General features: G+C 72.6%; 56 protein-coding genes (1 of these 56 only partly in view). 37 read left to right on the forward strand and 19 right to left on the reverse strand.

Annotated features, from left to right (window positions below):
- Positions 1 to 147 precede the first annotated feature (147 nt).
- The 3 genes from ACIF8S_RS07335 to ACIF8S_RS07345 all read left to right on the forward strand — a co-directional run bounded on the left by ACIF8S_RS07335 (position 148) and on the right by ACIF8S_RS07345 (position 2,623).
- Positions 148 to 1,272: a serine hydrolase domain-containing protein gene (locus tag ACIF8S_RS07335; RefSeq protein WP_399997880.1), complete on the forward strand. Its 1,125-nt coding sequence runs from the start codon at positions 148 to 150 to the stop codon at positions 1,270 to 1,272.
- Between the two features lie 165 nt (positions 1,273 to 1,437).
- A complete protein-coding gene (locus tag ACIF8S_RS07340) occupies positions 1,438 to 2,274 on the forward strand; it encodes an endonuclease/exonuclease/phosphatase family protein (RefSeq protein ID WP_399997881.1) in 837 nt (278 codons plus the stop codon).
- Between the two features lie 64 nt (positions 2,275 to 2,338).
- On the forward strand, positions 2,339 to 2,623 hold the full coding sequence (locus ACIF8S_RS07345) for a GlsB/YeaQ/YmgE family stress response membrane protein (RefSeq protein ID WP_150155222.1): 285 nt from the start codon (positions 2,339 to 2,341) through the stop codon (positions 2,621 to 2,623).
- Positions 2,624 to 2,714: 91 nt separating this feature from the next.
- On the opposite strand, the gene ACIF8S_RS07350 is transcribed toward ACIF8S_RS07345, so the two are convergent.
- A complete protein-coding gene (locus ACIF8S_RS07350; protein ID WP_399997882.1) occupies positions 2,715 to 3,314 on the reverse strand; it encodes a helix-turn-helix domain-containing protein in 600 nt (199 codons plus the stop codon).
- A gap of 88 nt (positions 3,315 to 3,402) precedes the next feature.
- On the opposite strand from ACIF8S_RS07350, the gene ACIF8S_RS07355 reads away from it, so the two are divergent.
- Positions 3,403 to 4,029 (forward strand): class I SAM-dependent methyltransferase, encoded by a 627-nt coding sequence (locus ACIF8S_RS07355; RefSeq protein ID WP_399997883.1) that lies wholly within the window; start codon positions 3,403 to 3,405, stop codon positions 4,027 to 4,029.
- 111 nt (positions 4,030 to 4,140) lie between these two features.
- Here the strand turns inward: ACIF8S_RS07355 and ACIF8S_RS07360 are convergent, their stop codons facing one another.
- The gene (locus ACIF8S_RS07360; RefSeq protein ID WP_399997885.1) at positions 4,141 to 5,013 is read right to left on the reverse strand and encodes an alpha/beta fold hydrolase; all 873 of its coding nucleotides are present in this window, start codon (positions 5,011 to 5,013) and stop codon (positions 4,141 to 4,143) included.
- 104 nt (positions 5,014 to 5,117) lie between these two features.
- Between ACIF8S_RS07360 and ACIF8S_RS07365 the strand changes: the two genes are divergently transcribed.
- The 3 genes from ACIF8S_RS07365 to ACIF8S_RS07375 all read left to right on the forward strand — a co-directional run bounded on the left by ACIF8S_RS07365 (position 5,118) and on the right by ACIF8S_RS07375 (position 8,053).
- On the forward strand, positions 5,118 to 5,729 hold the full coding sequence (locus ACIF8S_RS07365) for a TetR/AcrR family transcriptional regulator (RefSeq protein ID WP_399997886.1): 612 nt from the start codon (positions 5,118 to 5,120) through the stop codon (positions 5,727 to 5,729).
- Positions 5,730 to 5,848: 119 nt separating this feature from the next.
- Positions 5,849 to 7,003, forward strand: coding sequence for an AI-2E family transporter (locus ACIF8S_RS07370; protein ID WP_399997888.1), 1,155 nt, complete (start codon positions 5,849 to 5,851; stop codon positions 7,001 to 7,003).
- Positions 7,004 to 7,156: 153 nt separating this feature from the next.
- The gene (locus ACIF8S_RS07375; RefSeq protein WP_399997889.1) at positions 7,157 to 8,053 is read left to right on the forward strand and encodes an NAD-dependent protein deacetylase; all 897 of its coding nucleotides are present in this window, start codon (positions 7,157 to 7,159) and stop codon (positions 8,051 to 8,053) included.
- A gap of 72 nt (positions 8,054 to 8,125) precedes the next feature.
- Here ACIF8S_RS07375 and ACIF8S_RS07380 read toward each other — a convergent pair whose 3' ends face one another.
- Both ACIF8S_RS07380 and ACIF8S_RS07385 read right to left on the reverse strand, forming a co-directional pair.
- A complete protein-coding gene (locus ACIF8S_RS07380; protein WP_399997890.1) occupies positions 8,126 to 8,632 on the reverse strand; it encodes a VOC family protein in 507 nt (168 codons plus the stop codon).
- Positions 8,633 to 8,863: 231 nt separating this feature from the next.
- Complete coding sequence (locus tag ACIF8S_RS07385; protein WP_399998464.1) at positions 8,864 to 9,190, reverse strand: winged helix-turn-helix transcriptional regulator; 327 nt, start codon at positions 9,188 to 9,190, stop codon at positions 8,864 to 8,866.
- A 127-nt stretch (positions 9,191 to 9,317) separates the two neighbouring features.
- Between ACIF8S_RS07385 and ACIF8S_RS07390 the strand changes: the two genes are divergently transcribed.
- The 5 genes from ACIF8S_RS07390 to ACIF8S_RS07410 all read left to right on the forward strand — a co-directional run bounded on the left by ACIF8S_RS07390 (position 9,318) and on the right by ACIF8S_RS07410 (position 11,870).
- Positions 9,318 to 9,728 (forward strand): RidA family protein, encoded by a 411-nt coding sequence (locus ACIF8S_RS07390; protein WP_399997891.1) that lies wholly within the window; start codon positions 9,318 to 9,320, stop codon positions 9,726 to 9,728.
- A 129-nt stretch (positions 9,729 to 9,857) separates the two neighbouring features.
- Positions 9,858 to 10,220, forward strand: coding sequence for a sortase-dependent protein (locus ACIF8S_RS07395; RefSeq protein WP_349794912.1), 363 nt, complete (start codon positions 9,858 to 9,860; stop codon positions 10,218 to 10,220).
- On the forward strand, positions 10,217 to 10,843 hold the full coding sequence (locus ACIF8S_RS07400; protein WP_399997892.1) for a class F sortase: 627 nt from the start codon (positions 10,217 to 10,219) through the stop codon (positions 10,841 to 10,843). The genes ACIF8S_RS07395 and ACIF8S_RS07400 overlap by 4 nt, the downstream gene beginning before the upstream one ends.
- Before the next feature lie 90 nt (positions 10,844 to 10,933).
- Positions 10,934 to 11,425: an RNA polymerase sigma factor gene (locus ACIF8S_RS07405; protein WP_399997894.1), complete on the forward strand. Its 492-nt coding sequence runs from the start codon at positions 10,934 to 10,936 to the stop codon at positions 11,423 to 11,425.
- Positions 11,409 to 11,870 carry a hypothetical protein gene (locus ACIF8S_RS07410; RefSeq protein WP_399997895.1) on the forward strand — a complete coding sequence of 154 codons (462 nt, stop codon included), beginning with the start codon at positions 11,409 to 11,411 and terminating at the stop codon, positions 11,868 to 11,870. The genes ACIF8S_RS07405 and ACIF8S_RS07410 overlap by 17 nt, the downstream gene beginning before the upstream one ends.
- Positions 11,871 to 11,989: 119 nt before the next feature.
- Here ACIF8S_RS07410 and ACIF8S_RS07415 read toward each other — a convergent pair whose 3' ends face one another.
- Positions 11,990 to 12,739 (reverse strand): Atu4866 domain-containing protein, encoded by a 750-nt coding sequence (locus ACIF8S_RS07415; RefSeq protein WP_399997896.1) that lies wholly within the window; start codon positions 12,737 to 12,739, stop codon positions 11,990 to 11,992.
- Between the two features lie 215 nt (positions 12,740 to 12,954).
- Here ACIF8S_RS07415 and ACIF8S_RS07420 point away from each other — a divergent pair, with 215 nt between their 5' ends.
- Positions 12,955 to 13,254 (forward strand): Atu4866 domain-containing protein, encoded by a 300-nt coding sequence (locus tag ACIF8S_RS07420; protein ID WP_399997897.1) that lies wholly within the window; start codon positions 12,955 to 12,957, stop codon positions 13,252 to 13,254.
- A 105-nt stretch (positions 13,255 to 13,359) separates the two neighbouring features.
- Here ACIF8S_RS07420 and ACIF8S_RS07425 read toward each other — a convergent pair whose 3' ends face one another.
- Positions 13,360 to 14,253, reverse strand: coding sequence for a helix-turn-helix transcriptional regulator (locus tag ACIF8S_RS07425; protein WP_399997898.1), 894 nt, complete (start codon positions 14,251 to 14,253; stop codon positions 13,360 to 13,362).
- A 99-nt stretch (positions 14,254 to 14,352) separates the two neighbouring features.
- Entirely contained in the window at positions 14,353 to 15,744 is a 1,392-nt protein-coding gene (locus tag ACIF8S_RS07430) for an amidohydrolase family protein (RefSeq protein WP_399997899.1), read from the reverse strand.
- A 399-nt stretch (positions 15,745 to 16,143) separates the two neighbouring features.
- Here ACIF8S_RS07430 and ACIF8S_RS07435 point away from each other — a divergent pair, with 399 nt between their 5' ends.
- Positions 16,144 to 16,884: a class I SAM-dependent DNA methyltransferase gene (locus ACIF8S_RS07435; RefSeq protein WP_399997900.1), complete on the forward strand. Its 741-nt coding sequence runs from the start codon at positions 16,144 to 16,146 to the stop codon at positions 16,882 to 16,884.
- Positions 16,885 to 16,977: 93 nt separating this feature from the next.
- On the forward strand, positions 16,978 to 17,646 hold the full coding sequence (locus ACIF8S_RS07440; protein WP_399997901.1) for a maleylpyruvate isomerase family mycothiol-dependent enzyme: 669 nt from the start codon (positions 16,978 to 16,980) through the stop codon (positions 17,644 to 17,646).
- Between the two features lie 70 nt (positions 17,647 to 17,716).
- Here the strand turns inward: ACIF8S_RS07440 and ACIF8S_RS07445 are convergent, their stop codons facing one another.
- From ACIF8S_RS07445 to ACIF8S_RS07460, 4 genes are all read right to left on the reverse strand, one after another.
- The gene (locus ACIF8S_RS07445; protein ID WP_399997902.1) at positions 17,717 to 19,156 is read right to left on the reverse strand and encodes a GH1 family beta-glucosidase; all 1,440 of its coding nucleotides are present in this window, start codon (positions 19,154 to 19,156) and stop codon (positions 17,717 to 17,719) included.
- Between the two features lie 88 nt (positions 19,157 to 19,244).
- On the reverse strand, positions 19,245 to 20,168 hold the full coding sequence (locus tag ACIF8S_RS07450) for a carbohydrate ABC transporter permease (protein WP_024887050.1): 924 nt from the start codon (positions 20,166 to 20,168) through the stop codon (positions 19,245 to 19,247).
- 12 nt (positions 20,169 to 20,180) lie between these two features.
- Positions 20,181 to 21,176 (reverse strand): carbohydrate ABC transporter permease, encoded by a 996-nt coding sequence (locus ACIF8S_RS07455; protein ID WP_399997903.1) that lies wholly within the window; start codon positions 21,174 to 21,176, stop codon positions 20,181 to 20,183.
- Positions 21,177 to 21,265: 89 nt separating this feature from the next.
- On the reverse strand, positions 21,266 to 22,573 hold the full coding sequence (locus ACIF8S_RS07460; RefSeq protein WP_349794900.1) for an extracellular solute-binding protein: 1,308 nt from the start codon (positions 22,571 to 22,573) through the stop codon (positions 21,266 to 21,268).
- 300 nt (positions 22,574 to 22,873) lie between these two features.
- Between ACIF8S_RS07460 and ACIF8S_RS07465 the strand changes: the two genes are divergently transcribed.
- Together ACIF8S_RS07465 and ACIF8S_RS07470 are read left to right on the forward strand one after the other, a co-directional pair.
- Entirely contained in the window at positions 22,874 to 23,887 is a 1,014-nt protein-coding gene (locus ACIF8S_RS07465) for a LacI family DNA-binding transcriptional regulator (protein ID WP_399997905.1), read from the forward strand.
- A gap of 16 nt (positions 23,888 to 23,903) precedes the next feature.
- Positions 23,904 to 24,332, forward strand: coding sequence for a glutaredoxin domain-containing protein (locus ACIF8S_RS07470; RefSeq protein ID WP_399997907.1), 429 nt, complete (start codon positions 23,904 to 23,906; stop codon positions 24,330 to 24,332).
- A gap of 73 nt (positions 24,333 to 24,405) precedes the next feature.
- Here ACIF8S_RS07470 and ACIF8S_RS07475 read toward each other — a convergent pair whose 3' ends face one another.
- On the reverse strand, positions 24,406 to 24,813 hold the full coding sequence (locus ACIF8S_RS07475; protein WP_399997908.1) for a cytidine deaminase family protein: 408 nt from the start codon (positions 24,811 to 24,813) through the stop codon (positions 24,406 to 24,408).
- 488 nt (positions 24,814 to 25,301) lie between these two features.
- Between ACIF8S_RS07475 and ACIF8S_RS07480 the strand changes: the two genes are divergently transcribed.
- Positions 25,302 to 25,973 (forward strand): DUF4328 domain-containing protein, encoded by a 672-nt coding sequence (locus ACIF8S_RS07480; RefSeq protein WP_399997910.1) that lies wholly within the window; start codon positions 25,302 to 25,304, stop codon positions 25,971 to 25,973.
- A gap of 226 nt (positions 25,974 to 26,199) precedes the next feature.
- On the opposite strand, the gene ACIF8S_RS07485 is transcribed toward ACIF8S_RS07480, so the two are convergent.
- Complete coding sequence (locus ACIF8S_RS07485; protein WP_399997911.1) at positions 26,200 to 26,577, reverse strand: transglycosylase family protein; 378 nt, start codon at positions 26,575 to 26,577, stop codon at positions 26,200 to 26,202.
- 143 nt (positions 26,578 to 26,720) lie between these two features.
- Here ACIF8S_RS07485 and ACIF8S_RS07490 point away from each other — a divergent pair, with 143 nt between their 5' ends.
- The gene (locus ACIF8S_RS07490; RefSeq protein ID WP_158686749.1) at positions 26,721 to 26,885 is read left to right on the forward strand and encodes a hypothetical protein; all 165 of its coding nucleotides are present in this window, start codon (positions 26,721 to 26,723) and stop codon (positions 26,883 to 26,885) included.
- Between the two features lie 59 nt (positions 26,886 to 26,944).
- Here ACIF8S_RS07490 and ACIF8S_RS07495 read toward each other — a convergent pair whose 3' ends face one another.
- Positions 26,945 to 27,394 (reverse strand): SRPBCC family protein, encoded by a 450-nt coding sequence (locus ACIF8S_RS07495; RefSeq protein WP_399997913.1) that lies wholly within the window; start codon positions 27,392 to 27,394, stop codon positions 26,945 to 26,947.
- A 151-nt stretch (positions 27,395 to 27,545) separates the two neighbouring features.
- Positions 27,546 to 27,896: a DUF1330 domain-containing protein gene (locus tag ACIF8S_RS07500; protein ID WP_399998466.1), complete on the reverse strand. Its 351-nt coding sequence runs from the start codon at positions 27,894 to 27,896 to the stop codon at positions 27,546 to 27,548.
- Between the two features lie 1,199 nt (positions 27,897 to 29,095).
- On the opposite strand from ACIF8S_RS07500, the gene ACIF8S_RS07505 reads away from it, so the two are divergent.
- From ACIF8S_RS07505 to ACIF8S_RS07535, 7 genes are all read left to right on the forward strand, one after another.
- A complete protein-coding gene (locus ACIF8S_RS07505; protein WP_399997914.1) occupies positions 29,096 to 29,230 on the forward strand; it encodes a hypothetical protein in 135 nt (44 codons plus the stop codon).
- A gap of 63 nt (positions 29,231 to 29,293) precedes the next feature.
- On the forward strand, positions 29,294 to 31,363 hold the full coding sequence (locus ACIF8S_RS07510; protein WP_399997915.1) for a DUF4139 domain-containing protein: 2,070 nt from the start codon (positions 29,294 to 29,296) through the stop codon (positions 31,361 to 31,363).
- A 5-nt stretch (positions 31,364 to 31,368) separates the two neighbouring features.
- The gene (locus ACIF8S_RS07515; RefSeq protein WP_399997916.1) at positions 31,369 to 32,937 is read left to right on the forward strand and encodes a mucoidy inhibitor MuiA family protein; all 1,569 of its coding nucleotides are present in this window, start codon (positions 31,369 to 31,371) and stop codon (positions 32,935 to 32,937) included.
- A 19-nt stretch (positions 32,938 to 32,956) separates the two neighbouring features.
- Positions 32,957 to 34,312, forward strand: coding sequence for an MATE family efflux transporter (locus tag ACIF8S_RS07520; RefSeq protein ID WP_399997917.1), 1,356 nt, complete (start codon positions 32,957 to 32,959; stop codon positions 34,310 to 34,312).
- Between the two features lie 227 nt (positions 34,313 to 34,539).
- On the forward strand, positions 34,540 to 35,454 hold the full coding sequence (locus tag ACIF8S_RS07525) for a diiron oxygenase (protein WP_399997918.1): 915 nt from the start codon (positions 34,540 to 34,542) through the stop codon (positions 35,452 to 35,454).
- A 46-nt stretch (positions 35,455 to 35,500) separates the two neighbouring features.
- Complete coding sequence (locus ACIF8S_RS07530) at positions 35,501 to 37,030, forward strand: FAD-dependent oxidoreductase (RefSeq protein WP_399997919.1); 1,530 nt, start codon at positions 35,501 to 35,503, stop codon at positions 37,028 to 37,030.
- Positions 37,031 to 37,382: 352 nt separating this feature from the next.
- Positions 37,383 to 38,471: a DUF475 domain-containing protein gene (locus ACIF8S_RS07535; RefSeq protein WP_349794885.1), complete on the forward strand. Its 1,089-nt coding sequence runs from the start codon at positions 37,383 to 37,385 to the stop codon at positions 38,469 to 38,471.
- Between the two features lie 45 nt (positions 38,472 to 38,516).
- Here the strand turns inward: ACIF8S_RS07535 and ACIF8S_RS07540 are convergent, their stop codons facing one another.
- The gene (locus ACIF8S_RS07540; RefSeq protein ID WP_399997920.1) at positions 38,517 to 39,446 is read right to left on the reverse strand and encodes a ketopantoate reductase family protein; all 930 of its coding nucleotides are present in this window, start codon (positions 39,444 to 39,446) and stop codon (positions 38,517 to 38,519) included.
- Positions 39,447 to 39,493: 47 nt separating this feature from the next.
- Here ACIF8S_RS07540 and ACIF8S_RS07545 point away from each other — a divergent pair, with 47 nt between their 5' ends.
- Positions 39,494 to 40,111, forward strand: a complete 618-nt coding sequence (locus tag ACIF8S_RS07545) for a CGNR zinc finger domain-containing protein (RefSeq protein WP_399997922.1) — start codon at positions 39,494 to 39,496, stop codon at positions 40,109 to 40,111.
- Positions 40,112 to 40,231: 120 nt separating this feature from the next.
- On the forward strand, positions 40,232 to 41,878 hold the full coding sequence (gene abc-f, locus ACIF8S_RS07550; protein WP_399997923.1) for a ribosomal protection-like ABC-F family protein: 1,647 nt from the start codon (positions 40,232 to 40,234) through the stop codon (positions 41,876 to 41,878).
- A gap of 9 nt (positions 41,879 to 41,887) precedes the next feature.
- On the opposite strand, the gene ACIF8S_RS07555 is transcribed toward abc-f, so the two are convergent.
- Entirely contained in the window at positions 41,888 to 42,415 is a 528-nt protein-coding gene (locus tag ACIF8S_RS07555; RefSeq protein ID WP_399997924.1) for a DUF2809 domain-containing protein, read from the reverse strand.
- Positions 42,416 to 42,587: 172 nt separating this feature from the next.
- Between ACIF8S_RS07555 and ACIF8S_RS07560 the strand changes: the two genes are divergently transcribed.
- The 4 genes from ACIF8S_RS07560 (at position 42,588) to ACIF8S_RS07575 (ending at position 44,986) form a co-directional block, all read left to right on the forward strand.
- Positions 42,588 to 43,004 carry a DoxX family protein gene (locus ACIF8S_RS07560; RefSeq protein ID WP_399997925.1) on the forward strand — a complete coding sequence of 139 codons (417 nt, stop codon included), beginning with the start codon at positions 42,588 to 42,590 and terminating at the stop codon, positions 43,002 to 43,004.
- A 153-nt stretch (positions 43,005 to 43,157) separates the two neighbouring features.
- Positions 43,158 to 43,460 (forward strand): ArsR/SmtB family transcription factor, encoded by a 303-nt coding sequence (locus ACIF8S_RS07565; RefSeq protein WP_399997926.1) that lies wholly within the window; start codon positions 43,158 to 43,160, stop codon positions 43,458 to 43,460.
- Positions 43,457 to 43,849, forward strand: coding sequence for a VOC family protein (locus ACIF8S_RS07570; RefSeq protein WP_399997927.1), 393 nt, complete (start codon positions 43,457 to 43,459; stop codon positions 43,847 to 43,849). The genes ACIF8S_RS07565 and ACIF8S_RS07570 overlap by 4 nt, the downstream gene beginning before the upstream one ends.
- 132 nt (positions 43,850 to 43,981) lie before the next feature.
- Positions 43,982 to 44,986: a TIGR01777 family oxidoreductase gene (locus ACIF8S_RS07575; protein WP_399997929.1), complete on the forward strand. Its 1,005-nt coding sequence runs from the start codon at positions 43,982 to 43,984 to the stop codon at positions 44,984 to 44,986.
- A 105-nt stretch (positions 44,987 to 45,091) separates the two neighbouring features.
- On the opposite strand, the gene ACIF8S_RS07580 is transcribed toward ACIF8S_RS07575, so the two are convergent.
- Positions 45,092 to 47,509, reverse strand: a complete 2,418-nt coding sequence (locus ACIF8S_RS07580; RefSeq protein WP_399997930.1) for a beta-L-arabinofuranosidase domain-containing protein — start codon at positions 47,507 to 47,509, stop codon at positions 45,092 to 45,094.
- A 280-nt stretch (positions 47,510 to 47,789) separates the two neighbouring features.
- Between ACIF8S_RS07580 and ACIF8S_RS07585 the strand changes: the two genes are divergently transcribed.
- The 3 genes from ACIF8S_RS07585 to ACIF8S_RS07595 all read left to right on the forward strand — a co-directional run bounded on the left by ACIF8S_RS07585 (position 47,790) and on the right by ACIF8S_RS07595 (position 51,653).
- The gene (locus ACIF8S_RS07585) at positions 47,790 to 48,812 is read left to right on the forward strand and encodes a LacI family DNA-binding transcriptional regulator (RefSeq protein WP_349794874.1); all 1,023 of its coding nucleotides are present in this window, start codon (positions 47,790 to 47,792) and stop codon (positions 48,810 to 48,812) included.
- Positions 48,813 to 49,077: 265 nt separating this feature from the next.
- A complete protein-coding gene (locus tag ACIF8S_RS07590; RefSeq protein WP_399997931.1) occupies positions 49,078 to 50,217 on the forward strand; it encodes a cellulose binding domain-containing protein in 1,140 nt (379 codons plus the stop codon).
- 347 nt (positions 50,218 to 50,564) lie between these two features.
- On the forward strand, positions 50,565 to 51,653 hold the full coding sequence (locus ACIF8S_RS07595) for a lytic polysaccharide monooxygenase (protein WP_399997932.1): 1,089 nt from the start codon (positions 50,565 to 50,567) through the stop codon (positions 51,651 to 51,653).
- Positions 51,654 to 51,709: 56 nt separating this feature from the next.
- On the opposite strand, the gene ACIF8S_RS07600 is transcribed toward ACIF8S_RS07595, so the two are convergent.
- Positions 51,710 to 52,975, reverse strand: a complete 1,266-nt coding sequence (locus tag ACIF8S_RS07600) for an MFS transporter (protein ID WP_399997933.1) — start codon at positions 52,973 to 52,975, stop codon at positions 51,710 to 51,712.
- 156 nt (positions 52,976 to 53,131) lie between these two features.
- Here ACIF8S_RS07600 and ACIF8S_RS07605 point away from each other — a divergent pair, with 156 nt between their 5' ends.
- Positions 53,132 to 53,608: a winged helix-turn-helix transcriptional regulator gene (locus ACIF8S_RS07605; protein ID WP_399997934.1), complete on the forward strand. Its 477-nt coding sequence runs from the start codon at positions 53,132 to 53,134 to the stop codon at positions 53,606 to 53,608.
- A 237-nt stretch (positions 53,609 to 53,845) separates the two neighbouring features.
- On the forward strand, positions 53,846 to 54,215 hold the start of the coding sequence (locus ACIF8S_RS07610; protein ID WP_399997935.1) for an RICIN domain-containing protein. 1,886 nt of this gene lie beyond the right edge of the window; the window shows 370 of its 2,256 coding nt (coding positions 1-370); it begins with the start codon at positions 53,846 to 53,848; its stop codon lies beyond the right edge, outside the window.

Below are 54,215 nucleotides of genomic sequence, written 5' to 3' on the forward strand. Positions count from 1 at the left end.
CCTCCCGCCGTGATCGTCCCGGGTCGTCCGGGGTCCACCCTAACTTATACACTTGGCGTTGCACGCACCGCGTGCATAATGGGTGCATGAGCGGGCCCGGCATCGCCCCTCGCGGGCGCCCGGCCCGGAGCCGAAGGGAGGCACGTCATGGAAAACCGCCTGGACACGGACGCGCTGGACGCGGCCCTCGAGGCCGTGCACCGCGCCGGGATGCCGGGGCTGTTCGCCGAGGTGCGGGACGGCGAACAGGTCTGGCGAGGCGCCGCCGGGGTGGCCGACGTGACGACGGGGCGGCCCGTCACCGCCGGGATGCGGCACCGCGTCGGCAGCGTCACGAAGACCTTCACCGCCGCCGCCGTGCTGCGGCAGGTCGAGGCCGGGCTGATCGGGCTCGACACGCCGGTCTCGCGGTATCTGCCGGAGCTGGTCCCGGGCGCGCGCGGGGACGCCGTCACGGTACGGATGCTGCTGAACCACACCAGTGGTCTCGCCGAGTACCTTCCCTACGCCTATCCGTCGCTGAAGGCGTTCCCGGCGCTCGCGGAGACGGGGCCGGAGAGCCTGGAGGAGCTGCGGTTCACCCGGTTCGATCCCGTGGAGCTGATCGGGATGGGGGTCGCCGCGCCGGCCGTCGGGGTCCCGGGCGGCACTCCCGGGGTGTACTCGAACACCAACTACCTGCTGCTGGGGCAGCTGTTGGAGAAAGTGACCGGCCTCTCCGCCGAGGGGTGCGTCGCACGTGACGTCATCGGGCCCGCGGGGCTGCGGGACACCGAACTCGCCGTCGGGGCACACGTCGACGGACCGCACTCGTGCCTCTACGAGTCGTGGTTCGGCATGATCGATCCGCCGCGCGACCACAGCGTCCACGACATGTCGTGGGTGGGCCCCTCGGCATCGCTGGTCTCGACCGTCTCGGATCTCAATCGCTTCCACGCCCTGCTGTCGGCCGGTGAGATCGTCGGCCCGTCCTCGCTGGCGGAGATGCGGCGCACCGTTCCCGTCGTGTCGCAGGAAGGCAGGACGATCGACTACGGCCTCGGTCTGCACCCGATGGAGACCGCGGGCCCCGGGCAGGAGACGTACTGGGGGCACGGCGGCACCGTCTGGGGCGGCGGGGCGCTGGCCATGGCCCGCGCCGACGGCGGCCGGCAGTGGTGCGTCGCGGTCAACCTCCAGCGGTGGAACGAACTCGACGCCTCCGGCCGTCCGCGGCCCCACGCCGTCGACGCGGCGCTGGAGGCCTTCCACCGCCTGGCGATGTACGGCTGACGGCGGTCCGGTCACGGACCGCTCCCCCGCGCCCGTCGTCCCGAGCGGCGTCAACTCCCCTTCCGCGGGGGACGAGCGGCCCTCACGCGGTGCTGACACCCTCGTCGCCTACCCTCGTCGCAGGAGACACCGGGTGCGGTGCGGGTCCACGTCGAGGAGGCGGGGGTGTTCGGTAGGGGTGCGTGGTTGCTCGCGGGCGTCGTGGCGGTGACCGGCATGCTGGTGCTGGGTCCCAGCACACCCGTCGGCCTTCCCTTCGCCAGGACGGTGCCGGCCGACGCCGCCAAGGACGTGGTGCCGAACCGGGTCATGACGTGGAACCTCTGCAACCCCTGCGACCAGGACAACGTCGACCGGGCGGCGGAGATCGCCAGGTACGCCCCCCAGATCGTCGGTCTGCAGGAGGCGTGCGTACGGGACGTCGAGCGGATCAGGGACCACCTGGCCAACCTGCACGGGCTGGTCTACCACGTCGAGTACGGGCCGGTGCTGCGCAACTGGAGCCGCTGCGGGGGAGCTCCGTGGAAGCCGGGGGGCTACGGGCAGGCGCTGCTGTCGGCGGCCCCGATGACCGACGTCGTCCTCGAGGAGTACCCGCACGGCGGGTCGGAGGACCGCGGCTACCTCGCCGTCTCCACCGAGGTGGCCGGACAGCCGGTGCGGGTCTTCAACACGCACCTGGCGCAGCGGCGTCAGGAGTCGGTGCGCGAGGAGCAGATCCGGGTGCTCGCGCCGCAGGTCGCGCGGTACGACCGCGCCATCGTGCTCGGCGACTTCAACGCCGTACCGGAATCCCCCGAACTCGCCCCGATGTGGGCGCTCGCCGAGGACACGGACGCCGGCTGCCGGCCCTCCTCCGCCGGCGACTGCGAGGCGACGACCGACTGGCAGAGCAAGTTCGACTACGTGTTCCTGCGGGGCCTTTCGGCCCTGGGGCACGAGGTGCTGGACAGCGCGTACTCCGACCACCATCTGCTGCACACCGACGTCACGGCGAGCTGACTCCTGTTAGAAGGCGCGAATCGTGGAAACACGTTCGACGAACCGACTACAAGGGAGTCTTTTGATGGGCATCATCGCTTGGATTTTCATCGGTCTGATTGCCGGCGCCATCGCCAAGGCGCTCATGCCGGGCAAGGACCCGGGCGGCATCATCATCACCATGCTCATCGGTATCGCGGGAGGTCTGCTGGGTGGCTTCCTCGGCAAGGTGATCTTCGGGGTGGACTCCATCGACGGCTTCTTCGATCTGTCCACGTGGATCGCGGCCATCATCGGCTCCGTCATTCTCCTTGCCCTGTACCGGGTGTTCGCGGGTCGCAGCCACCGGGGCGGTCACGCGCACGCCTGACCGTGCGTTGGCCGGTGTGAGGTGACACCACCGCAGGTGGCCGCCTGCCATGCGGAAGGCCCCCGTCCTCGGACGGGGGCCTTCCGCATGCTCACGGCCGGTCGTGTCCGGCGCGGGGGTCGGTACGGAGGTGGGCGCGTACGCCCTGGAGGCCGAACAGGACGAGCAGTTCGACCGTGTTGCCGTCCGCGCTGCCCAGCCAGTGCGGCAGGGAGGTGTCGAACTCGGCGGCCTCGCCGGGTGACAGCGTCAGGTCGCGCTCACCGACGAGGAGCCGCAGCCGGCCGTTGAACACGTAGAGCCACTCGAAGCCCTCGTGGGTCTGGGGCGTCGGTTCGGCGGGGTTCGGCCGGGCGGGGATGATCAGCTTGAACGCGTGAACCCCGCCCGGGCGGCGGGACAGCGGGACGAAGGTCATCCCGAACCGGGTGACCGGCTTCAAGTGGATCCGCGGGTCGCCGGTGCGGGGTGCGCCCACGAGGTCGTCCAGCGGGACGTCGTAGGTGCGGGACAGCGGCAGCAGCAGTTCCAGGGTCGCCCGGCGCTGTCCGCTCTCCAGCCGGGACAGGGTGCTCTCGGACACGCCGGTCGTCGCCGCCACGTCCGCGAGGGTGAGTCCACGGTCCCGGCGCAGCGCGCGGAGCCGTGGCCCCACGGCGTCGAGCACGTCGTCGTCCGTCGCCCGGTTCATCGGGCCAGCTTGCCACAACGGCAAGATTCCGTGCCGGATCGGTGTTCGGCTGCCGAGACTGGGGCCCCCGACGACCTGAGGAGTCTCGATGAGCGCGAACGATGCGGTCACCTTCTGGGACGGCGTCCACGCGGCCCGGCCGGCTGCGGACAGCCCCTCCCCCAACGCCCGCCTGACGGAGACGGTGAAGGAACTGCGGCCGGGCGACGCCCTGGACCTGGGCTGCGGCTCCGGCGGCGACGCGCTGTGGCTGGCCCGGCAGGGCTGGCGGGTCACGGCGGCGGACATCTCGGCCGTGGCGGTCGAGCGGCTCACGACCCTGGCCCGCTCGCACGGCCTGCACGACCAGGTCACGGCCGTACGGCTGGACCTGCGCGCGTCGTTCCCGCCCGGCGCGTTCGACCTGGTCACCGCGCACTACCTGCACACGCCGTACGAACTGGAGCGGTCCGCCGTCCTGCGCTCGGCCGCCCGGGCGCTGCGGCCGGGCGGGCGCCTGCTGGTGGTGGACCACGGTTCGACCGCCCCGTGGTCGTGGGACCAGGACCCCGCGATCCGTCATCCGAGTGCGCGGGAGGTCGCGGCGGGGATGGACCTCGACCCGGCGATCTGGACGGTGGAGCGGGCGGACGCGTCCCGCCGTGTCGCGACCGGTCCGGACGGCCGCACCGCCGAGGTGACCGACCATGTGCTGCTCGTCCGCCGCACCGCCTGACCGCGGATGAGGAAGAAGACCACCGTGCCCGGCACCGAACGCCCTCACCGGAATCACGACACCCCGCCGCCCCGTACGGACGGCGGCGACGGCACGACCGGCCGCTGATGGTCACCGTGCCGGTTCGGGGGATCCCGTCGGGTTCTCCTCGCTGCCGGAGCCGAGGAAGTCGATGATCTCGCGGACGACACGCTCGGGGGCGTCCTCCATGAGGAAGTGCCCGGCGCCGGGGATCACGACGAGCTCGGCGCCGGGGATGTCGTCGCGCAGACGCTCGGCGTAGCGCACGGGCTGCCACTCGTCCTCCGCCCCCCACAGGATGCGGACGGGCAGGGTGAGCCGGCCGAGCCGGTCGGCGATCTCCTCGGTGTACCGGGAGTCGTAGTGGCGCACCTGGTGCTCGAAGAAGGATGCGCGGCCCAGCCGGGACGCGTGGGGCGCCAGGTAGGCCCGCAGGACGTCACCGCTCATCAGCGACTTGTCGGCGACCGTCATCGTCAGCTGCCGGGTCAGCAGGTCGTCGAACGCCTCCTGCGACATGGCCGCGTGGTCGTCCAGCTCCTCGTCGATGATCCGGCGCCAGGTGGCGGAGGGCCATGAGTCGTAGCTCACCGAGTCCATGACCATCAGGCGTCTCACCCGGCCGGGGTGCGCGAGGGCGAAGCGCAGGGCGACGGCACCGCCGATGTCGTGCGCGACGAGGCTGACCCGGTCGAGGCCGAGGGCGTCGAGGAGGTGGCCGAGGAGGTCGGTCTGGGCGGCGACCGAGGTGTCGCGGTGCGCCGGGCGCTCGGAAAGGCCGTAGCCCGGCAGGTCGTAGGTGAGGGTGCGGTGACCGGCCGCTTCCACGTGGGGGACGACATGGCGCCATTCGTAGGAGTGGGAGGGCGTGCCGTGGAGGAAGACCACCGGCTCGCCGCTGCCGCCCTCCCGGTAGGCCACACGCACTCCGTCGACGATGAGGTGGTCGGTCAGGGTCGTCATCATGCCTTCCTCGGGGGGCCGGGGGCGGAGGGACGGTGATGGCCGGTCGGCCGCGCCATGTCCCGTAGACTAGGTAGACCAGTCTACCCAGCGAGGGGGGAGTCATGACCGAACGGCAGCAGGCGGCGGAGACACCGGGAGCGGGGCGGCGGCGGCCGGCGCGGGAGCGGATCCTGGTGGCCGCGGGGCGGCGCTTCTACCGCGACGGCGTGACGGCCACCGGCATCGACACCATCACCGCCGAGGCCGGCGTGGCGAAGATGAGCCTCTACAACAACTTCTCCTCCAAGTCCGATCTCGTACGGGCGTACCTGGACGGACGGCACGAGGACTGGCTGGAGCGGTACCGCGCACGGGTGGGGGCGTCGCCGGCTCCGCGCGACGGCGTGCTGGCCGTGTTCGACACCTACATCGACGGCGCCGACACCGGGGACGGGGAGGACTTCCGCGGGTGCGGGCTGCTCAACGCCGCCGGGGAGATGCCCGCAGGACACGAAGGCCGGACCCAGGTGCGCCGGCACAAGGAGGAGGTGGAGCGGCTGATCGGTGAGCACCTCGCGGCACTGTTGCCCGACCGGCCCGACACCGCCCGGACGACGGCGCGGCATGTGGCGTTCCTGCTGGAAGGGGCGATGGTCCGGGCGGGCCTGGAAGGCGACAGCCGGTGCCTGCGGGACGCCCGCGCGATGGCGGAGGAGCTGCTGGCACGGGTGTGACCGTGCGCCGGGTGCGGTGCGCGCGTGCGGCCCTCCCGCGGTCCTCTCGCGGTGCTCATGCGGGCGAATCCCGGGCCGCCCGCGTTGGCCCGGGGACGCCCAGTGGTACGTGGCAGGAGATGTCCACGCCCCCCGATCCGGCCGCCCCGCCCGGCCCTCGCGCCCACGGCACCGTCGCGCGGGTGCCGGTCGTGCTGCGGACCGCCGCCGCGTACGCGTGGCGGCTCATCGCGGTCGGGGTCGTCGTACGGGCCGCGTTCTCGGTGCTGGGACAGTTCCACCGCATCGCGGTCGCCGTCTTCCTCGGCCTGGTGTTCACCGCGGTGCTCCGTCCCGTGGCCGGCCTGTTCGCCCGGTTCCTGCCGCGCGCGCTCGCCGTGGCGGCGGCGGTCGTCGGCGGGTTGGCGCTGGTGCTCGGCGGGCTCGCCCTGGTGGCCGAGACCATCGCCGGACAACGCACCACGCTGGAGAAGGAGTTCGTGTCCGGCGTGGACCGGGTCGAGCGGTGGCTGGAGCAGCCGCCGTTCCGCCTGTCACCGACCGTGTTCGACGACCTCCAGTCCCGTGTCGGCGATCTGCTCTCCAGCCATCGCGCCACCGTGGTGAGCACGGCGCTCAGCGGTGTGGGGCGGGTCGTGGAGGTCCTCACGGTGCTCGCCCTCGCCCTGTTCTGCGCGGTGTTCTTCATCCACTCCGGGGACCGGCACTGGCGGTGGTTCTGCGATCAGCTGCCCCCGTCGGCGCGGCGGCCCTGGTCGGCCGCGGGCGCCGCGGCCTGGCGGACGTTCACCGGCTACACCCACGGCATCCTGCTGGTGGCCGTGACCAACGCGGTCCTGGTGGGTCTGGCGCTGTTCGCCCTCGGGGTGCCGCTCGCCGTGCCGCTGGCGGTGCTGGAGTTCGCCGCCGCCTTCGTCCCGCTGATCGGCTCCCCCGTGGCGCTGGCGGTCGCCTCCGTCGTCGCGCTCGCGTCCAAGGGGCCGGTGACCGCCCTGATCGTGCTGGCGCTGATCGTGGTCATCGGCCAGCTGGAGGGGCATGTGCTGCACCCGCTCGTGCTGAGCTGGGCCGTGCGTCTGCATCCCGTCGTCGTGGCCCTGTCGGTGGTGGCGGGCGCGGTCGCGGCGGGCGTCGTGGGCGCGGTGGTGGCCGTGCCGCTGGTGGCGACGGTGTGGTCGGTCCGCCAGGCGCTGCGGAACGGGGACGAGGACGAGGACGGGAAAGAAACGGCCGCGGAGGGGGGCGGCCCGGGTACGGGACGCCGGACGGACTGAGGAGAGCGGGCAAAGCCTCTCGCTGCCGGGCGGCTTGGTCGGCGAAGGCAGCTGCTCGGGGCTCTCGTGCGTCGACCGGGTCTTGTACGCGCTCGCGGTCTACCGGATCACAAGATCGCCGGGGGCTCGCGGCCGTTCCGTACCCTGGTGGACATGCGTGTGCGCCCCACTTTGAGCTGGACCCCGGCCGACGACCTTCCGCCGGGCACCACGGACCTGGAACCCGTCGCCGACGCGCTGCGCGCCGGCGGTGTGCTCGTGCTCAGTGGGGCCGGCATCTCCACGGAGTCCGGGATCCCCGACTACCGCGGCGAGGGCGGGAGCCTGAGCCGGCACACCCCGATGACGTACCAGGAGTTCGTCGCCGAGGCCGCCGCCCGACGTCGTTACTGGGCTCGCAGTCACCTCGGCTGGCGCACCTTCGGGCGTGCCCTGCCCAACGCCGGGCACCGGGCCGTGGCCGCGTTCGCCCGCCACGGTCTGGTCTCCGGCGTGATCACCCAGAACGTCGACGGCCTGCACCAGGCCGCCGGAAGCGAGGGGGTCGTGGAGCTGCACGGCAGCCTGGAGCGGGTGATCTGCCTGTCCTGCGGGACGGTCAGCGCGCGCCGTGAGCTGGCGGAGCGGCTGGAGGAGGCCAACCCGGGCTTCTCACCGGTCGCCGCGGGCATCAACCCCGACGGCGACGCCGACCTCACCGACGAGCAGGTCGGGGACTTCCGCGTGGTGCCCTGCACGGTCTGCGGCGGAATCCTCAAGCCGGACGTGGTCTTCTTCGGGGAGACCGTGCCGCCGCAGCGGGTCGAGCTGTGCCGGGGGCTGGTCCAGCAGGCGTCCTCGCTGCTGGTCCTCGGGTCGTCGCTGACGGTGATGTCCGGTCTGCGGTTCGTCCGGCTGGCGGCAGGGGCCGGCAAGCCCGTACTGATCGTCAACCGGGACCCCACCCGGGGCGACCGGCACGCCCTGACCCGGGTCGAGCTGCCGCTCGGCCCCGCCCTCACCACCGTGGCCGGCCGGCTGGGCGTCACCGTCGAGGACACGGCGGCCTGAGCGCGGTGCGGTGCGGTGGCAGGCGTGGCGGCCTCATGTCACCGGCGGACGGGTGCCCGGGCCCACGTGATGTCACAGGGTGGGCGTCCCGGGCCGGACGGCCGCGGCCAGGCGGCGCCTGAGTTCGTCCTCGGTGACGTCCTCGACGTGGGTGAGGAACACCCACAGGTGACCCGAGGGGTCCCGGAGGATCACCGTGCGGTCCCCGTGGAACATGTCGGTCGGCGGCTGGAGGATCTCCGCGCCCTCGGCCTCCGCGCGTGCGGCCAGGCTGTCGACGTCCGGGACGAAGACGTGCAGCGTGACGGAGGTGCCGCCGCCGAGTGAGGCGGGCGCGGCGAAGGACGCGTTCTCCGCCTCCTCGACGCTCGCGTCGCCCAGCATCAGCGTCGAGCGGCCGACAGTGATCTCGGCGTGCAGCACTCCCCCGCCCGGCGCGTCGACGCGGAAGTCCTCGCGCGCGCCGAACGCCCGCCGGTAGAAATCGATCGCCGCGGCGGCGTCGTCGACCATGATGTGCGGCACCACCGCGTAGTGGTAGCGGTCGGGGATCTCGGCCGGGGCCGTGAGCTGGTCCATGACGCATCTCCTCGTGGACGCCGCGGGCCGGTGCCGCGGCTCTCGAGGACGAACGTAGAAACTCAAGTCCGGTTGAGGTCAAGATCCCGCGGGTGACCGGCCGTCACGGATGTCGGCCGGTCTCCTCGGCCAGTGCGACGACGATCTCCGCGGGGCCGCGGGGGTTGGTGACCCCCACGGGGCCGCGGAGGTTGCGGAGCCGGTGGTCGCGCCCCCCGGAGGCTCGGAGGGTCACTCCAGGTCGAAGGCGTGGCGGGCCCGTTCGATCTCGGGCATGTGGGTCGTGACCCACTCCAGCAGGACGTCGACCGGGCGCCGCATGGTCTTGCCCAGCGGGGTGATCCGGTACTCGACGGCGACCGGACGGGAGCTGACGACGTTCCGCTCCACGATGCCGTTGCGTTCGAGCCGTCGCAGCGTCGCGGTGAGCGACTTCTGGGTCACCGCGGGGACGGCGCGGCGCAGGTCGTTGAACCGGCAGGGCCGTTCGCAGAGTTCGTTGAGGACGCTCAGCGACCACTTGTCCAGCACCTGGTCGAGCAGCTCGCGGTGCGCCATCTCGATCCGCAGCTCGCGGCCCGCCCGGCCGCCGTCGGTTTCCGGCACGATACCTGGTCTCCTTGAAGTGTCCTTCGTACACCAAGTATCAAAGGTATACCTACTGCTTCGACACGAGGAGACCCCCGTGGCCGTCCGCCGTTTCACGCCCGAAGGCATGCTGCAGCCCACCCCCTACGAGCACGTCGCCGTGGGAACGGGCACACGGCACGTACACGTCAGCGGCCAGGTCGCCCGGACCGCGGACGGGCTTCCGCTCGCGCCGGGGGACCTCGCCGGGCAGGTCGCCCACTCCCTGCGGGCCACGGCGCGCGGCCTGCGGGGCGCGGGCGCCTCCTTCGACGACGTACTGCGCCTGACCTTCTACGTCACCGACTGGGCGCCCGAGAAGATCGGGCCGTTCATGGCCGGCGTCGAGGAGGTGGCGGAGGAGATCGGACTGAGGGTGCCGCTTCCGCCCTCCTCCCTCATCGGGGTCGACCACCTCTTCGAGCCGGACGTCCTGGTCGAGGTGGAGGCGACGGCCGTCCTGGACTGACCGGCGGCACCACCGCCGACCTCTTTACCTTCTCTTTGCAACGCGGGCCGCCGCTCCCTCGTCTCTCCGCACGATCCATCACCCAGCCCGCCGGGCGACCGTGCGGGCGGACCAGGAAGAGAGCGTTACATGCGCCGAAACGTGTTGAGCGCGGCGGCCCTTGCCTGCACCGCGGTGCTGGCGAGTGCCATGCCGGCGTTCGCCGACGACCCCTCGCCCGTCCCCGACACCGCGGTGTCCACCGAGCAGCCCCGGGACCAGGCGTCCGAGACCGCTCCCAGCCCGGTCCCGGCCGAGCGCGGTGCGGCGGCCCCGGCGGAGGACACCGGCGGTGTCAGCGTCGTGCCCCGTGGGGCGCCGGACACCGGTGACGCGCCGGCCTCCGCGCAGGCGGGCGGCGACGGTCTGCTGCTCGGCGGGGGCGCCGCCGCGGTGGCCGCCGCGGGCGGTGCGGTGTTCCTCGTCGTGCGCCGGCGGGCGTCCGGGGCATGACGTCGTTCTCCAGGCGTGCCTTCGTCACCGCGATGGCGGCCTGCGTGGTCGCCGGCTGCGGCGGCGGACACGACGCCCCGGAGCCGCAGCGGTCCGGGGCCACCGGGCCGCCGGGGACCCGGGCCCCGGCCGTGGGGTCCTCCGTCGACGGGCCGCGCCCCCTGGCGCGTTCGGTGCCGGTCGGCCTGGAGATCCCGGCCATCGGGGTCGACACCCCGGTCATGCGGCTGGGGCTGGCTCCCGACCGCACGGTGGAGGTCCCCCCGATCACGGCCGACGACCAGGCCGGCTGGTACCGGCACTCCCCCACGCCGGGGCAGCGCGGGCCTTCGGTCGTCCTCGGCCACGTCACGGTCGGTTCCTACGGGGACGGCGTGTTCCGTCACCTGGCGCGGCTGCGCCGGGGTGACGGGATCACGGTGCGTCTGGAGAACGGCACGGTGGCCCGGTTCGCCGTCACCTCGGTGCGCACGGTCGCCAAGGCCGACTTCCCCACGGAGGCGGTCTACGGCGACGTCGACCGGCCCGAACTGCGGCTCATCACGTGCGGCGGGCCGCTGGAGGGCGACGAGTACCGCGACAACGTGATCGTCTTCGCGGCGCTGAACGCCACCACCCCCTGACCCGCCCCGTGTGCCGGGCCGTCGTACCGGCGGCCCGGCATCCGTTCGAGCGGTACCCCGTCACCGGGGCCGCCCCGACCATGGAGAGCATTGAAACGGTCCCGCGAGCAGGCAGCGTCCGAACTCTTCGCCGCCCTCTACCCGCGCCTCGCCGGCTGGTGCCGTCGGCTGGTCGACGACGACGAGACGGCCCACGAGATCGCCTCGGAGGCGTTCACCCGGCTGTGGTCGCGCTGGACGTCCGTGACGGAACCCCGGGGCTTCCTGTACGTCACCGCGGCCAACCTGGTCCGCGACCACTGGCGCCGCCTCGAACGTGAGCGGAAGACCGTGCGCCGGGTGGGCACCGAGGCGGCGGTACGGCCGCACAGCGAACCCGCCGACCCGTCGGTGCGGTTGCTGGTGCAGTCGCTGCCGGAACGCCTGCGGGTGCCGATCCTCCTGCACTACTACGCTGACCTGCCGGTCCGGGAGGTGTCCGCGGTGACCGGACGTAAGGAAGGAACCATCAAGGCCGATCTTCACGCGGCCAGGGAGCTGCTCCGTGCCCACCTGAGGAGAAACCTTGATCACACACGCTGACGAGGAACCGGAGTTCGAGCCGGACGACCCGCTGGCCGTGCTGTTGCGGCCCACGTCGGACCATCTCGGGCCGCCGCCGGGCCGGTTCGGGACGATCCGCCGCCGGGCGGCCCGGCGGCGGCTGGTCCGCACGGCGGTCGGCGCCGGTGTGACGTGCGCCGTCGCCCTGCTCGTCGCCCTGCCGTTGCGGAACGCGGTGACCTCCGACCGGCCCGTCACCCCGACCGTGCCGCTGGCCCCGCCGCCGGTGACCACCGCTCCGTCTCCGACGACGGGACCCACGGTGTCGCCCCGGCCCGCCGCCGAGTCGCCCGTCGACGACCACCCCGGCGCGAGCGCCCCGCGGTCACGTGCCTCGGAGCCTCGGACCCGTGGTCTCGTCGTGCCCACGCCCGGGCCGGTGGTGTCGGAGGCGACCGCCCCGGAGAACCGGCGAAGGCGCTGACGCGCGGTCGAGGGGTGGTGTTCGGGGCGGGGGGACGGTGTTCGGGTTCGGGGGCGGCTCGGGTCGGCCGGGGCCGACGGTTCGGGTCGGCCGGGAGGCCGCCGGCGGGCCGCTCGGGGTCAGCCCAGCTTCATGACGTAGCCCGCGTGGTGCAGTTCGTCGCCCTTGAACTCGCCGTAGGCCCAGAAGCCGAGGTCGTCGAGGTAGTCGATGCGGTCGCCGTCGATCCAGAACCGGCCCTGGTAGGCGTGCGGCCGGCCGCCGCGGGTCTCGTCGTAGCGGCCGTCGGCTCCGAGCTCCTGGTGCAGGAAGTCCTCGACGTCGATCCAGACGCCGACGCGCGGGCTGCCGGTCAGGTCCGGTGTGGCGGGGACTCCCGTCTCGGGGGCGGTGGCCCGGCCCGGGACGTCCACGCCCGCCCACAGGACGGGACGGCCGGCCGCGACCAGGGCGCGGACCTCCTCCCGCCGGGACAGGAGGACGGCCACCGCGCCGGGCACGTCGGCGGCGAGCGCGTCGGGCACCACCAGGAAGTCGGCGGTGTTGCCCGGGGTGAGCGTCGCGACGTACTCCGAGCGGTGGCCGCGTCCGCCGGCCAGCGCGACGGTGTCGACGACGGCGGGGACGACGGTCGTGCCCGTGCAGTCGACGACCACGGCGCCGTCGTCCTCCGCCGCGGTGACGATGCCGGGGCCGACGCCCACGATCAGGTCGCCGACGATCAGGATGTCGGCGCCGGTCATCGTCCCGATCAGCGGGTCCGCCGTCACGATACGGGCGTTGGTGAACAGGACGGGACGGCCGCCGTCGTTCGCGACGATCTCGTCGAGAGCCGTACGGTTCCAGCTCACGGTGTCGGTGATGGTCATGGTGGGTGATCCTCGGGTCGGTTCGGCTCTTCGGTGCGCGGCGGCGCGACGGTCGCGGGGCGCCGCGTGACTCCCAGGTTCGTCGCGAGGCGGGACCGGAACCAGGCCGCCGTGTGCCCGGGTCCGCGGCACCCACCCACCGCGAGACCGGGTGTGCCGCACCCAGGGGAACGGCGACCTGGTGGCCCCGCGCCCGCCGGGCCGACCATGGCGTCATGACCAGCAACGACACACCGAGCGCCCCGCACCCGCACGTCGGAATGTGGGTGACGGCGGACGGACACATCCGCCAGGAGCTGCTGCCGGACGGCCGCTACGACGAGGCCCGTGGGGACCGCCGAAGCGCCTACACCGGCCGCTACACCGTCACCGGTGACCACATCGACTACGTGGACGACACCGGCTTCACCGCCACCGGCGACGTCCGCGACGGCATCCTGTATCACGAACACCTGGTGCTGTACCGCGAGGGCGACCCGCGCGCCCGGAAGGGGAGGCGCGGGTCGCGCGGCTGACCGGTCGCGTGGAAACGCCGGTTCCGGGGGCACCGTTCGGCGCCCCCGGAACCGGCGTTCGCCGTGAACTCGGGGTGTTCGCCCTTGTCCACGCCCGGAATGCGTTCAGTCGCGGGTGGAGTCCGTCGCGGTGTCCGGAACGGGGACGGAAGCGGTGCCGGGCACGGCGCTGAGGGAGCCGAGCAGGGCGAGGGCGTCGGCGGAGGGGGTGCCCGGTTCGGCCTGGTAGACGACGAGCTGCTGGGCTGGGGCGCTGTTGACGGTGAACGTCTCGTAGTGCAGGTCCAGGTCGCCGACCTGGGTGTGATGGAGCAGCTTGGCGTCGCGGGTCTTCCCGCGTACGTCGTGGCGCGCCCACAGGACGCGGAAGTCCGGGCTCTTCATGGACAGTTCGCCCACGAGCAGGCACAGCCGCTCGCTGTCGGGGTCGATGCCGGCCGCCTGCCGCAGCGTCGCCACGGTCGCCTCGGCGGCCCGCTCCCAGTCGCGGTAGAAGTGCGCCGCCGCCGGGTCCAGGAACGCCATGCGCAGCAGGTTGTCGGCGTGGGTGAAGTCAGCGAACAGGGCGTCCGCGAGCCGGTTGCGGGCCAGGACGTCCAGCGCCGGGCCCAGGACGAAGGCGGGTGTGTCGTTCCACGTGTCCAGGAGCCGTCGCAGAGGCGGCGCGACGCGTTCGGTGCGCTGCGCCCGGCGCGTACGCCGGGGGGCCGGGCCGGCGACGCGGTGGAGGTGGGCCACCGCGTCGTCGTCCAGCCGCAGGACCCGCGCGACGGCTTCGAGTATCTGCTGCGAGGGGTGGCGTTCCCGGCCCTGTTCCAGGCGCGTGTAGTAGTCGGTGCTCACTCCGGCGAGCATGGCGACCTCCTCGCGGCGCAGACCGGGCACCCTGCGGCGGCCGGTCGAGGCGACGCCCACGTCCTCGGGGCGGAGCCGGGCGCGCCGTGCGCGGAGGAAGTCTCCCATCGCGTTCTCGGCGGCGGGGCCCATGTCTGTGTCCATGTGTCGAGGCTAAAGCCTCGAAGTGCCAGGTTGGAGGGCTGAAGGGGGGTGCGCTCCACCCAGGATCCGCGCACCCCCGGGGAGAGGGGGTCCGGGCGCTCAGGCGGCCGGTGCGTTCAGCACGTGCGCGCGGGAGGCGTGGACCTCGTCGCGCAGGGCGGCGAGGTCGACGTCGAGCACCCGGCCGTCCCACTTGCGGGGCTCGCCGTCGACGAGGACGGCGCTGATGTTGCGTGCGTCGGAGCCCAGGACGACGGTGCCGATCGGATCGTTGAGCGGCATGTTGTTGATGTCCTCGGCCCCGATCACCAGCAGGTCGGCCTTCTTGCCCGGCGTGAGTGAGCCGGTGACGCCGGCGAGGCCGTTGGTGCGTGCGCCCTGGAGGGTGGCGAAGTCCAGGACGTCACGGGTGGTGATGCGGCGGGGCGCCTCGTCGGTGCCGTAGGTGGCGTTGACGGCGCGCATCCGCTGGATGGTGTGCAGGGCCCGCATCTGCGTGAACATGTCGCCGGCCAGGGCGACCTCGACGTCGACGCTCAGTCCGGGGCGGATGCCGGCGGACAGCGCCTCGTCGACGGCGGGGACCGCGGTCTCCAGGCCGATCTGGGCGTCGGAGGTGGGGGCGAGCGCCACGGTGGTGCCGGTCTCCCCCATCGCCTTCCACGCCTGCGGGGTCAGCCCGGTGGCGTGGATCAAGGTCACGTCGGGGCCGAGGAGGCCGTCCTCGGCCCAGCGCAGGACCGCCTCGGACGAGGCGGCACCGAAGACGGCGTCCACGCTGACTCCGACGCCCAGGTCGTGTGCGACGCGCGCGAGCCGGGGACCGTAGGCGAGGGACAGTCCGGCGACCTCGTCGGTGGCGAGGGCCGCCAGGCGGAGGGTCAGCAGCTGGTCGTCGCTGCTGAAGTACTGGTCCTTGAGGCGCGTGAGGTCTTCGGGCCATTGCCCGTCCCAGTCCCCGAAGTGCGGGCCCATGGAGGCGTGCACGCCTCGGATGCCCGTGTCGCGGAGCGCCTCGACGGCGGCGTCGGAGTGCGCGCGGGAACGGGAGTTGTGGGAGAAGTCGAGCATGGTGGTGATGCCGCTGTCGATCGCGGTGAGGGCGGCGAGCTTGGTGCCGGTGTACATGTCCTCGGGCCGGTAGACGGTGGCGTAACCGGCCAGCGTGGACATGACGTAGCCGCCGAGGTCGTCGACGTCCGGCATGATCCGCCGCAGCTGGGCCTCCCAGGCGTGCCGATGGGTGTCGACGAACCCGGGGCTCAGAATGCTGCCGGTGACGTCGACGACGACGGCGTCACCGGCGCTGAGGTCGGTCCCGACGGCGGTGATGGTGTCGCCCTCGACGAGGAGGTCGCCGCGGTCGAGCACGCCGAGATCGGGGTCCATGGTGACGAGGGTCGCTCCGCGGAACAGCACGCGGCGTTCCGCGGCGGGGCGACGCCGGAGCTGTTCGAGGACGGCGGCGCTGGTGATGTCGTTGACGTGCATGACGGATCCTTCTCCGGTGGGCTGCGGTGTGGTCACCGCTCGGCCCTCAGCCTCGATCGCCCCGACAATCGCAACCAGACCGCCGTCATCCCAGGTGCGGGGCACCCTGGGTGGGGGCGGGAACGGGCGGGGATGTCGCACGTGCCATGATCGGAACGTCACAGTCGGCCACCCTGAGTACGGGGCGCCTTCGCCCGGAGACCGCGGCTGTTTCCGGCAGGCCACGATCGTCTTCTCCTCCGTACGTGAGCCGCACTGGACGGGCCAGGGCGTCGTGGGTGTCCGTAGGCGGCTGAATTTCCAGGACGGCCGCTGTTCCGGCCACGGATGCCGCCCCCGCCGGGCCGCCCCGGTAAATGGGTCGACAGCGACTCCCCGTGGGAGGCAGAGTGGCCGTCCGTGACTACCAGTGAGCTGTGGAGCCGTGCGGCCGCCGAACGCTATGACGCCGAGGACGGCGAGATGTTCTCGGCCGCCGTCCTCGGGCCGACCGTGGACTTCCTCGCGGAACTGGCCGGGGACGGCCGGGCCTTGGAGTTCGCCATCGGGACCGGGCGCGTGGGGGTTCCTCTCCGCGAACGTGGTGTGCCGGTGACGGGTGTCGAACTGTCCGCGCCGATGGCGGACGTGCTGCGGCGCAAGGTCGACGAGGACACACTCCCCGTCGTCATCGGGGACATGGCGACCACCCTCGTGCCCGGTACCTTCACCCTCGTCTATCTCGTCTACAACACCATCACCAATCTGCTCACGCAGGACGAGCAGGTGGAGTGCTTCCGCAACGCCGCGCGTCACCTGGCACCCGGTGGCCGATTCGTCATCGAACTGGGCGTGCCTCCACTGCGTTCGCTGCCGCTCGGGCAGGTCGCCGTGCCGTTCGAGGTCAGCGAACAGCACCTCGGCTTCGACACGTTCGACCTCGTCGAGCAGATGCTCGTCTCGCACCACTTCACCCGCGACGGGGACGACGGCCGCTACCGCCGCGACGCCTCCCGGCACCGCTACGCCTGGCCGGCGGAGCTCGACCTCATGGCGCGGATCGCCGGGCTCGAACGGGAACGCCGTGTCGCGGACTGGGACGGGTCACCGTTCACCCAGGACTCCCCCAAGCACATCTCGGTATGGCGCAAGCCGGCCTGAGCCCATCCTGTCGCCCCGTCAGCGATGACTTCGCTGTCAGGTGAGGGTCCGACCCTGGACACAGCACGGTCAGCGACAGGAGCGCAGAGGTTCATGAGTCGTTCGGTAGCGACAGTACGACGGCCACGTGACGCCGAGGTGTGGGGTTCGGTCCATGCCGAGCGGGCGGCCCTGGCCGGCGATCTCCGTGAGCTCACGGACGATCAGTGGGCGACGCCCTCGCTCTGCGACGGGCTGACCGTGCGTGAGGTGCTGGCGCATCTGACCGCGGGGGCGAGTCTCGGCACCGTCAGGTGGCTCGCGGGCGTCGTCCGCTGCCGGTTCGACTTCGACAAGCAGGTGGCCCTGCGGCTGGCCGAGCAGCTCGGAGCCGGTCCCGGTGAGACCCTCGGCCGTTTCCGGCGGGCCGTGCCGAGTACGACCAAGCCCCCGCTGCCCGTCATCGCCATGCTGGGCGAAACCGTCGTGCACGGGGAGGACATCCGGCGTCCGCTCGGCATACGGCGCGCGTATCCGACCGGGACCGCGACCGCCCTGGCCGAGTACTACAGCGGCACGGACCTGGTCGTGGTCGCCAGGGGGCGCACATGCGGGCTGCGACTCGTCGCCGACGACGGTCCTTTCGCCACCGGTTCCGGACCCCTTGTGTCCGGGCGCACCGTGGATCTGATCATGGCGATGACGGGGCGCACCGTCTACTGCGACGAACTCCGCGGCGACGGCGTGGAGTTGCTGCGGAGCCGATGCGGAACACCCGGGTGAGGGCGTGAGCCCGACTCCCCGTCCCCCCACGGGCGGGGAGTCGGGCTCACGGTTCAGGGGGTCAGGCCCGTCAGGCCCCCGGCAGGACGCCCGTGCGGGCGACCTCCGCGTACCAGCGGGCGCTGGCCTTGGGGATGCGGGTGCCCGTGGGGTAGTCGACGTACACCGCGCCGAAGCGCTTGCTGTAGCCGTGCGCCCACTCGAAGTTGTCCAGCAGCGACCACAGGAAGTAGCCCCGGACGTCGGAGCCGTCCAGGATGGCCCGGTGGACGGCGGCCAGGTGCTCGCGGACGTAGGAGATGCGGGCCGGGTCGTTGACGTTGCCGGACGGGTCGGCGTAGTCGTCGAACGCGGCGCCGTTCTCGGTGATGACCAGCGGCAGCTTCGGGAAGTCGTCGGACAGCCGGCGCAGCAGGTCGTACAGGCCGGTGGCGTCGACGGCCCAGCCCATGGCGGTGCGCTCGCCGGGCGGCTGGTGGAAGGCGACCCGGTCGGCGGCCGGCCACGGGCTGTGCGGGCTGTTGCCGTGTCCGTCGGAGGTGTGGGCGCCGGTGCCGTCCGTCTCGGAGACTACGGTGGGCGTGTAGTAGTTGACGCCGAGGAAGTCCAGCGGCTGGTTGATCTGTTCCAGGTCGCCGTCCTTCACGAAGGACCAGTCGGTCAGGCCGGCCGTGTCCTTGAGGAGATCCTCCGGGTAGGCGCCCTGCAGCATCGGGCCGGTGAAGACCCGGTTGGCCAGGGCGTCGATGCGGCGCACGGCGTCCGCGTCGCCCTCGGTGTCGGTGAGCGGACGGACATGGTGGATGTTGAGGGTGACCGAGCACTGGGCGGCGGCCGGGAGGCGGTCGCGCAGGGCCTGGACGGCGAGCCCGTGGCCGAGGTTGAGGTGGTGGGCGGCGCGCAGGGCGGCGACCGGGTCGGTGCGGCCGGGGGCGTGCACGCCGGAGCCGTAGCCGAGGAAGGAGCTGCACCAGGGCTCGTTGAGGGTCGTCCAGGTCTTCACCCGGTCGCCGAGGGCGTCCGCGGCGATGGCGGCGTACTCGGCGAAGCGCTCGGCGGTGGCGCGCTCGGGCCAGCCGCCGGCGTCCTCCAGCTCCTGGGGCAGGTCCCAGTGGTAGAGGGTGGCGACGGGCTGGATGCCCTTCTCCAGCAGCTCGTCGGCCAGGCGCCGGTAGAAGTCCAGGCCCTTCTGCACGGCGGGGCCGCGGCCGGTGGGCTGGATACGGGGCCAGGCGAGCGAGAACCGGTAGGCGCCCAGGCCCAGTTCGGCCATGAGGGCGACGTCCTCGCGCCAGCGGTGGTAGTGGTCGGTGGCCACGTCACCGGTGTCGCCGTTGCGGACCCGGCCGGGGGTGCGGGCGTAGGTGTCCCAGATGGACGGCGTGCGTCCGTCCTCGGAGGCGGCCCCCTCGATCTGGTAGGAGGCGGTGGCGGAACCCCAGAGGAAGCCCTTGGGGAAGGTGCGGGCGGCGTCCGGGGCGGACGCGGTCTGGTGTGCTGCGGTGACCACGTAAGTCCTTTCGAGGTGATGGGCCCGGTGCGCGGGGGTTGGCGGACCGGCCCGGTGGGGGTGTCGGTTCGGGGCCGCGGAGGGGCGGTCAGCCCTTGACGGCGCCGGCCATGATGCCGCTGACGATCTGGCGTCCGAAGACGATGAACATCGCCAGCAGCGGCAGGGTGCCGAGAAGCGCGCCGGCCATGATGAGCGACTGGTCGCGGACGTAACCCGCGCTGAGCTGGGTGAGGGCGACGGGGACGGTCGGGTTGGTCATGTCGAGCACCACGAACGGCCAGAAGAAGTCGTTCCACGCGTGCACGAACGTGATCATGAACAGGACGGCCATGGCGGGCCGCGCCACGGGCAGCACGATGCTCCAGAAGATGCGCAGCGAGTGCGCCCCGTCCACCCGGCCGGCCTCGACGAGTTCGTCGGGCAGCGCCTCGGAGAGGTACTGCCGCATGAAGAACACGCCGACCGCGCTGACCAGCGTGGGGAAGATGACGGCGGGCAGCTGCTGCGACCAGCCGAGCTCCGACATCATCATGAACAGCGGGACGACGCCGAGCTGCGGCGGCACCATCATGGTGCCGATCACCAGCATGAGCAGGATGTTGCGGCCCTTGAACCGCAGTTTGGCGAAGGCGAAGCCGGCGAGCGTCGCGAAGAACACGGTGGACAGGGCGATCACCCCGGCCACGATCGTGCTGTTGATCATGGCCTTGCCCATCGCCGCCTCGTCCCAGGCGCGGGCGAGGTTGCTGAACAGGTTGGGGCCCGGCAGGAAGGGCGGCGGGGTCTGGCTGACCCGGGTGTTGTCGGTGGAGGCCGCCACCATCGTCCAGTACAGCGGGAAGATGGACAGGATCGCCATGATGGCGAGCAGGATGTAGGCGAGCGGTCCCGCGTGGTGGGTGCGCCCGGCGCGTTCGCGCAGCAGACGGCGTCCGCCGCGGCGGGCCGGCTTGTCGGGTGCGGTCCGGACCGGCGTGTCCGTCCGGACCGGGAGGCTGTCGGTGGTCATGGCGTCTCCAGGTCAGGACTTACGGGAGCGCAGGCGCTTGAACAGGTACTGCGCCACGAAGGCGAGGACGAGCAGCATGAACATCGCCCAGGCGACGGTCGCCGAGCGGCCCATCTGGTAGTTCTTCCAGCCCTCTTCGTACAGCAGCAGGCCGAGCGTCTGGTACTGGTTGTTCGCGCCGCCGGTGACGCCGTTGGGGCCCTGGCCGAAGATCAGCGGCTCACCGAACAGCTGGGTGGCGCCGATCGTGGAGAGCACGATGGTGAAGACGATGGTGGACCGGATGCCGGGCACGGTGACGTGCGTGAACTGCTGCCAGCGGGAGGCGCCGTCCAGGGAGGCGGCCTCGTACCGGTCGGCGGGGATGGCCTGCATGGCCGCGAGGTACAGCAGGGCGTTGTACCCGGTCCAGCGCCAGATGACGATGGTGGAAATGGCGGCCTGGGCGGGCCACTTGTCGGCCTCCCAGTTCACCGGGTCGATCCCGACCGTGCCGAGCGCCCAGTTGATCATGCCGAAGTCACGCTCGTAGATCATGGTGAAGACGAGCGCGGCGGCGCCGACGGACGTGGCGTACGGGACCAGCGACGCGACGCGGAAGAACAGCGAGGCGCGCATGCGGTAGTTGAGCAGGTGCGCCATGCCCAGGGCCATCAGCAGCTGTGGCACCGTGGAGATGATGCCGATCGTGATGGTGTTCTGCAGGGCGTTCCAGAACCGCGAGTCGCCCCACAGCTCGACGTAGTTGTCGAACGCCACCCACTCCATGATGTCGAGCGTGGCCAGTTCCACGTCGTGCAGGGAGATCCACGAGGTGTAGACGAGCGGGTAGAAACTGAACGCGGCGAAGACGACGAAGAACGGAGCGACGAACGCGTACGGCGCGCCCTTGACGTCGAGGCGGTGCAGCCAGGCGCCGCGCGACCGCGCGTTCTCCTTCCCGTCTCCCGTGCGGGACGGGCCCGGCGGCTCCTCGCCGGCCAGGGCCTTGGTGGTGGAGGTGGCCACCGGACTTCCTTCCTCAGAGCGGATGGGGAGCCGTCCCGGGCCCGCTGCCCCGAAGGGCGGGCGGACCCGGGACGGCCGCTGTGCGACGGTCAGCGGACCGCCTTCTGGATGCGGGTCGCGGTGGTCTTCCAGGCCTCGTCACGCGGCGTCCCCTGCTCGACCAGGGCCAGACCCTGGGAGAAGGTGTCCTTGATGGTGCCGTCCTTGCGGCCGAGGACCTGCTTGTCCGGGATCTCCTGCGCCGCGGCGCCGAAGATCTCACCGAGCGGCGCGCCGCTGAAGTAGTCGTTCTTCACGGCCTTCACGGTCGGGTCCTCGAGGGCCTTCTGCGAGGACGGGATGTTGCCGAGGTCCTTGAAGATGCGGGCCTGCTGCTCGGGCGCGGTCAGCCAGGCGACGAGCTTCTGGGCCTCCTCCTTCACCGGGCTCTGCTCGATCACTCCGAGGAAGGAACCGCCCCAGTTGGCACCCTTGGGCGCGCGGGCCACGTCCCACTTGCCCTTGTTGGCGTCACCGGCCTTCTCGCTGATGTGGCTCAGCATCCAGGCGGGGCACACGGCGGTGGCGAAGGTGCCGTTGGACAGACCGGGGTCCCAGCCGGGCTGGAACTGGCGCAGCTTGGCGGTCAGGTCCTCCTCGGCCGCGTCCGACGCCAGCTCCCAGGCCTCCTTGACGGCCGGGTTCGTCTCGTAGATCAGGTCGCCCTGCTCGTTGTAGTACTGCTCGGGGTAGCCGTAGACCATGGCGTTGAACAGGCCGCTGGCCGAGTCCGTGTAGGCGACGTCGCCGCCCTTGTAGTTCTTCTTGAAGGTGCGGCCGACCTCGACGTACTTCTTCCAGTCGCCTTCCCAGAGCTTGGCGACCTGCTCGCGGTCGGTCGGCAGACCGGCCTTCTCGAAGTAGTCCTTGCGGTAACAGACGGCCATCGGGCCGATGTCGGTGCCGAGGCCCAGCACCTTGCCGTCCTGGGTGGTGATCTGCGACTGCTTCCAGGGCAGGAAGTGGTCGGTGCCCGCCACGCCCTTGAAGTCGGCGAACATCTTCGCCCGGGTCTCGGTGATCTCCTTGGCCCGGCCGATCTCGATGCCCTGGATGTCCTTCAGTCCCTTGCCGGCGGCGAGCTTGGTCTGCAGCGCGGTGTAGTAGGTCTGCTCGTCACCGGCTATCTCGGCCTTGATCGTGACGCCGGGGTTCTGCTTCTCGTACTCCTCGAGAAGGCCGGTCTCCTTGATCCCCATGACGCCGAACAGGCCCATGGTGATGGTGACCTTGTCGCCGTCCTTGCTGCCACCGGTGACCGAGTCGCCGTCGCCGCTGCAGCCGACGACGAGCGCGAGCGCGCCGACGGCCGCGGCCGACGCCACCGCCTTCCTGCGCAACGAACCGAGAGTGCCCATGGATCTCCTCCTAGCGACGGCGCTGACACATCGGAGTGACGAGTTCTGCGATGACTACAGCGGCTCTGAATCGAGTGGGAACGTGCCCAACTCTGGGTGGGCACGTTCCCACCGCGCAACGAAGACTCGTAGCAGCGACGCAATCTGTCAATAACTTGAAAGCAACTTCTGCGTGCGACCTGGCCCGCGCGTTCGTCTTCCGGACCCTGGGGGTGCTGTGCCGACGCGGACGTCTGCAAGAATTGCCGCAGGTCACCTCCGCGGCAGAGAACGCCGCCGCGGCCGCCGAGGGGGGAGTGCATGACCGGCAACCGCCGTCCCACGATCAAAACCGTCGCCGCCCGCGCCGGCGTGGGTCGCACCACGGTCTCCCGTGTCGTCAACGGTTCTGATCTGGTCAGCGCCGACGCGCGCGCCAGGGTCCTGGCGGCGATCAAAGAACTGAACTACGTCCCCAACTCGGTCGCCCGCGGCCTGGTCACCAACCGCACCAACGCCGTCGCCCTGGTCATCCCGGAATCGGAGAGCCGGCTCGGTTCGGAGCCGTTCTTCGCCGCGCTCATCCGGGGCGTGAGCGGCGCGCTCGCCGAGAGCGGCACCCAGCTGCAGCTCATGCTGGTGCGTGACCAGGCCGAACGCGACCAGCTCACCGAGTCGGTGGCCACCCGCCGGGTGGACGGCGTGCTGCTGGTCTCCGTCCACTCCGAGGACCGGCTGCCCGGCATCCTGGAGGAAATGGGCCTGCCCACCGTGCTCGCCGGCCGCCGCGACGCGGGCGAACAGCTCAGCTACGTCAACTCCGACAACGCCGGAGGTGCCGCCGAGGCCGTACGGCATCTGCTCGCCCGCGGCAGGCGGAGGATCGCGACGATCAGCGGCCCGCAGGACATGGACGTGGGCCGCGCCCGCCTCGCGGGGTGGCGCACCGCGCACCAGGAGGCAGGCCTCCCCGCGGACGAACTGCTGCTCGAAACAGGGGACTTCTCCGAGGACAGCGGCGGCCGTGCCATGCGTTTGCTTCTTGAACGCGCGCCGGACCTGGACGCCGTCTTCGCCGCCTCCGACCTCATGGCGGTGGGCGCCCTGGCCGAATTGCGCCGCCAGAAGCGCCGTGTGCCGGACGACGTCGCCGTGGTGGGCTTCGAGGACTCGGTACTGGCCCGGCACACCAATCCCCCGTTGACCACGGTGCGTCAGCCCGTGGAGGAACTCGGCCGCACGATGGCACGTATCCTCACCGACATCACGTTGAACGGCGCCCCTCGCCGGCAGACCACGCTCCCCACGGAGCTGGTCGTGCGCGAGTCGTCGTAGGTCCGGGGAGGACGTCATGATGCGGGGCTGGGTCCTGCCGTTGCTGATCGTGGTCGCCGGCGTCGCCGCCGCGGCCGGACTGCACGCCGACCGGAACGACGGCGGGGCGGTGGTGGTCCTGCTGGCATTCGTGGCGTTCGCAGTGGTGAACTCCTCCCTGGTCTTCCCGAAACCGTCCGGCGCGCTGGAGGCGCGGCGCCGCAGCGAGCAGGACGGCCGGCCGGTCGTGTACTGGCGGCCAGGATGCCGCTACTGCAGGCGACTTCGGTTCCGTCTGGGCCGGGACGCCCGCCGGGCCCACTGGGTCGACATCTGGCGCGACCCGGCCGGCGCGGCGGTCGTACGGTCCTTCGCGGACGGGAACGAGACGGTGCCGACCGTGGTCCTGACGGACGGGCGGGGGTACGTCAACCCCGACCCGGAGTGGGTACGCGAACGTCTCTGATCCCCCTGACCGTTCACCTGCGGGACACCCGGCCCCGTGCGGGAAGCGCAAGGCGTTCGCATTCGCCGACGGGCTAGGGCTCGTCGAGTTGGTGGTCGGCCCAGATGTAGGTGTCCGGCAGGAGGTCGGTGACGGGGACGGTGCGGGGGTGGGCGCCCGGGCCGACGATGACGTCGAGGTGCGGGAAGTAGTCGAGCAGGACCTGACGGCAGCGGCCGCAGGGTGGCACGACGCCCCGGTCCCTGTCGCCCACGGCGACGATCGTCCGCAGGTCGTGGGCGCCCTGGGCGGCGGCCGTGCCGATGAGGACGAGTTCCGCGCAGGGGCCTCCGGTGAAGTGGTAGGCGTTCACCGCGGTGATGATCCGGCCGTCCGAGGCGCGGGCCGCCGCGGCCATGGTGTGGTTGTCGCCCCGGCAGCGGGTGCGCGCGACAGCGGTCGCGGCCGCCACCAGTTCCTGGTCGACGTCGTACGTCTGCATGGCCGGCGGTGCCCTCCGTGCTGGTCGTCGTGATCGGTTTCCCGACGAACGGTGGTCCGGTCGGTATGCGGTACGCAAGCGGATATCGGGGGCGGGGCCGGTCGCCGTCGGGGACGGTGAGCCGGGCCACGAGGGTGCGCCGGCGTTCGGGCTGGTCGTGGCGCGGGCGCCGAAGTGTGCGTGGCGGCCGTCGGGCGGGAGCTCCAGCCGGTGTCCGGCGGCGGCGTCGCGGTGGCGCATCGCCGCGTCGTACGAGTCCAGGCCGGCCCCCTCGGGGACGTCGAGGGACGCGGCGTCCGTCGTCGACGGCACCGGGGGCGGCACCTGCGGTAATAGTCATGTGACACGCGGCACGGGTGATGGGATAAGTTCCGGAAGCCGATCACTCGTTTGTGATCGTCGCGTGGCGTCCTGGGGAGGGTGCGCCACACTTCCATCGCCTTTTCAGGGGGTCCTCCATGGCTCATCCACCCATGCCCATAACACCGATGCCTGCGCCCGGTCCGTTCCTGCGCTCGCCCGTGGGTCTCTCGCACGCCGTGACCGCGCTGCTCGGCGTGGTGATGCTCGCCGACGTGCTGAGCCTGGCGGCGGCGTTCTTCATGCGGTCGCAGATGGACGGCATCACCTCCGGCGCAGGGGTCGACCTGGCTGCCGTCGACCGGGCCGACTCCGCGATGGCCGGCACCAGCGTGTTCTACCGGCTGGCCCTGCTGGCGACGGCCACCGTGTTCATCATCTGGTTCCACCGGGTGCGCCAGAACGCGGAGGTGTTTGCTCCCGACACGCAGCGGCGGTCGGCGGGCTGGGCGATCGCCGGGTGGTTCATCCCGTTCGCCAACCTGTGGATCCCGCGGGGCATCGCCCTCGACGTGCTGCGGGCCGGCGAGCCCAACCCCTACAGCGGCGCGGTGCGGCACCAGGGCCTGCTCAACTCCTGGTGGGGCGTGTGGATCGCGTCGAACCTGTTCGGCCGCTTGGCGATCCAGCGGTACGACGACGCCGGGAGCCCTCAGGCGGTCCACGACGCCACGGGGTGGCTGATCACCGGATCGCTCCTCGACATCGGCGCCGCGGTGCTGGCCGTGCTGTTCGTCCGCAGGCTGACGGCCGCTCAGAACGCCAAGGCGCTGACGGGACCGGGCCTGCCCGTCGGCTGAACCAGCTCACCCGCACGAACGCCACCTCGGCTGCGGAACGCCATGTCGACCGCGGAACGCCCCCTCGCCGGGCGGCCGGCACCCGCACCGGGACGCCGGGCACCCGGTGAGGGCGTTTCGCGGCCGGTCCCGGCGTTGTCGGGTGTCGGGCGGGAGCGTTTCGCGGCCGGTCCCGGCGTCGGGTGTCGGGCGAGGGGCGACGGCGCTCCACCTCCGGGAACGACGCCTAGCGTCCCGCGTACGCGCATGTCCAGGCCGACATCCCCTGCAACTGCGCGAGACGTTCGGCGACGGCGATCTGTTCCTTGCGGGTGGCCAGGTCCGCGCGCGAGGCGTACTTGAGCCCGCCGGCCGCGACCCAGCTGGACTGCGAGAACTGCAGCCCGCCGTAGTGGCCGTTGCCCGTGTTGGCCTTCCAGTTGCCGCCCGACTCGCACCGGGCGATGGCGTCCCAGTCCGGTCCGGAGCGGCCCGCCGCGGAGGCGGCCGCCTCCGTGGCCGTGCCGAGGGCGGTCGCGGCGGCCAGAACCATCACGGCGGCCCCCGCGCGGAGTCCGCGCGCACGGCGGCCGGTGACCTGAGAGGCGTTTCGTCTCGATGTCATACGCCCACTGTTATGTCACCGAAGGGTGTGACGGCATGCCGGCCGACGGCTCCTTACGCCGGTCGGAGTAGGCGGCGTCCGCGCTCCGGCAGGCCCCGCATGGTCTAGCCTGCCTCTCGTTCCCCTATGCGAGAGGTGAGTTCGTGGCTGCGACACAGGGCGACATGGCAGGGCCGGACGGAGCGGAGGCGCCGCAGGGCCGGACCCGCTGGGGTGTGGTCACCGCGATCCTCGGGCTCCCGGCCCTGGCCGTGTTCACGTTCCTGCTGATGATGGCCGTCTGGGTGCTGGTCTCGGACGGCTCCTGACCCCGGTCCGTGATCCGCCGGACACATGACTCCCCGGCGGGTCACGGCGGGCCGGGCTGTCAGGTGGAGGCCTCGACGGCTTCCTTGATACGGCGGCCGAAGGCGGGGGCGTCCTTGCGGGACGCACCGGCCGCCAGTGGGAGCAGGAGCTTTCCCACGCCGTGTCCTTCGAGCACGTTGAACAGGCGCAGCCGGGTCCCGCCGTCCGCCGTGGGCTCAAGGTCGTACCCACCCTCCTTCGCGGTGATGGAGTTGTGCGACACCTCGTGCCAGCGCAACCGGGTGGGCGCAGTCAACTCGCTGATCTCGAAGTCCCGTTGGGAACGCATTCCGGCGTCCTTGACGGTGCTGTGGAACACGGTGCCCACATGGGTGTCGCCGTCGGGGCTCTTCTCCATCGTCAGGACGCGCGGGCTGAACTCGGGGTCGTGCCGGCCGTCGGCGAGATAGTCGAAGACGTCCTCTATGGGCCGGTCGATGTCCACGACGACCTCGAACTGATTACTCATGGTCTCTCTCCCACTCCCAGGTGCTCCGGGGAAGGGCCCCGGACAAAGGGGTCATTCCCACGGTAACCGGACGTGCGGGACCTGCCCAGACGGCGGGGCTCCGCGGCTCCGGTGCACGGCTCCGCCGGTGACCGGTGAGCGCGGGCGGGCATCAGCCGGTGGCGGCGAGTTCCTTCCGCACGGCGTCCGCGGTGGCGGTGGGGTCGTAGCCGTCGGGGACGCCCTCGACGAGGACGATGTCGCCCTCGATGTGCCGGGACCGCAGTGGTGCTATCTCCCGGTAGGCGGGCGAGTCCCACCACTGCCGTGCCTGGTCGATGCCCGGGAAGCCGATCACCACCAGATGCCCGGGCCAGGTGCCCTCCTTCACCTCGTGCTGGGTGGCGTGCACCAGGAAGCGGCCGCCGAACGGCTCGAACGTCGCGGGGATGCGCTCGATGTACTCCGCGATGTCGGGGTGCGGGGCGGCCGGCCGCAGGTGGGCGATGGCGTAGGCGGGCATGGTGTCCTCCATGGTGCGTCGGTGCGGGTGACCCGCAGGGTGCGTCGGTCGGGTACGCGGTGATCGTGGCACTTGGACGAGGGCCGGGTCGATGACCTGGGAGGTAAGGAAGCGGGCGGCGCACCCTGCCGGGATCGGCCGTCGACGGCGACCGGGGGGGGCGGGGTCCGTCACCCGGAAGAGCGCACTGACCGGACAGGTGGCACAGCAGGCGGACGATGCGACAGGCGGCCTGTCGGGGCGCGTAGCACAGTGGGTCCATGAACCGTCACCGACGCCCGCCCCGGCGCGCCCCGTGGATCGCCGGCGGTGCCGCTGTGCTGCTCCTGGGCGGCGTCGGCGTGTGGGCGTGGGTGGCGCAGGACGACGGCACGCCGAGTCCCACTCCGTCCGCCTCGCACGATCTGACGCTGCCGACCCTGGGCCCGCTGCCGACACTGACGTCGGAGACCTCTCCGTCGGGCACGGCGGAACCGACGCCCCCGGGCACCGGGGCGCCCGTGCCCACGGCGTCCCGTCCGGGCCGGCCGGCCGAACCGAGCCTCGGTGCGACGCCGGGGCCGGTGCCGCCGGGTCAGGGACGGACCCCGTCCCCCGGCGCACCGGACCAGGGCACCGGGACCGGGCCGGCCGTTCCGGACGGCGGGGCGGGCAGCCGGCCACCGGCACCTCAGGAGGGACGGCCCCCGTCCGAGGCCGCGCCGTCCGGTCAGATTCCGGCGCCGCAGCCGCCCGCCGCGACCGGCGGGGCCGACGCGGGCACCCCGCAGGCCCCACGCACCGCGCCGGCGGTGCCCCCGGGGGCGACGCAGCCGGGACCGCGCATCCCCCCGCCGCCCGGGACGCGAACGCGCGTGCCGACGCCTCCCGCCCCGGCCCTTCCGTCGGCCGCCTCTCCCGGTCCGCACCTGCCGCCCCCCGACACCGCCCGGACGCCGGAACCGAAGCCGACCCCGACGACCGCGCCGCCCGCACCGACCCGCTCCACCGCGCCCACCACAGAGCCGACCAAGGCACCCACATCCACAGCCAGAGCCACAGCCACAGCCACAGCCACGTCGCCGAAGCCCCCCAAGACACCCGGCGCCACCCCCGCGCCGAAGCCGCCCGCGACGCCGAAGCCCGAGCCCTCCGGTACGCAAGCGCAGGCGACCACCACCTGGTACACCTCCCCCGCGGCGACGGCCGCCGCTCGGCGCATGGCCGCCGCAGGGACGGTCGGCGACCCGGCCTGCAGGATGTCCGCCGTGGGCCGGCCCGACCCGGCGCTGGTGCCGTGGGAGAGCCGGATCGGCATCGGCCACCACGGCTCCTACTGGTGTCTTGTCTGGTGATCCGCCGCGGACCGTCACGGCGTAGGCTGCCCTCGGCACGGACACGGCTGCTCGGGGGACAACATGACGGCTGGCACGGCACCGACATGGGCGTCGGCACTGGAATCTGTGGTGGTCTACGCGCAGGGCGCGCTCTGCCGCCGCGTCGCCCGGGGCACCGTCCCGGCGGACGGCCGGGTCCGGGTGACGGGACTGCCGCGCTCGCTGGACCCCCACTCGGTGCGGGCCCGTGTCCTCTCCGCGCCGGGTGTCCGGGTCACGGAGGCGCGGGCGGAGGCCGAGGCGGAGGTCGTCGACGCGGACGCGGTGGACGAGGCCCGGCGTGAGGTCGACCGGCTGGTGGACGCGTACAAGGCCGTGGAGGCCCGACGCGACCGGCAGCTGAAAAGGATCGAGGAGGTCGCCGGCCTGCGCCCGGTCCCGCCCGGACGCAAGCGGGACGATCCGCACCGCCGCACCCCGGTGGACGCCTGGCTGGAGCTGGCCGACTTCGTCGACGAGCGCCTGTCCCGTCTGCACGCGGAGCTCCGCGCGCTGGAGGAGGAACTGCGGCGCGCCGAGCACGAGATGGACGTCGCCCACGACCGGCTCGAGCGGGCCGGCTCCGACGCCCCGCGGTCAGGGGTCGCCTCCTCGTACCGCGCCGTACTGACGCTGGCCGGCGCGGGCGAGGCGCGGGGGGCGTCCGAGGTGGAGGTGGAGATCGAGTACGGCGTGCCCGGGGCCGTGTGGGTGCCGACGTACCGTCTGGCCCACCGTCAGGCCGAGGACGGCGGGCGGCTGGTGCTGCGCGCGTCGGTCGCCCAGCGCAGCGGCGAGGACTGGACCGGCGTGCGTATCGCCTTCGCCACGGCCGACCTGCGCCGCCGTACCGACCTGCCCCGGCTGCGGTCCGTCCGCATCGGACGCAGCCAGCCCGCCCCCGCGCCGTCCGGGTGGCGTGAACCACCGGCGGGACTCGCCGACTTGTTCTCCGGGTACGACACGGCCGGCCCCGGACCGCGTCCCGACCTGCCGGCGGGCGCCATGATGGTCGGAGGCGCTGTGGCGGGGGGCGCCGCGTTCGACGCTCCTCCCCCGCCTCCCTCCGCGCCGCCCGCACCCGGTGCCGCGTACGGCGCCGCTCCCCAGGGCTTCGCCGACCACGCCCTGTCCGCCGCCCCGAACCGGCCGCGCGGGCGGGCACGTCCCGGCGCGGGGCCCTCCGCCGCCCGCGCGGCAGCGGCCCCCAAGGCGCCCGCGCCGCCGGCCGCCGGTGCGGCCCCGGCCGCTCCCCCGCCCCCGCCCGTACCGGGACCGCCCCAGCCGGACGAGGCCGAACTGGACTACGCGGCTCTCGTGTTGAGCGGTCCGGAGGAACCGGTGGACCGCCGGGGCCGGCTTTTCCCCGGCTCGGGCTTCGACCCGGTGACCGCCGAGTACCGCCGCCGCGCCGAGAAGCCGGCCGCGCTGCCGCTGCCCGGCCACGCCGTCCGGCCCCGCGAGTCGGCGGGTTCGTTCGATCACCGCTACGACGCGGCGGCCCCCGCCGACATCCCCTCGGACGGCACCTGGCACACCGTCACCGTCGGCGAGATCCCGGTCGGCCTGCGCACCGAGTACGTGTGTGTGCCGGCGGTGGAGCAGACCGTGTACGCGACGCTGGTGCTGTCCAACGCGACGGACCAGGCGCTGCTGGCCGGCCCGGTCGAGGTGAGCGTCGACGGGGAGTACCAGCTGACCGCCGCGCTGCCGACCCTCGCGCCGGGCGGTCTGCGCCGGCTGGGACTGGGGCCGGCCGAGGCCATCGGCGTCACCCGCCGGACGCATCTCACCGAGTCGACCGCGGGCCTGCGCAACAACGTCACCGTGCTGGACCACCGCGTCCACGTGGAGCTGGCCAACCGGCTCCCGGTGCCCGTCCGCGTGGAGGTGCGCGAGCGCGTGCCGGTCACCTCGGAGGCGGACGTACGGATCGAGGAACGGGCCGACTGGACGGCGCCCGAGGACACCGCCGGCCCGGAACGGCACGCCCCGGGGACCCGGATCTGGCGGGTCGACCTGCCGCCCGGCGGCACGGCCGCCCTCGACGGCGGCCACGAGATCAGGATCCCGGCCGGCAAGGCCCTGACCGGCGGCAACCGCAGGAGCTGACACAGATGTCCACGTCATCGGAGCCGCTCGCCCCGATCCCCCTGCCCGTCACCGCCGTCACCTGCACGGAGGACCGCGCGCACGTGGAGCGCACGGCGACGCTCGAACTGCGCGCCGGTACGCAGCGGCTGCGGCTCGGCCCGGTCAGCGCCCTGGCCGTCGACCGGACCGTGCACGCCGAGCTGACGGCCGACTTCCCGGTGACGGTCCTCGACACGCGGATCGTGCGCGCGTGGACGCCGCGCGGTCCGGGGCGTGCCGCGGACGACTCCCCGCTGCGCCGGCGTGCCGCCGCCCTGAAGGAGGAGCGGCTGAAGCTGGAGCAGCGGCGCGACCGGCTGCGGGCGCGCGGGGACGCGCTCGGCCGGCTCGCCGCCGATCTGCTGCGGGAGATCGGTGAGGGCGCGGGCTTCGGCGAGACCGAACGCGACCGCTGGTCACGGGAACTGGACCGGGTCGACCGGGAGCGGGAGACGCGGGCCGAGGAACTGCGCGAGGCGGAGGCGCGGCTGACGGCCGTGTCCGACGAGTCGGCGGAGGCGGAGCAGGCGCTCGCCCTGGCCGAGACGGAGCCCGCCGAGCTGGTGGGCCATGTCGAGCTGACCGTCGAGGCGTCCGCCGCGGGCCGGGCCGGACTGCGGTTGAGTCATCTCACGCCGTGCGCGCTGTGGCGGCCCGCGTACCGTGCGGTGCTCGACGGGGACGACCTCACCCTGGCCACGGAGGCGATCGTCTGGCAGCGCACGGGCGAGGACTGGTCCGGCGTACGGCTGACCCTGTCCACGGCCCGCTCCTCCGCGGCCACGGAACCGCCACGCCTCGGTGAGGACCGGCTGACGCTGCAGGACCGCACCGCCGAGGAGCGCCGCACGGTCCGGGTGGACCTGCGGGAGGAGGAGATCGCGGAGCTCGGGCCGGTCCCCGTGCGGGGGCTGCCGGGTGTGGACGACGGCGGGGAGGTACGCGTGCTGCACGCGCCCGACCCGGTGTCGGTGCCCGCCGACGGCCGCGCGCACCGCGTGCCGGTGTCCTCCTTCACCACCACCGCGCGCAGTGAGTACGCCTGCGCGCCGGAGCTGTCGTCGCTGGTCACGCAGGTGGTGCGGTGCGACAACCGGGCCGGGCACGCGCTGCTGGCCGGCCCGGTGGACCTGATCCGGGGCAGCGGCTTCGTGGGGCGCGGCACGCTGGACTTCACCGCCCCCGGGGCGCCGGTGGAGCTGGCCTTCGGCAGCCGCGACGACCACCGTGTCGTGCGGGAGACGGAGGAGACCCGCGACACCACGGGCCTCACCCAGCGCACCGTGCTCACCCGGACCGTCCGGCTGCACCTGTCCCGCTTCTCCGCCCCGGACGAGCGGGACGACAGGGTGGTCGCCGTCCGGGAACGGATCCCGGTGTCGGAGGTCTCGGCGGTGGAGGTACGGCTGCGCGAGGACGCCTGCTCCCCGGTGCCGGCCGTGGTGGACCCGGACGGCATCGCCCGCTGGGACGTCCCGCTCCCGCCGGGCGGCCGCCGTACGGTCACCCTGGTCTACGAGATCTCGGCCAGCAGCAAGGTCGCCGGGCTGTGACGGTCGGGGCCCGCGACCGGTGAGTGAGGAAGGAAGCGGCCCGGCCGGCCGCGGGACGTGGGCGGGCGTCGCGGCGACGGCGCTGCCGCTGTATCTGAGCATGATCTCCGCGTCGGCTGCCGCTCTGGTCGACACGGCGTTGCTCGGCAACCACTCCACCGCCACCCTGGCCGCGTTCGCCGTCGCCATGGCCGTGTTCAGCCCCGCCACCGCCATGGTCGCGGGTGCGCTGCGGGGTGTGATGCCGTTCGTCACGCCGAGCAAGGAGGAGCCCGGCCGTCTCGTGTGCGTGGTGCGCAGTGGGATGTGGCTGGCGGCCGCCGCCGGCGCCCTCGGTGCCGCGGCCGTCGTGTCGGTTCCCCTGATCGGTGAGCTCGCCGGCGTCCCCCGGTCCACCCTGCGGGCGTTGGGGGTCTTCCCTCTGCTGCTGGCGGGCAGTGTGCTCGCCGTCGCGGTCGGTTCGTGGGCCACGTCCGTCCTGGTGGCGCTCGGCCGGGCGAAGCCGGTGATGCGGGCCGGGCTGCTCGGCACCGCCGTCGCCACCGCGCTGTCCGTCCTCCTGGTCGGCGGGCCGGGCCCCCTGCCGAGTCACGGTCTGACCGGAGCGGGCGTCGCCATGCTCGCCTCGAGCGTGATCAGTGCCTGCGCCAACCAGTTGGCCGTCCGCCGCTGCCCGGAGCTCGAAGGACTCTCGTTGCGTCCGGGCCAACCCGACGTGCGGCAGGTCTGGGCCCTGTGCGCCGTCGGGATTCCGCTGGCCGGCACGGTGCTCGTCAAGTTCGCCGTCATGGGTGTCCTGACCTTCGCGGCGGCCAGGGTCGGGACGGACAGCGCCGCGGTGCACGGTGTCGGGATCTCCCTGGTCAACCTGATCTTCACGGCCGCCGTCGCGGTGGGTCAGGCCACCGTCCCCCTGGTCTCGGGGTACGCGGCGGAGCACGACCGTAGGGGTGTCCGGCGCAGTGTCCGGGCGGGGACGGGGGTCGCCCTGTCCGTGGTGGGGTTCCTCGCCGTGGCCGTCGTCGTCCTCGGCGCACAGGTCGTCCCTCTGTTCACCCAGGACGTGGGTCTGCGGCCGCAGATCTCGCGGCTCCTGCCGCTGGTGGTGGCCGTGGTCGTCACCGACGCGCTGCAGGCCGTCGTCGGGTTCGGTCTCATCGGCCTCAAGCGCACGGTGCCGAGCTTCGTGTCGACCCTCGTCTGGTACGGCGTGCTGGCGGTCGTGGCCGCTCCGGTGGCGACGGCCGGCGGGCTCTCGGCCCTGTGGACGGCTCTCGCCGTGGCCAATCTCCTCCAGGCGGTCAGCAAGGCCCGCGCCTTCTTCCGGCACAGCGCCTACGCCGAGCCGCGCGAGTCCGCCGGGGTCGCCCCGTAGGCAACCCGGGCCGAGTGACCGCGCCCTCCGTCCGAACCTGTGTGCACCGCACGCCCGCTCACCGCCGGTACCGGCCGGGGGCCCGTGCCGGTGCCGGTGCCGTATGACGTCTGTCGCAGGCGCCCCCGAGGGCTGGGAACCGGGAGCGTGTTGCTATACAGTTCGTCAGCAAGCGGGCGGGTTACCCGTGGTAATGGCGTACGGACTCGACTCGAGGAGGCCCCGGCATGGCTCTCACCACCTCCCGGGCACAGCACCCGGATCAGCCCGCGGACGACGACGTGGCCCGTCGGCTGCTCGACTCGTCCGCGCAGCTCTCCTACGACCCGCTCACCGAGGTCGACTGGGACACCCCGCTGGACAAGGACTTCCACGGGGCCAGCCCGGAGTGGAGCACGCTCTACGGCACCGCGTACTGGGACGAGATGTCCGACGCGCAGCGCAAGGAGCTGACCCGGCAGGAGGCGGCGTCCGTCGCCTGCACCGGCATATGGTTCGAGATGATCCTTCAGCAGATGATCCTGCGGGACATCTACTCCAAGGACCCCACGGACGACACCTTCCAGTGGGCGCTCACCGAGATAGCCGACGAGTGCCGGCACTCGATCATGTTCGCCCGCGGTGCCAAGAAGCTCGGCGCGCCGGCCTACCGCCCGCGCCGGGTCGCCGTGGAGCTCGGCCGGCTGTTCAAGACCACCGCCTTCGGCGAGGCCGCCTACGCGGCCATCCTGGTCGCCGAGGAGGTCCTCGACGTCATGCAGCGCGACTGGATGCGCGACGAGCGGGTCGTGCCGTTCGTGCGCACCATCAACAACATCCATGTCGTCGAGGAATCGCGGCACATGATGTTCGCCCGCGAGGAGACCCGCAAGCACCTCGCCCGGGCCGGCCGCGTGCGGCGCCGGATCCACGCGGTGATGATCGCGATCTCCGCGTACGTCATCGTCACCAGCATGGTGAACCGCGAGGTGTACGCGAACGCCGGCCTGGACGAGAAGCGCGCGCTGCGCGAGGCCCAGGCCAACGAACACCACAAGTCCATGGTCCGGGCGAGCTGTTCGGGCCTGATGGAGTTCCTCTCCTCCGTCGGACTGCTCACCCGGCCCGCGCTGTTCTTCTACCGGCGCGCCCACCTCATCTGACCACGTACAGCCTGCCCCCACCGGGCCCTCGGCGGAGCGGACGACCATGGCCTTCGCGATCACCCAGACCTGCTGCAACGACGCCACCTGCGTGTCGGTCTGCCCGGTCAACTGCATCCGTCCCACGCCGGAGGAACGCGCCTTCGGCAGCACGGAGATGCTGCACATCGACCCCAGGACCTGCATCGACTGCGGTGCCTGCGCGGACGCCTGCCCGGTGGACGCCATCCACCCCGTCGAGCGGCTGACCGGCGGGCAGCGGGAGTACGCGCGGATCAACGCGGCGTACTTCGAAGGCGAGGACGCCCGCCCCGAACCCGAGGAGGAGCGGACCGACCGGGGTCCGGTCTTCCACGACTGGGGGGCGCCGTCGTTCGACCGGGTGCTGCCGCCGGACTTCGGGCCGCTGCGGGTCGCGGTCGTCGGCACCGGCCCGGCCGGGATGTACGCGGCGAGGGACCTGCTGCTGCACACGCGCGCCGAGGTCACGCTGGTCGACCGGCTGCCGGTGGCGGGCGGACTGGTGCGGTACGGGGTGGCGCCGGACCACCCGGCCACCAAGAAGGTCGGCGAGAGCTTCGCCCGCTTCCACACGCATCCCAGGGTCCGCCTGTGCCTGGGCCTGGAGGTGGGCACCGACGTCTCGGCGGACGAACTGGCCGCCCATCACGACGCGGTGATCTACGCCGTCGGCGCGGCGGAGGCCCGGCGGCTCGGCGTTCCGGGTGAGGACCTGCCGGGCAGTGTGTCCGCGACCGAGTTCGTCGCCTGGTGCAACGGGCACCCCGACCTCGCCCCGGACGCGTTCACGCTGTCGGCGGCACGGGTCGTCGTCGTCGGCAACGGCAACGTGGCGCTCGACGCCGCGCGGCTGCTGGTGTCCGACCCGCGGTCCCTCGCCGGGAACGCGCTCGCGCCCCACGCACTGGCGGAGCTGCGCCGGAGCAAGGTGCGCGAGGTGGTGGTGCTCGGGCGGCGCGGTCCCGAGCACGCGGCGTACACCCGCAGCGAGTTGCGCGCCCTGAAGCACCTACCCGGCGTGGAGCTGCTGGTCGACGACCACGATCCGCGTGCCGGCGCGGCGATCGACGCGGCGGCACCGCACGACAAGGCGGCGGTGCTGGAGGGTCTGCCGCGGGAGGCCGTCGACTGGTCCCTGCCCCCGGGCCCGGACCGCCGGCGGCGCATCGTGTTCCGTTTCCTCTCCGCGCCCGCGGAGGTGTGCGGGGACGAGGCGGTCCGCGCCGTGCGGGTCTCCGGCGACAGCGGTGACGCGGAGATACCGGCCGGCCTGGTCCTGCGGGCGGTCGGTCACCGCGGGGTGCCCCTGGCGGGGCTGCCGTTCGACGAGGCCACCGGGACCGTGCCGAACGAGCGGGGCAGGGTGACCGGCAGGCCGGGCGCGTACGTCGTCGGCTGGGTCAAGCGGGGCGCCTCCGGCGGGATCGGCGCCAACCGCGTGTGTGCCACCGAGACGGTCGGTTCCCTGCTGGACGACGCGGTGGCGGGCCGTCTGCCCACGCCCACCGGCAGCGCCCGCGCGTTCCGCCGTCTGGCACGCCGCAGGGCGCGCTGACCCGCACGGCGTCTTCCGAGGGAGGCCCGGGGTGTGTTCCCCCGGCCCCCTGATGTGCTCCCGGGCGGCTCTTGGTGTGCGCCGGATCTCCGTGCGCTCGAAGCCGAGCTGGTCGAGGGCGTGTCGGCGGTACTCGGGCTCCCCCCGGCCGGCCGGGGGGACCCGGCGTGCCGTCATGACGTCGTGCGCCGAGGCCGGCGCCGCCGGCTGAGCGTGCGGAGCCCTGGCGGGGGTGACGATGTGCCGGTGATCGGCGGAAGTCCGGGGTGTCCGCGTTACGGACGTCCGCGAAAGGGGCACTGGAGCCGAATCCGTCGTCCGTGGTGTGGCGAGGGAGAAGGGAGCGTGCCGCGTGCTGCTGAGGACATTCCGCTGGGCCTTCGCCGTGACGGCTGTCGGTCTGGCGGGCGGGGTGCTGTACGACGGCTGGGCGGCGCTCGGGATCGTCGCCATCCTCGCCGTGCTGGAGATCTCGTTGTCCTTCGACAACGCGGTGATCAACGCGGGCATCCTCCGCAAGCTCAACGCCTTCTGGCAGCGGATCTTCCTCACGATCGGCATCCTGATCGCGGTCTTCGGCATGCGGCTGCTGTTCCCCGTGCTCATCGTGTCGGTGAGCGCGCGGCTGGCGCCGCACCGCGCGGTCCATCTGGCGCTCACCGACAAGGACCGCTACCAGGAACTGGTCACCGACGCGCACCCGTCGATCGCCGCGTTCGGCGGCATGTTCCTGCTCATGATCTTCCTCGACTTCATCCTCGAGGACCGTGAGATCAAGTGGCTCGGCCCCGTGGAGCGACCCCTGGCGAAGCTCGGCAGGGTCGAGCTGCTGTCGGTCTGCGTGGCCCTGGTCGTGCTGCTGGTCACGTCCATGACCTTCGCGACCCACGCCCACCAGCACGGCGGCAGCCATGCCGACAAGGCGCAGACGGTACTGATCTCAGGTGTCGCGGGACTGATCACCTACCTGGTCGTGCACGGGCTGTCGGGCTTCTTCGAGGGCCGGCTGGCCAAGGAGGAGGGCGACGAGGACGCGGCTCAGGCGGGCGACGGAGGCGGGGGCCGTCCGGTGGTCGCCCTGGCGGGCCGGGCGGCCTTCTTCACGTTCCTCTACCTCGAAGTGCTGGACGCGTCCTTCTCCTTCGACGGCGTCATCGGCGCCTTCGCCGTCACCAACGACATCGTGCTGATGGCGCTCGGCCTGGGCATCGGCGCCATGTACGTCCGGTCGCTCACCGTGTATCTGGTGCGGCAGGGCACGCTGGACGACTACGTGTACCTGGAGCACGGCGCGCACTACGCGATCGGCGCCCTGGCCCTGGTCCTGCTGGTCAGCATCCGGTACGAGATCAACGACATCGTCACCGGGCTGATCGGCGTCACCCTCATCGGCGCGGCCTTCTGGTCGTCCGTCCGCCGCAACCGCGCGGCGGCGGGATGACCGGCGGACGGCCTGCCGACAACTGCGCCACGGCCCGCCCGGCGGTCACGCGCCGGACGGCTTGCCGAGTACGTAGGGGGACAGGACGTCGGTGACCGTGCGGTTGCGGGGTGCCGGGACGCCGAGTTCGGCGGCGAGGCCGGCCACTCCCCCGCTGAGCCACGGCAGTTCGAGGCGGTGGCCGTGTTCCAGGTCGTTGTGCATGGAGGACGTCATGTCCGCGGGGAGGCTGTCGCAGAAGGCGAGCTGACGCTCGACGAAGTCGTCGGCGAGCGCCACTCCCGACGCCCGCGCGACGGCCACGACCTCCTCCATGACCTCCCGCAGAAGCACGCGCGACCGCTCGTCGGAGCGGACGACACCGAGGGGCTGCCGCACGGCCGTGGTGGTGGCGGACAGGCCGACGAGGAAGACGAACTTCTCCCAGATCACCCGGTCGACGTCGGCGCTGAGCTCGGCGTCGACGCCCGCGTCGACGCAGGCCCGCAGCAACTGGCGTGCGACGGACTCCTGCTCGGGCCGGCGGGCGCCGAAGACCATGCGCTGCAGGGAGCCGTTGTGCCGGACGACCCCCGGTTCCTCGATGAAGGCGGAGATGAAGCAGGCGCCGCCGAGCAGGGACTCCGGCAGCAGGTGGCGGCCGAGGACGGTGTCCTTGTGTACGCCGTTCTGCAGCGACAGCACCGGAGCGCCGGCCAGCTTCGACGCGGCCAGCTGACGGGCGACGTCCTCGGTGTCCCAGAGCTTCACGGCGACGACGACCAGGTCCGCGGAGTCCAGCTCCGTCACCGCCCCCACCACGGACCCCGGCGCGGTACGGACGTCCCCCAGGGGGCTGCGGACCAGCAGCCCGGAGCCGCGCACGGCCTCCAGGTGACGCCCCCTGGCCACGAAGGTCACCTCGTGCCCCGCGGCGGCCAGTCGCGCCCCGAAGTAGCCCCCGACCCCGCCCGCTCCGACAACCGCGATACGCATGGCCACCCGTCTCCCTTGATAACCGTTTCGGAGGTTACTATCGCCTCATGGGAGCCGTGCCGCAAGCACCGCGTACGAGAGTCACCGCCCGGGTGCGGGACCTCCGCTTCGACGCCGGATCGCTGTCGCTGAATCTCGTGGCGACCGTGGGACGCAGGCCCGTCGGTCCGGTGGAGCGGATGGGGGACGTCGAGCGGCTGGCCGCGTGGTGCCACGGGGTGGGACTGGCCCCGGCTCCCGGGTGTGCGGGGGAAGCGCTGCTGCGCGAACTGCACGCCCTACGGGACGCGGCGTTCGACATCGCCTCGTCGGTGCTGGACGGGCACCGCCCCTCCCCCGCGTCGATCGCCCTGGTCAACGGGCTGGCCGCCTCCGAGCCACCGGTCGCGCGGCTGGAGTGGAGGCCGGAGGGAGTGCGTCCGGCGCCGGACAGCCTGCTGCTCACCGAGGACGCCCTGCTGTCGGTGGTCGCCCGGGACCTGGTCGGGCTGGTGTCCGACGCGTCCCGCAGGGAGCGGCTGGGCAGGTGCGCGTCGGAGACGTGCCGGATGCTCTATCTCAATCCGGGCGCGGGCCGGTCCCGCCAGTGGTGCTCGATGCGGCGCTGCGGCAACAGCGCCAAGGCGGCGGCGCACCGTCGGCGCAGGGCCGAGGGAAACAGCTAGAGACGAGACGACTCGTCTTGTTAGAGTGGGGGCATGCGCCACTTCTTCTTTCTCTGAGTCCGGGCGCGGCCGACGCCGCCCTTCCCGCCCACCGACACGTCTCACCTCAGGGAAAGTCCCATGCGCGAACGCGCCCACACCGTTGCGCCCGCCCGCGCGGCGCAGCTGCCCGTCAAGGACGTCACCAAGTCCTACGGCCCCCGCACCGTCCTCGATCAGGTCTCCCTCGCCGTCCGCCCCGGCGAGCGGGCGGCCGTCATCGGGGAGAACGGCGCCGGGAAGTCCACCCTGCTGCGGCTCCTCGCCGGGGCCGAGGAACCGGACGACGGGGAGATCACCGTCCACTTCCCCGGCGGCACCGGCCACCTCACCCAGACCCCCGCACTCGATCCGGGCCGCACCGTGCGGGAAGCGGTCGACCGCGCGCTCGCCCCACTGCGCGCCCTGGAGCGCCGTCTGCGCGCGGCGGAGGAGCGTCTCGGTGAGGCGTCGGAGGCCGAACTCGCGGCGTACGGGGACCTGTTGACCGCGTTCGAGCAGCGCGACGGGTACCGGGCGGACGCCCGGGTGGACGCCGCGATGCACGGGCTCGGGCTGGCCGGCGTCACCCGTGACCGGCTGCTCGGCTCGCTCTCCGGCGGCGAGCAGTCGCGGCTGGCTCTCGCCTGCGTGCTGGCCGCGGATCCCGAACTGCTGCTGCTGGACGAGCCGACGAACCACCTCGACGCGACCGCGGTGCGCTGGCTGGAGGAGCGTCTGCGCGCGCACCGCGGCACCGTCGTGGCCGTCACCCACGACCGGCCGTTCATCGAGCGGGTCGCGACGACGATCCTGGAGGTCGACCGGGACACCCGCACGGTGCGCCGGTACGGCGACGGCTGGGCCGGCTACCGGGCGGCGAAGGCGACCGCGCGGCGCCGAGCCGAGCAGGAGCACGCGGAGTGGCTGGAAGAGGTCGCATCCGCCGAGGAGTTGCTGGAGGCCGCGGGGCGTCGGCTGACCGGGACGGGCGGAGACCCGCGGCAGGGTTTCGGCAAGCACCGCCGCTCGCACGAGGCCAAACTGGGCGGGCAGGTGCGGGCGGTGCGTGAGCGGCTGGCCCGGCTGCGGCGCACACCGGTGCCCGCGCCGCCCGAACCCCTGCGGTTCACGGCCGCTCCGGCCACGGCGGGTGAGCGGTCCCCCTCGGACGCCGTGCTCGTCGAGCTCGAAGAGGTATGCGTCGGTGAACGCCTGCGACTGGACGGGCGGTTGACGGTCGAGCCCGGGCAGCGGCTATTGGTCACGGGTGAGAACGGAGCGGGGAAGTCGACGCTGCTGCGGGTTCTGGCGGGCGGACTGGAGCCGGACGCGGGAGTGGTGCGCCGCCCGGATCGCATCGGCTACCTGCCTCAGGAGTTGCCCGTCCGCTCCGGCCGGCTCCCGTTGCTCGCCGCCTTCGCCGCGCGGCGGCCGGGCGCGCTCGAGGAACACCGCGAAACGCTGCTGTCGCTGGGGCTGTTCCGCGAGGAGGACCTGTGCGTGCCGGTCGCGGCGCTGTCGGCGGGACAGCAACGGCGGCTGCAGATCGCCCGGCTGGTGACCCGGCCGGCCGACCTGCTGGTGCTCGACGAGCCGACCAACCATGTGGCGCTCGACCTCGTCGAGGACTTGGAGGCGGCGCTCGCGGCGTACCCGGGCGCGGTGGTCGCCGTGTCCCACGACCGCGGCTTCCGCACCCGCTTCCCGGGCGGACACCTCCGACTTCGGGACGGCAGACGGGCCTGAACCGCGTTGTCAGGCGACGGTGTCGCCCCCCTCACCGGGCTCGCCGGCGACGGGTGACCGCGCACGCCATCCGGTTCGCCGACGGCGGGCCACCTCGCGCAGGGCCAGCCAGCCGGCGGTCGCGCCGATCGCGTACCAGAGCAGGTCCGGCGCGTTGAACGTGGAGCCGAGGACCAGGCGGGCCGCGGTGCTGCGGGCGGACAGGTCCGCGGGCAGGCCGGTGAGCTGGAGCAGTTCCACGGCCCAGCTCACCGCCAGCGCGACTACCGCGGCGCGCGCCGGGGGCGTGCGCGGGGCCAGCAGGACGACGAGGGTGAGGATCAGAAGCGTGTACAGCGCGTCGCCGCCGTACTTGGCCACGTCCCCCGTCGCCACCGCCCTCAGGCCCAGCCCCGCCCCCACGGTCACCAGCGCCGCCGCGGCAGCCACAAGCCGCGTCCGCCCCGTCGTCGTGGTGACGGGTGCCGTCGTCGTCGTGGTGACGGGTGCCGTACTCCGGCCTGCGGGCCGTTCCTGACCAAGAGTGCTGTCGCTCATGGGGGTCGAGTCTGGCATCCGTCGCCCACGCGACCGTTGCCAACCCGTGTCGTACGTGGGCGGAAACGGCTGAACGGCGTGCCCGGCGCGCACGTTGATGGAGGGCGGACGGCCTCCGGGCCGGCCCCTTCCCTTCCCTCGCGCACCGACCACTGCAAGGAGTTCCGCCACCATGGGCATCACCGACCGGCTCGACCGCCACCAGTCCCTGGTCCTGGGTCTGTTCCGCATCGTCATCGGGCTGCTGTTCACCAGTGAGGGCGCGGCCACCCTCTTCGGCGTGCTGGACCGGAAGGCCACGCCCCCAGGCGACTGGCCGTTCTGGTACGCGGGGGTGATCGAGCTGGTCTGCGGCGCCCTCGTCCTGCTCGGGGTCCTCACCCGTGGTGCCGCCTTCCTCAGCTCGGGTGCCATGGCCTTCGCCTACTTCACCGAGCACCAGCCGGACGGCCTGTTCCCCCTGCAGAACGGCGGCCTGTCGCCGGCGCTGTTCTGCTGGGGTTTCCTGCTGCTGGTCTTCTTCGGGCCGGGTGCGCCGGCCCTGTCGGCACTCGTCCGCCGTGGTCCCGCGTCCCCGGACCGGGGGTAGCCGCACGCGTCGTCGCGCGGGCGACACCGCCGCCGTCACCCACCGGGCCCAGGGCTCCGCACCACGCTCACCGTGGTACGGAACCCTTTCCCGTCGGCACCGGGGGTGACGTTCACCTTGATAGGCAAGTGAACGCTTGCCTATAGTGGCGGTGTGGCCGACGACGACCTCTTCAAAGCCCTGGCGGACGGCACCCGCCGTACGATCCTCGACGAGCTCACGGAGAAGTCCGGGCAGACCCTGTTCGAGATCTGCGGGCGCCTGAGCATGAAGCACGGGCTCGGCATCTCACGCCAGGCCGTGTCCCAGCACCTCGCCGTCCTGGAGGCCGCCGGCCTCGTCGGGACCCGACGCGAGGGCCGCTACAAGTTCCACGACCTCGACGTCACGCCACTGCGGCAGATCACCGAGCGCTGGCTCGGTCCCACCACCCAGGCACCGGAGGACCCCTCATGAAGATCAACCTGACCAGCGTCTTCGTCGACGACCAGGCGAAGGCCGAGCGCTTCTACACCGACGTCCTCGGCTTCGTGAAGAAGCACGACGTTCCGCTGGGCGAGAAGGACCGGTGGCTCACCGTCGTCTCACCCCAGGACCCGGAGGGCACCGAACTCCTCCTCGAACCCGCCGGACACCCCGCGGTCAAGCCGTACCGTGACGCCCTGGTCGAGGACGGCATCCCGCTGGCCGTGTTCGCCGTGGACGACGTGCGGGCGGAGTACGAGCGCCTGCGGGAGCTCGGGGTCCGATTCACACAGGAGCCGCTCAGCATGGGCCCCGTCACCACCGCCGTCTTCGACGACACCTGCGGCAACCTGATCCAGATCGCCGCCCAGGCGGCCTGACCGCACGCCTCACGCACCGCCCTCACCGCGCACCGGCCTCGAAGGCCCCTCCGAGCCACTGGACGACCCGCAGTTGAACGCGTTCAAAAAACCGGGATAAGGTGAGGGCGAGCGAAGAGGCCGGAGGGTCCGATGAAGATCGTTCTGCCCGGGGGCACCGGACAGGTGGGCGCGGTCCTGAACCGCGCGTTGAGCGCGGCCGGGCACGAGGTGGTCGTCCTGACCAGGCACCCGGAGCGCCCGCGGGACGTGGGCTGGGACGGTGCGACGCTCGGCCCGTGGGCCGAGGAGATCGACGGCTCGGACGTCGTCGTCAACCTCGCGGGCCGCAGTGTGTCCTGCCGGTACACCCCGGAGAACCTGCGCGCCATGATGGACTCCCGCGTCACTTCGACGCGCGTGGTGGGCGAGGCGATCGCGGCGGCCCGCCGGCCGCCGCGGGTGTGGCTGCAGATGAGCACCGCGACCGTCTACGCGCACCGCTTCGACGCGGCGAACGACGAGGCCACCGGGGTGGTCGGCGGATCGGAGAGCGGCGTTCCGGACTACTGGGCGTACAGCGTCGATATCGCCAGGAACTGGGAGCGGACGCAGGCCGAGGCGCGGACACCCGCGACGCGGAAGGTCGCGCTGCGTGCGGCGATGGTGATGAGCCCGGACCGGGGCGGGGTGTTCGACATGCTGCTGCGGCTGGCCCGGCTCGGGCTGGGCGGGCCGGTCGCGGGGGGTGCGCAGTACGTGTCGTGGATCCACGACGAGGACTTCGTGCGGGCGGTGGAGTTCCTCATTGCGCGGGAGGATGTGGAGGGGCCGGTGAACCTCGCGGCTCCCGGTCCGCTCCCCCAGCGCGCGTTCATGCGGGTGCTGCGGGCCGCCTGGGGCGTTCCGGTGGGGCTGCCCGCCACACGCTGGATGGCCGAACTGGGGGCGTTCGCGCTGCGCTCGGACACCGAACTGCTGCTCAAGAGCCGTCGGGTGGTCCCCGGACGGCTACGGGAGGCCGGCTTCGCGTTCACCCTGCCCGGGTGGGAGGAAGCTGCGGCGGACCTGGTGTCCCGGGCTCGGGCGGCGCGCGGGGGCGGGCCGCGTGCGGGTGCCGGGCGGGCGCGGGGCGGCGTGGCGCCGGGCCGTTCCTGATCCTTCCCGGACACCCCGGAGCCCGGCGTCCCTCCACTGCCGCAGAACGACCCGCGCCCGCCCGTCCGGCCGAAGCGTCGACCGCCTCGGCCGGACTTCAGCGACTCACCGGAAACGCCACACGTGATCCGCCGTGCCGTTGTCGGCGAACTGGACGACCTGCGCGCTGTCGGCGGTGGACATCCCGTCGACGCCCAGCACCTTGCCGCTGTGCCGGTTGCGGATGCGGTACCAGCCGTCCCCGTCGTCCAGCAGCGTCCACAGGTGGTCGGCGGTCCCGTTGTCCTCGTACTGCACGACCCGCGCGCTGTCCGCGGTGGACATCCCGTCGACACCCAGCACCTTGCCGCTGTGACCGTTGCGGATCAGGTACCAGCCCTCGCCCCGGTCGATCAGCTGCCAGGCGTGGTCGCCGGTGCGGGTGTCGGCGAACTGCACCACGCGGGCGCTGTTCTCGGTCGACATGCCGTCCACGGCGAGGACCTTCCCGCTGTGCCGGTTCTCGATGCGGCGGAACGGCGGCTCGGGCATCCAGGGCCGCCCGTCCGGGGACGCCGTGGGGAAGGCCGTGATCCGCAGCCGTGCCGCGCCCATCGGGATCAGGGTGACCCGCTCCACCGGTGCCTCGCTGCGGGCGGGGCCGTCCTGGAGGGGGGTGACGACGTGCTCGTCGTCCGCGGTCCACTCGGCGACGCGCCGCGCGTCGGCGGTGATGCGCACGGGGGTGGTGGCGTGCGTGAAGGGGTTGTCGGGGACGGGGCCGGCGGTCCGGGTCACCTGCGGCCGGGGAGCGGGAGTCAGGCCGTAGTTCCAGGGTGAGGTGGCGTGCACCTCGTAGGCGGGGAAGGTGTCGTCGCCCGCGTAACGGTCGTACCGCTCACCGATCTCGAGGGAGTAGGTGAGTGGTCCGTGCTGGACGCTCACGGCGCCGTGCTGGTCCGGCAGCGTGCGCACCTCGGTGCGTTGCGGCAGGCGGAGCGTGACCACGTCGCCGTCGTGCCAGGTGCGGGTCACGTGCGCCCAGCCCGGCCCGCCGGGCGCGGTCACCGGCCGTCCGGCGACCCGCAGTTCGGGCGCGGAGCACCAGCCGGGCACGCGCAGGCGGAGCGGGAAGCGCACCGGGCGCGGGGTGGACACGGTGAGCCGGACGGTGTCGGTGAAGGGGTAGCCGGTGTCCTCGGTGACGGTGACGGTGGTGCCGCCCGCGACCCGCGCGCGGACCGTGCACGGCGCGTACATCGCGGCCGTCAGGCCGCCGTCGTCGCCGGTCAGCCACAGTTCCTCGGTGAAGTACGGCCAGCCCATGCCGTAGTTGTGGGGGCAGCAGCGGTACTGGTCGACGCCGGCGTGGAAGGCCTGCATGGCGAAGCCGTTCTGGAACTGCCCCTGCGTCTTCGTCCTGTCGTCCAGATCCACGCCGTTGGCGCTGGTGATGTAGTGGATCGCACGGCCCTGAGGGTCGAGGGACGCGGGGAGCATGTTGAAGGCCAGGTCCTCGCAGCGGTCCGCCCACACGGGGTCCCCGGTGATGCGGGTGAGCAGTTCGTGGGAGGCCATGAACTCGACGATTCCGCAGGTCTCGAAGCCCTGCCGGGGGTCCGTGAAGCCGGGCCGGTAGTTCTCGTCGCCCGCCATGCCGCCGCCCGGGAACCGCCCGTACTCCGCCATGACGCTGTCGTAGGCGCGGTAGGTGGCGCGGGTGAGTTCGGCCGAGCCCGTCACCTGGGCGTACTGGGCCGGTTCGCGGAAACCCTGGGCGATGTTGACGTTGTGCCGCGAGGGCGTCGTACCCGTCCAGTCCGCGCCCAGGGTGTGCATCTTCGCGGCCAGGTCCAGCAGGAACGGCTCCCCGGTGCGACGGTACAGCCAGACGGCGATGTCCAGTCCGTCGCCCCAGCGGTAGGAGATCCAGCTGGTGTCGAAGGCGCCGGACCCCTGGGCGTTCATGTACCGCAGGAAGCGCAGCAGGAAGGGCAGGACGCGTTCGTCGCCCGTGAACTCCTCGTGCGTGCGCAGGGCTTGGAGCAAGGGCAGGAAGGGCCAGAAGTCCGGGCCGCCGCCCAGCGAGGTGCGCAGGGCGCGCGGCCCGAAGAAGCCGTCGGGCTGCTGTGTGGCGAGGACCGCGTCGATCCACCGGCGTGCGCGGGCCAGCGCGGTCCGGTCACCGGTGGCCACGGCCAGCGGCACATATCCGCGCAGCCAGTAAGGGAGTTCCTCCCAGCCGGGGCGCTCGGGGTGCACCCAGCCGGTGGTGTCGAAGTCGAGGAAGTGGGAGATCTCCTCGTACCGGCCGCAGAGTCCGTCGAGCTGGAGCCGCAGTTGTCCGGCCAGCCAGCCGCGTGCGGTGACACTGCCGGCGGGCAGTCTGCGGAAGGCGTCCGGGAGCGGCGCCGCGGCGGGTGGCGGGGAGGCGGCCGACCGGAGGGAGGCGGCCGCGGCGGTGGGGACGAGGGGGCCACCGAGTGCGGCGGCGCCGAGCCCCAGGGCTCCGGCCCCGAGGAGGGTGCGTCTGGTGACGGGCATGCGTGGGCTCCTGTTCGACGTCCTGGTGCGGTGGGGGTGGGGGTGGGAGGACGGGACGGGCGGGCGGCGGCCCGCCGTTCGGTGTGCGGAGCGTGTGTATAACGTTGTAAGGCCCAGTCGGGATGACAGCACGGAGCGGGGCCGCTGTCCAGGGTCCGGACACGTCCGCCGGGACCGCCTGTGCGGAATGCGAACAGCGCGGCGTGGCGTGCGGGTTGCGGGAACGGTCGATACGGGCATGACTGGGGCCGTAGGATCAGGTGATCTCGTGGGGGTGGGCATGCTCAGGCGGCGTCCGGGGACACCGACGCTCGAGGAGGTGGCCGCGCTCGCCGGTGTGGGGCGGGGCACCGTCTCCCGCGTCATCAACAACGCGGCGGGCGTGAAGGACACGACACGCCGCGCCGTGCAGCGGGCCATCGCGGAACTGGGCTACGTCCCCAACCTGGCGGCCCGTACGCTGGCCGGCCGGCGTGCCGACGCGGTCGCGCTGGTCATGACGGAGCCGGACTGGCGGCAGTTCGGTGAACCCTTCTTCTCGGAGATCGTGCGGTCCGTCGGGGACGCGCTGACCGAGACCGAGGTGCAGCTGCTGCTCACCCTGGTGCGCACGGACGCCGAGCGGCAGCGCCTCGTGGAGTACGCGCGCGGCGGCCGGGTCGACGGCGTGATGCTGATGTCCGTGCACGCCGAGGACGCGCTGCCCGACATGCTGGCCGAAGTCGGCCTGCCCACCGTCCTGCTGGGGCGGCGCTCCAGCGACGAGGGCGTCACCTACGTCGACGCGGACAACGTCGGCGGGGCCCGCAGCGCCGTGACCCACCTCCTGGACACCGGCCGCCGCGCGGTCGCCACCATCACCGGGCCGTCCGACATGTACGTGGCCCAGTGCCGGCTGCGCGGTTACCGGGAGGCGCTGGAGCGGGCGGGCGTCGAGGGCAGGACGTCCTGGACCGCCGAGGGTGACTTCACCGGGGACAGCGGGTACCGCGCGATGGCCGAACTCATCGAGCGGGCGCCGGAGATCGACGGGGTGTTCGCGGCGTCCGACACCATGGCGGCGGGCGCGCTGGGCGCACTGCGCGCGGCGGGACGGCGGGTGCCGGACGACGTCGCGGTGATCGGCTTCGACGACTTCCCGCTCGCGCAGCACACCGATCCGCAGCTGACGACGGTGCGCCAGCCGCTGGAGGAGATCGGGCGCACGATGGTGCGGCTGCTCCTGGAGGAGATGGAGGAACCGGCGGTGGCCTGGCGCCACGTCATCCTCCGCACGGAACTGGTACTGCGCGGCTCCGCCTGACGACCCGTCGCCCGGCCCGCCGGGCACGGCCGGTTGCGCGTCGAATGTTTCGGGAGCGCTCCCGGCGCTCCCCGGCCCCCGTCGATCAACGCCCTGACCTGCGCCTTCGAAAGACATTCGACCGGTTGTTGCGCGCAGGGTTGTCAGGGACATGGGCGCCTTCTACAGTCCCCTCCCGGAACACCATTGGGAGCGCTCCCATCAATGGGGAGGCGGGAGCGCTCCCGCCGGTAACCCGCACACCTTTCCCGGAGAGGTCCCCCACATGCCACGGTTACGGCACCACCCCCGCACACTGCGCGCCGTGTCGGCCGCGCTGCTCACCGCTCTCGCCGCACTCGCGGCACTGCTGACCGCGACCGCGCCGGCCCAGGCGGACACCACGGTCTGCGAGGAGTTCGGATCGACGGTCATCCAGGGCCGCTACGTCGTCCAGAACAACCGCTGGGGCACCAGCGCCACCCAGTGCGTCACCGCCACGGACAACGGCTTCCGGCTCACCCAGGCCGACGGCTCGGTGCCGACGAACGGCGCGCCGAAGTCGTACCCGTCGGTGTTCAACGGCTGCCACTACACCAACTGTTCGCCGGGAACCGCCCTCCCCGCGCGCGTCAGCGGCATCTCCAGCGCCCCCTCCAGCATCTCGTACGGCTACGTCGACAACGCCGTCTACAACGCCTCGTACGACATCTGGCTGGACCCGACGCCCCGGACCGACGGGGTGAACCGGACCGAGATCATGATCTGGCTCAACAAGGTGGGCCCCGTACAGCCGATCGGCTCGCAGGTCGGCACGGCCACCGTGGCCGGGCGCACCTGGCAGGTCTGGTCCGGCGGCAACGGCACCAACGACGTGCTGTCGTTCGTCGCGCCGTCCGCGATCAGCAGCTGGAGCTTCGACGTGATGGACTTCGTCCGGGCGACCGTCGCCCGCGGACTGGCGGGCAACGACTGGTACCTGACCAGCATCCAGGCCGGTTTCGAGCCCTGGCAGAACGGTGCCGGCCTGGCGGTGAACTCCTTCTCCTCCAGCGTCAACACCGGCGGCTCGGGCGACCCGAACGGTCCCGGCGAGCCGGGCACCCCGGCCGCCTGCACGGTGTCGTACGCGACGAACGTCTGGCCGGGCGGGTTCACCGCGAACGTCACCGTCACCAACAACGGTTCCGCTCCCGTGGACGGCTGGCAGCTCGGCTTCACGCTGCCCTCGGGACAGAGTGTCGTGAACGCCTGGAACGCGTCCGTCTCCCCCTCCTCGGGCGCCGTCACGGCGACCGCACCGGCCGGCAACAGCCGGATCGCCGCCGGGGGCAGCCAGAGCTTCGGCTTCCAGGGCAGCTACAGCGGCACCTTCACGCAGCCGAACGCGTTCCGGCTGAACGGCACCACCTGCCGGACCGCGTGAGGCGCGCGGCGGGCCGTACCCCGCCGTGATCCCTCGCGCCGGGGCCCGCTCTTCCCTCCCTGCACCGACAGGGCGGGCCCCGGCGACCGAGCACGAGGCGGACCGGTGACAGCCGCACACCGCCGCCCCTGTCCGTCCCGCACCGCCGGAACGACCGCGCCGGCGGCCGGTGTTCACGCACCGGCCGCCCGGCCGGATCCCGTTCCGGCGCGGAACGCCCCCCCCAGCCCCCCGCCCGGCCGGTCGGCGCCCTCCCCGGCCGGGCGGGGGCTCCACCCCCACGTCCACCCTTCTTTTCCACCCCTCGCACCGCCCATGAAGAACTCAGCATCGGGACAGGAGACTCCATGGCTCTGAGAAGCAGACTGGTCTCTCTGGCAGCGGTACTGGCGACCCTCCTCGGAGGGCTCGGACTCAGTTTCCTCTGGCAGAACGACGCCCAGGCGCACGGCGTGGCGATGATGCCCGGCTCGCGCACCTACCTCTGTCAGCTGGACGCCGTCACCGGCACCGGCGCGCTCGACCCGACCAACCCCGCCTGCAAGGCCGCCCTGAACCAGAGCGGCGCGTCCGCCCTGTACAACTGGTTCGCCGTGCTGGACTCCAACGCAGGCGGGCGCGGCCAGGGTTACGTGCCGGACGGCAAGCTGTGCAGTGCCGGTGACCGGTCGCCGTACGACTTCTCCGCCTACAACGCGGCGCGATCCGACTGGCCCCGCACGCACCTGACGTCCGGGGCGACGGTCAAGGTTCAGTACAGCAACTGGGCCGCGCACCCGGGCGACTTCCGGGTCTACATCACCAAGCCCGGCTGGTCGCCCACGTCCGCGCTCGGCTGGAACGACCTGCAGCTGATCCAGACCGTGACCGACCCGCCCCAACAGGGCTCACCGGGCGCCAACGGCGGCCACTACTACTGGAACCTGCAGCTGCCCTCCGGCCGCTCCGGTGACGCGCTGATCTTCATGCAGTGGGTGCGTTCCGACAGCCAGGAGAACTTCTTCTCCTGCTCCGACGTCGTCTTCGACGGCGGCAACGGCGAGGTGACCGGCATCCGCGGCTCGGGCACGAACCCGGACCCCGGCACGGACCCGACCCCCGACCCGAGCGACGACCCGTCGCACACGGGTGAGTGCATGGCGACGTACGAGGTCGTGAACTCCTGGAACGGCGGCTTCCAGGGGTCCGTCGAGGTGATGAACCACGGCACCTCGGCGCTCAACGGCTGGGCCGTGCAGTGGAAGCCCGGTCAGGGCACCACGATCGGCAGCGCCTGGAACGGCACCCTCAGCACCGGGTCCGACGGCACGGTGACGGTGCGGAACGCGGCCCACAACCGCGTGATCAATCCGGACGGAAGTACCACGTTCGGCTTCACCGCCACGTCGACGGGCAACAACTTCCCCGTGGGCACGATCGGTTGCGTGAATCCGTAGCGCCCCTCGAGCCGCGCCGCCCGTCCCGCCCCCACCGCGGGACGGGCGGCGCGGTGTCATTCCGCGGCCCGGGCCGCGTCCGTACGGGCCGTCCCCCGGCCCGGTGCGGGCAGGTGGCGGGCGGCCTCGCGGTCGGCCCGGTGCACCGGCGTCAGCACCACGAGGCCGACGACCGCGACGAGGACGAAGAAGGCGCCGAACACGGCCGCGCCGGTCACCAGGCCGGCCATCAGTCCGTGCGCGGTCACCACGGCGCCGAGGGCCGGCGCCCCGACGCCCTGGGCGGCGTAGCCGACGAGGTAGCCGCCGGACACCATGCCCGCCCGGTGCGGAGCGGGGGCGAACCGGCTGAGCACCGTGAGCCCGCCGGCGAAGTCGAAGGCGTAGGCCGCTCCGGCGACGGCCGACGCCACGAAGAACAGCAGCAGCGAGTGGGTGGCGCCGGTGAGGACGTAGAGCCAGACCGCCGCGACGGACCCTACGGCGCCGAGCAGCACGAGCGGCCGGACGTGCAGGTTGCGCCCGAGCAGCGCGAAGAGCGTGATGCAGCCGGCGAAGACGGCCAGCAGGGCGCCGGTGACCAGCGCGTTGGTGGAGCCCGCGAGCTGCTGGGCGATCTTCGCGCCGAGCGGCAGGACGACCGCGCCGATCAGGAAGGACGAGGCGAAGGCGATCGCGCCCGCGACGAACACGGTCCGGCTGCCGCGCGGGACGGTGATGGTGCGCGTGCGCCGCCGGGATCCGGCTGCCGGGCGCGGGGTGTGCCGTGGCATGCACGCCACCAGGCAGGCGACGGCCAGTATGACGCCGGCCAGGACGAAGAAGCCGAGGTGGAGGGGGAAGGGCGCGTACTCGGTGAGGGCGCCGCCGACCGTCATGGCGAGGCCGATGCCGAGGGCCGACACGGCGGTGCTGACGGCACCGGCCCGCTTCTCCCGGCCGGGTGCGCTGTGCTCGACCATGGCGAGGCTGGCCGGACCTATGGACAGCCCGACACCGAGACCCATCAGGACCCGTCCTGCCAGCAGCCACGCCACCCCGCCCGCCACCGCGAACAGCAGGACGCCGAGGAGTTGCGCCACGAGGCCGAGCAGCATGGTCACGCGGGTACCGAGGTGGTCGGCGAGATGGCCGAGCAGGAGGAGTACCGGGATCAGGGTGAGCGGATAGGCCGCGAAGATCCAGGTGACGATGGTCGTCGAGATGCCCCATTCCGCCTGGTAGAGCGGGTAGGTCATGGTCGGGCAGGCGCTGGTCCACAGCGCGATGGCCACGACGGCGCCGGCCGCGCGGAAACTGCCGCGGGTGCCGAGGGATGGCACAGGGCCTCCAGGGGTCGAGGGGGATGAGGGAGATGAGGGGTGTCATGCGGGGAGGGGCCGGGACGGGGGAAGGAACGGACTCCCGCCCAGCTGAGTTGCTTTGAGAAACCTAGAACGCCTGGATATTGTTTTGCAACTCATCGGTACACTGGCCGTATGGCCAAGACGCTCGGCAAGGACTCGACCTGCTCCATCGCGCGGAGCCTCGAGGTGCTCGGCGACGCCTGGACGCTGCTGATCGTGCGCGAGGCGATGCTGGCGGGCTCGACCCGCTTCCAGGAGTTCCGGGACGCCCTGGGGATCGCGCCGAACATCCTCACCAAGCGCCTGGGATTCCTGGTGGACGAGGGCCTGATGGAGCGGCGCGGCTACCAGGAGCCCGGGGAGCGGGCCCGCACGGAGTACGTGCTGACGGAGGCGGGACAGGGCCTGACCACGGTCATCGCGGCCCTGGCCTCCTGGGGGCGCACCCACCGGCCGCACCCCGAGGGGACGTCTCCGCAGTTCGCGCTGGCGGACTCCGGCACGGCGGCGCGACTGGCGTTCGTGACCGCCGACGGGGAGCGGGTGCGGCCCGAGCACCTGACGGCACACCGCCGCCCCGACGCCGCCCTGGACACCGGGACGGCGTGAGCGGCGCGCACACCGGGACGGCATGAGCGGCGCGTCGACCGCAGCGCTTTCCTCATTGGACTGGACCAAACCCTTGACAGTCTTTTCCGTCACTCCTTAAATCACGGAATGAAGTAAGCGCTCGCCGTACCCCCGGCCCGCGTGCCGCTCCGCCTGCCTGTTCCCCCACCCGACGTTCCGTCGCACGACCGCGACGGCGCGCTGAGCTGTCATATGCATGACACAACAGGAGACACGATGCCCGCATCCACGCGACCACGTCCCGGTGGCCGCTCCGGCACTCCCCCGAGACTCCGTGACCGCCGCCGGTGGACCGCGGTCGTCGCGGCCGCCGCCACCGCCGCCTCCCTGCTGGTCGCCGCCCAGTCGGCCCGCGCCGACACCGCCGCCGGCGCGGCGGCGGCCGCGGTTCCGTCCGGCTGGTCGACGGTGGTGAACAGCGGCAGCGGCAAGTGTCTGGACGCCCGCGGCGCCGGAACGGCCAACGGCACGGCCGTCCAGCAGTACACCTGCAACGGCACCACGGCCCAGCGATGGAGCTTCACGCCCACCTCCGACGGTTACGTCCGCATCGCCGCCCGCAACGACGAGCGGCAGGTCGTGGACG

Source organism: Streptomyces sp. NPDC085937, from assembly GCF_044540535.1.
In the GTDB taxonomy this organism is placed as follows: Bacteria; Actinomycetota; Actinomycetes; order Streptomycetales; family Streptomycetaceae; genus Streptomyces.

Excerpts from the sequence above, each read along its gene's own strand:
- ACIF8S_RS07370 (WP_399997888.1), top strand. The coding sequence starts at position 5,849 with ATGTCCACGCCCCCCGATCCGGCCGCCCCGCCCGGCCCTCGCGCCCAC.
- ACIF8S_RS07475 (WP_399997908.1), bottom strand. The coding sequence starts at position 24,813 with ATGCAGACGTACGACGTCGACCAGGAACTGGTGGCGGCCGCGACCGCT.
- ACIF8S_RS07350 (WP_399997882.1), bottom strand. The coding sequence starts at position 3,314 with ATGAACCGGGCGACGGACGACGACGTGCTCGACGCCGTGGGGCCACGG.
- ACIF8S_RS07485 (WP_399997911.1), bottom strand. The coding sequence starts at position 26,577 with ATGACATCGAGACGAAACGCCTCTCAGGTCACCGGCCGCCGTGCGCGC.
- ACIF8S_RS07360 (WP_399997885.1), bottom strand. The coding sequence starts at position 5,013 with ATGACGACCCTGACCGACCACCTCATCGTCGACGGAGTGCGTGTGGCC.
- ACIF8S_RS07375 (WP_399997889.1), top strand. The coding sequence starts at position 7,157 with ATGCGTGTGCGCCCCACTTTGAGCTGGACCCCGGCCGACGACCTTCCG.
- ACIF8S_RS07525 (WP_399997918.1), top strand. The coding sequence starts at position 34,540 with ATGGCTCTCACCACCTCCCGGGCACAGCACCCGGATCAGCCCGCGGAC.
- ACIF8S_RS07440 (WP_399997901.1), top strand. The coding sequence starts at position 16,978 with ATGAGTCGTTCGGTAGCGACAGTACGACGGCCACGTGACGCCGAGGTG.
- ACIF8S_RS07355 (WP_399997883.1), top strand. The coding sequence starts at position 3,403 with ATGAGCGCGAACGATGCGGTCACCTTCTGGGACGGCGTCCACGCGGCC.
- ACIF8S_RS07495 (WP_399997913.1), bottom strand. The coding sequence starts at position 27,394 with ATGAGTAATCAGTTCGAGGTCGTCGTGGACATCGACCGGCCCATAGAG.
- ACIF8S_RS07420 (WP_399997897.1), top strand. The coding sequence starts at position 12,955 with ATGACCAGCAACGACACACCGAGCGCCCCGCACCCGCACGTCGGAATG.
- ACIF8S_RS07395 (WP_349794912.1), top strand. The coding sequence starts at position 9,858 with ATGCGCCGAAACGTGTTGAGCGCGGCGGCCCTTGCCTGCACCGCGGTG.
- ACIF8S_RS07380 (WP_399997890.1), bottom strand. The coding sequence starts at position 8,632 with ATGGACCAGCTCACGGCCCCGGCCGAGATCCCCGACCGCTACCACTAC.
- ACIF8S_RS07570 (WP_399997927.1), top strand. The coding sequence starts at position 43,457 with ATGAAGATCAACCTGACCAGCGTCTTCGTCGACGACCAGGCGAAGGCC.
- ACIF8S_RS07555 (WP_399997924.1), bottom strand. The coding sequence starts at position 42,415 with ATGAGCGACAGCACTCTTGGTCAGGAACGGCCCGCAGGCCGGAGTACG.
- ACIF8S_RS07510 (WP_399997915.1), top strand. The coding sequence starts at position 29,294 with ATGACGGCTGGCACGGCACCGACATGGGCGTCGGCACTGGAATCTGTG.
- ACIF8S_RS07585 (WP_349794874.1), top strand. The coding sequence starts at position 47,790 with ATGCTCAGGCGGCGTCCGGGGACACCGACGCTCGAGGAGGTGGCCGCG.
- ACIF8S_RS07560 (WP_399997925.1), top strand. The coding sequence starts at position 42,588 with ATGGGCATCACCGACCGGCTCGACCGCCACCAGTCCCTGGTCCTGGGT.
- ACIF8S_RS07400 (WP_399997892.1), top strand. The coding sequence starts at position 10,217 with ATGACGTCGTTCTCCAGGCGTGCCTTCGTCACCGCGATGGCGGCCTGC.
- ACIF8S_RS07595 (WP_399997932.1), top strand. The coding sequence starts at position 50,565 with ATGGCTCTGAGAAGCAGACTGGTCTCTCTGGCAGCGGTACTGGCGACC.
- ACIF8S_RS07530 (WP_399997919.1), top strand. The coding sequence starts at position 35,501 with ATGGCCTTCGCGATCACCCAGACCTGCTGCAACGACGCCACCTGCGTG.
- ACIF8S_RS07590 (WP_399997931.1), top strand. The coding sequence starts at position 49,078 with ATGCCACGGTTACGGCACCACCCCCGCACACTGCGCGCCGTGTCGGCC.
- ACIF8S_RS07540 (WP_399997920.1), bottom strand. The coding sequence starts at position 39,446 with ATGCGTATCGCGGTTGTCGGAGCGGGCGGGGTCGGGGGCTACTTCGGG.
- ACIF8S_RS07465 (WP_399997905.1), top strand. The coding sequence starts at position 22,874 with ATGACCGGCAACCGCCGTCCCACGATCAAAACCGTCGCCGCCCGCGCC.
- ACIF8S_RS07385 (WP_399998464.1), bottom strand. The coding sequence starts at position 9,190 with ATGGCGCACCGCGAGCTGCTCGACCAGGTGCTGGACAAGTGGTCGCTG.
- ACIF8S_RS07430 (WP_399997899.1), bottom strand. The coding sequence starts at position 15,744 with ATGCACGTCAACGACATCACCAGCGCCGCCGTCCTCGAACAGCTCCGG.
- ACIF8S_RS07605 (WP_399997934.1), top strand. The coding sequence starts at position 53,132 with ATGGCCAAGACGCTCGGCAAGGACTCGACCTGCTCCATCGCGCGGAGC.
- abc-f (WP_399997923.1), top strand. The coding sequence starts at position 40,232 with ATGCGCGAACGCGCCCACACCGTTGCGCCCGCCCGCGCGGCGCAGCTG.
- ACIF8S_RS07545 (WP_399997922.1), top strand. The coding sequence starts at position 39,494 with ATGGGAGCCGTGCCGCAAGCACCGCGTACGAGAGTCACCGCCCGGGTG.
- ACIF8S_RS07415 (WP_399997896.1), bottom strand. The coding sequence starts at position 12,739 with ATGACCATCACCGACACCGTGAGCTGGAACCGTACGGCTCTCGACGAG.
- ACIF8S_RS07365 (WP_399997886.1), top strand. The coding sequence starts at position 5,118 with ATGACCGAACGGCAGCAGGCGGCGGAGACACCGGGAGCGGGGCGGCGG.
- ACIF8S_RS07505 (WP_399997914.1), top strand. The coding sequence starts at position 29,096 with ATGGCCGCCGCAGGGACGGTCGGCGACCCGGCCTGCAGGATGTCCGCC.
- ACIF8S_RS07450 (WP_024887050.1), bottom strand. The coding sequence starts at position 20,168 with ATGACCACCGACAGCCTCCCGGTCCGGACGGACACGCCGGTCCGGACC.
- ACIF8S_RS07335 (WP_399997880.1), top strand. The coding sequence starts at position 148 with ATGGAAAACCGCCTGGACACGGACGCGCTGGACGCGGCCCTCGAGGCC.
- ACIF8S_RS07480 (WP_399997910.1), top strand. The coding sequence starts at position 25,302 with ATGCCTGCGCCCGGTCCGTTCCTGCGCTCGCCCGTGGGTCTCTCGCAC.
- ACIF8S_RS07580 (WP_399997930.1), bottom strand. The coding sequence starts at position 47,509 with ATGCCCGTCACCAGACGCACCCTCCTCGGGGCCGGAGCCCTGGGGCTC.
- ACIF8S_RS07470 (WP_399997907.1), top strand. The coding sequence starts at position 23,904 with ATGATGCGGGGCTGGGTCCTGCCGTTGCTGATCGTGGTCGCCGGCGTC.
- ACIF8S_RS07575 (WP_399997929.1), top strand. The coding sequence starts at position 43,982 with ATGAAGATCGTTCTGCCCGGGGGCACCGGACAGGTGGGCGCGGTCCTG.
- ACIF8S_RS07500 (WP_399998466.1), bottom strand. The coding sequence starts at position 27,896 with ATGCCCGCCTACGCCATCGCCCACCTGCGGCCGGCCGCCCCGCACCCC.
- ACIF8S_RS07460 (WP_349794900.1), bottom strand. The coding sequence starts at position 22,573 with ATGGGCACTCTCGGTTCGTTGCGCAGGAAGGCGGTGGCGTCGGCCGCG.
- ACIF8S_RS07425 (WP_399997898.1), bottom strand. The coding sequence starts at position 14,253 with ATGGACACAGACATGGGCCCCGCCGCCGAGAACGCGATGGGAGACTTC.
- ACIF8S_RS07345 (WP_150155222.1), top strand. The coding sequence starts at position 2,339 with ATGGGCATCATCGCTTGGATTTTCATCGGTCTGATTGCCGGCGCCATC.
- ACIF8S_RS07515 (WP_399997916.1), top strand. The coding sequence starts at position 31,369 with ATGTCCACGTCATCGGAGCCGCTCGCCCCGATCCCCCTGCCCGTCACC.